The organism is Streptomyces sp. NPDC091287 (assembly GCF_044768525.1).
Taxonomy (GTDB): Bacteria; Actinomycetota; Actinomycetes; order Streptomycetales; family Streptomycetaceae; genus Streptomyces.
Genome location: NZ_JBIVUV010000011.1, coordinates 114536 through 170281, shown reverse-complemented (window position 1 = coordinate 170281; position 55746 = coordinate 114536). Strand labels below are relative to the sequence as shown.

The following is a 55746-nucleotide window of genomic DNA, read 5'->3' as shown; positions in this document are numbered from 1 at the left end:
GACGCCCTCGGGCTCCGGCTCCCGCGTGTGCTGCGGCTCGGGCTCTCCGGGCCGGTCCGGCAGCCGGCTCCCGGGCGCGGGCGCCCGGCTCGGCACGGAGGCGTCGGACTGTCCCGGGTCCGGCCGTGGACGGAGGTGCGGCCCGGGCTGAGTCCAGTGGCCGAGGAGGCGGGCTTCCGGCGGGGTGGCGAAGGGCAGCGGGTCGCCGTGGGCGTCCACGATGTCGGCCTCGCGGCGCACCGGGGTGTGGGAGATCAGCTCCAGGTAAATGCCGCGAAATGCCGCGAGGTTCTGTTCGACGGTGAAGAGTTCGAGCGCGCGGGCCCTTGCGGCGGCCCCCAGGCGTGCTCGACGCTCGGGGTCGCGCAGCAGTGCGACGCAGGCGTCGGCGAGCGCCTTGGGGTTGCGCGGGGGCACCACCAGGCCGGTGCCGCCGATGACTTCGACGACCGCTCCCACGTCGGTGGAGACGGTGGCCCGGCCGCAGAACATGGCTTCGACGAGGCTGACCGGGAAGCCCTCGACGACGCTGGACAGCACGATCACGCCGCCCGCGCCGTAGGCCTCGGCGAGGTCGGGGACCTCGGGGCCGCCGATCTCCTCGAAGGTGACCGGGCTGACGCCCTCGGTGTGCGCGCCGGTGGCCTCGTCGGGGAAGAGCTGGGCGGCCAGGGCCGTGCAGTGGGCGAGGTAGGTGGCGGCCTCGTCGCCGTCCGCCGGGGCGCCGAAGACGCGCAGCCGGGCGCCGGGCTCGGCGCGGTGGACCTCGGCGAAGGCGTGGAGGAGGGCGATCAGGTCCTTGGCGGGCTCGATCCGGCCGACCCAGACCAGCGTGTCGGGGCCGCCCGCACCCTCGCCCTCACCGGCCGCGGCGAGGCGTTCGGCGTCCTCGCCGACCTGGCCGAACCGCTCGGCCGCCATGCCCGGGTAGACCGTGCGCTGCTTGGCGGGGTCCGCTCCGCAGCGCTGCTGCCAGCGGCGGACATGGGTGTTGCCGGGGGTGACGATCGCGGCCTGCCGGTAGACCTCGGTGGTGAGGCGGCCGTGGAATCCGGCGAGGAGGGCGCGCACGGGGGTTCCGTAGGGGGTGTCGCAGGCGGCCAGGTAGTGCGCGCGCAGCGGGACGCCGTGCTCGGTGACCAGCAGCGGCACCCCGAAGAAGCGTTTGGCCAGGAGCCCCGGGAGCGCGGCCGCTCCACCGGAGGCCGCATGGCAGAGGTCGACCGCCCCGAGGCTCTCCTGGTCGTACCAGTCCAGCGAGAGCGGTCGCAGCGCGCGTTCCAGCTCGGCGGCGAAGGCGAGGTGGTCGGGGACGGTGGCGCTCTGCACGGTGCGGCCGGCGCCCCGGGCGCGGGAGGCGGCCTCCAGGATCCGGACGGTGTCCTCGGAGCGCAGGGCGAGATGGAGTCCGCCGCGCTCGCGGGCCTGCTCGGCGAGGCCGTAGAGCCCTTCGGCGAACAGCTCCGCGCCGGGGCCCTCACCCGCTTCCGTACCGGCCTCGTCGGGGGTGCAGATCGCGGTGGCGAGGGCGGTGAGGCGGTCGGTGAAACGCCTGCGGTCGCGCCGCCCGTAGGACTGTTCGCCCCCGGTCACCAGCCGGGCCAGCAGGCCGCGTTCGCCGCTGCCGCGCAGGGTGCCGTCCTCGGGGGTCCACAGCGGCGCGGTGCGCACCCGGCTGACCTGGGGCGGCAGCCGGACCCAGCCCTGGTCCTCCTGGTGGGCGGAACGGCTCAGTGCGAACAGGTCGAACTCGTGCTGCGGCAACCCGCGCACCAGTCGGTCGCACCAGAGTCTGGACTCACCGGTCGCATACGGATAACCACCGTCGGTGAGCAGTCCGATCCGCACGAATGCACCCCCGATCTCCCTTGTGGGCGGCCGCCGTTGAAATGGCGACTCACAGCGGGACGACCGTAAGCGGATACGCCGGTGGCGCGACGGACGGTTGTCCGTCGCGCCACCGAAAGGGGTGAACCGTCGTAACTTTCCCGCCCCGGTCGCGTTCAGTCGCGATACAGCGGTCGGTTGTTACGGAGAGTCAGGCTGGGGCCAGCTCCTCGCGGCCGTCCCGCGGGCCGCCGCGGGCCCGACGCGGGGACGTGCGGGGGTCAACCCTCGGGGTGCACCCAGGGGTTGGGCTTGCACGTGACGCCTTCCAGCTTCAGTGTCTTGGTCTGCTGCTGCATGACCGGGGCCAGGGCTCCGGGCGTGCGGCAGCTCACGTGGTTGTGGCCCAGCCGGTGGCCGACCTCGTGGTTGATGAGCATCTGACGGTAGGACAGCAGCTTCTCCGGGCCGAAGGTGGCGGCGCCCTGCGCCCAGCGATAGGCGTTGATCATGACGCGGTCGGTCGCGGCGGAATCGCAGGAGACGTTGTCGACCGTGGTGTCAAGACCGGACTTGGCACACCAGTCGCCGGTGGTCCCGGGGCTGGCGAGCGTGATCACGAAGTCCGGGGTCCCCGACGAGATGCGCTCGAAGGTCATCGCGCCGTTGTGCGCCCAGCTCCGGTCGTCGTTGAGCGTCTTCTGCACGGCTTCGGCGAACAGGCCGGCGTCGAGGCCGAGGCCCTTCTCCACATCGATCCGGTAGCGGTGCTTCTGCCCCTTTCCTGGGGCTTTCGCGAGCCCGGGCACCGCCTCGAACGTGCCGCTCGCCTTCAGGTCCGCGGCGAGCGGAAACGGCTGCGCCATCTTGTCCGCGTACGAGAGGGGCTTGACCTCGGGCTTCGCCGAGGGCTGCTTCGGGGTCGGGCGGGCGTCGGAGCGCGAGGCGTCGTCGCCCGGGCCCTGCCGCTCCACATCGGCGGCGCGCGCGGCGGCCGCACGGTCGCCGGAGTCCTCGGCGACCTGTCCGGCCACCACGACCGCGAGCACGGTGGTCACCGCGGCGGCGGCGATGCCGGTGAACGTGCGCCCCTTGCCGCCCCGGGTCGCGGCGCGTTCGTCCGGCTCCCCGGCCTCGGTGCCGGTGTCGTCCACGTCGTCCGGGGTCCCGGCCGACGGCGCGGCGGGTGCGCCCGGCGGGGCGTCGACGTCGGCGTCGGCGTCGAAGGCGTCGACGAACTCCCGGCGCGGGCCCGGCACCGCGGCCCCGGCGGGCGTCGGCTGTTGCGCCGCCCGGCCGTCCGCGGCGCGCTGGGCCGCGCGCTGGGCGGACACCTGGCGGGCCACGGCCTGCTGGCGGGCGGCGGCGTCCTGGGGGCCGGTGGGCCCGCCGGGATACGGCCGGGCGTCGGCGGGACGGTTGTCCGGACCGGCGTACCGGCCCGGGTTCTGGTGGGGCGGATGGGGATGAGGGGCGCTGCGGGGCGCGGGGGCGCCGGGCCCTTGGTCGTAGCGGGGTACCGGTCCGGTGCCCCAGCCGCCGCCCGGCTCACGCTGTTCGGGGTGGCCGCCGCGCACCTGCGGGGCGTCGGCGGAGAACGGGCCCCGCCCGTCACTGGTCGGCGCGGGAGCGGTCCGCCTGCGTCGGCCGCCGCCGGGCGCGGGCCTCGCCGCGGCGCGCTCGCCGCCCGGTTCCGTTGCCGCCGCGTCCGGGCGGATCGCCCCGGAGCCCTTTCGACTGTGTCGTCCCACGCCCCGGATCAGCTCCCGCCGCAATCGTCCAGCAGTTCCCGGAACGCCTGGGCGACCGCCTCCGGGTACTCCATCATCGCCACGTGCCCCGCGTCGGGCAGCGTCAGCAGCCGGGCGTCGCGGAAGGCCGCGGACGCCCTGCGTGCCATCCGGTACGAGACGAGCTGGTCCCGTCCGCCGTACACGAGCTGGGTCGGTGCGAGCACCCGCTCGGCCTGGCGCCACAGTCCGTGCTGGCCGCCCAGGGTGTACGCGTCGACGATGCCCCGGGCCGAACGCGTCATCGCGTCCCAGAAGTACGGCAGCTCCAGCCGTCGCTCCATCTCGGCCACCGCGTTGCGGAAGGCTTCGTCGGAGACCTGTGCCGGATCGCCGTAACAGAGTGCCATGACTCCGCGCGTCCGCTGCTCCGCCGTCCAGCCCTTCGTCAGCCGGGCGAACAGGGATGCGACCCCCGGCACCGCGAGGAGACCCGTCGGGACGGCGGGTCGCTGCACCCGCCACTCCGGCAGGGCGGGCGAGATCAGGGTGAGGGTGCGCACCAGGTCGGGGCGGACGGCGGCGACCCGGGTGGCGACGGCGCCGCCCAGCGAATTGCCGAACAGGTGGACGGGCCCCCGCTCCTCCGCGTCCAGCAGCCGGATCACCGCACGGGCGTGTCCGGTCACCGAGTAATTGCCGTCGTCCGGCGGCGGCGAGTCCCCGAATCCGGGCAGGTCGACCGCCTCGCCGTCGACCAGGTCGGAGAGCAGCGGCATCAGCGCGGACCAGTTCTGCGACGAGCCGCCGAGCCCGTGCACGTACAGCGCGGGGGGCAGTCCGGCCCGGTCGCCCGGCCGGCAGCGGACGTTCAGGCCGATCCCCGGCAGCGACACGGAGCGCAGCCGTTCGCCGTCGGCGACCCGGACGGCACTGACCGTGGGGGCCACCGCGGCGGCGGCGGCCTGGACACCCGGCAGCTCGGTCGAAGACATGCGGCAATGTTACGAGACGATCACGCCCTCATTCATGTGTTCGCCATCACAGGCCGCATCGCGGGGCAGACGGGTAGCTCCTAGGCTTCAAGGGAAGGAAGGGAGCTGCACATGACGGTCGACCCGAGCGACCCGGACACCTTCGAGCACGCCGAACCGGAAGAGGCGGGGCCCGAGGCTCCGGAGGCGGACGCCGCCGAGCAGCGTACGGATGTCCGGCCCGAGGACGACGAACGGGCGGAGAGCGTCGATCCGGACACCGCCAATGAGGCCGATGTGGCGGAACAGCGCAGGGTGATTCCCTTGGATGAGGACGATTACCGGTAGTACGCCCCGGTTTGCTCACGACCAGGAAGAACTGTGGCTTCCACAGCCGTCCGGTCCATGAAATTCTGCGTCCGCGCCGCGCACACCCGGGTTACCCAAAAGTACGATGGCTGTACGGCGCAGCGTGCACGGACCGGCTGTGCTGGAACACATATTTGGGAGGCGGCGTGACAGCCATCGAGCAGACAGAGGCCGCGCGCCCGCGGGGTACACGCCTTCCCCGCCGCGCCCGGCGCAATCAGCTGCTGGGCGCCGCACAGGAGGTCTTCGTCGCGCAGGGCTACCACTCCGCCGCGATGGACGACATCGCCGAGCGGGCCGGAGTCAGCAAGCCGGTGCTCTACCAGCACTTCCCCGGAAAGCTGGAGCTCTACCTGGCCCTGCTCGACCAGCACTGCGAGTCCCTGCTCCAGGCCGTGCGCACGGCGCTGGCCTCCACGACGGACAACAAGCTGCGCGTCGAGGCGACCATGGACGCCTACTTCGCGTACGTGGAGGACGAGGGCGGCGCGTTCCGGCTGGTCTTCGAGTCCGACCTGACCAACGAGCCCGCCGTGCGCGAGCGCGTCGACCGGGTGTCCCTCCAGTGCGCAGAGGCCATCTCCGACGTGATCGCCGGGGACACCGGTCTGTCCAAGGACGAGTCGATGCTGCTGGCCGTGGGCCTCGGCGGCGTCTCCCAGGTGGTGGCGCGCTACTGGCTCTCCAGCCGGTCCACCATCCCCCGCGACACGGCCGTCCAGCTCCTCACCTCGCTGGCCTGGCGGGGCATCGCGGGCTTCCCGCTGCACGGCGCCGAGCAGACGTGAGCCCTCCGGCGGGGAACGACTGACGCCGTGTTCGCTGCGGGCGTTGCCGGTCGGGCCCTGAGCCCTGCTCCCGCCGGGCTAATGTGGCTGCGTACGGCGCGGTTCGCCGCGCAAGGACTGACCGTCGGAGGGACATAGCCGTGGAGGTCAAGATCGGGGTGCAGCACACGCCCCGCGAGATCGTTCTGGAGAGCGGGCTTTCCGCCGAGGACGTCGAGAGCGCGGTCGCCGCGGCACTGGGCGGCAAGGCGGAGCTGCTCAGCCTCACGGACGACAAGGGCCGCAAGGTCCTGGTGCCGGCCGACCGGATCGCGTATGTGGAGATCGGTGAGCCGACCACCCGGCGGGTGGGATTCGGGGCGCTGTAGTCCACCGGACGCGTTGATCACAGGAGCGGCCCGGCGGGGATGTCCCCGCCGGGCCGCTCCCGCGTTGTGCGCGGATCCCTGCCCGCCCCGGATCCCGTACGGGTCGGAACGGGCCGCTGGAGGGTTGCTCCCCACAGGCTGGGGGTAGTACCGCCTACGACCGATTTGCCCGCCCCGCACACCCCCGCGAGGTGATCCTCTGTGATCTGGGAATCCTTCGGCGCCGCCGTCCTCGGACTCGCCCTGTCCTGGGCGGCGCTCCGATCACTGGCCGACCGACTGCCGTCCGGCCGTGCGGTTTATCTCACCGGCGCGCTGGGCGCCCTGTTCGGCGCGTATCTGACACATGCCGCGCTGGGCACCGGCCATGTCCTGACGACGCTGATCGGAGCCGTGTCCGTCGGGGCGGTGACGCTGTCGCTCCTGATCCGACCACGCGGCCGCCGCCTCGCCCGGTCGGCGGCGGCCCAGTAGCGGGGTGTTACGCGGCCAGTCCCAGCGCGGCCATCCGCTTGGTGTGGGCCTCGGTGATCCGGGAGAACATCCGGCCCACCTCGGCCAGGTCGAAGCCGTCCGCGACGCCGCCCACCAGCATCGTCGAGAGGGCGTCGCGGTCGGCGACCACCCGCTGGGCCTGCGACAGCGCCTCGCCCATCAGCCGGCGCGCCCACAGCGCGAGCCGTCCGCCGAGCCGCGGGTCGGCCTCGATCGCGGCGCGCACCTTCTCCACGGCGAAGTTCCCGTGGCCCGTGTCGTCGAGCACGGACAGCACCAGGGACCGGGTGTCGGTGTCGAGCCGGGCCGCGACCTCACGGTAGAAGTCGCTCGCGATCGAGTCGCCGACGTACGCCTTGACCAGGCCCTCCAGCCAGTCGGACGGCGCCGTCTGGCGGTGGAAGTCGTCGAGCGCCTTGGCGAACGGCTCCATCGCGGCGGTGGGGTCCTCGTCCACGGCGGTGAGCCGCTGGTTGAGCTGCTCGAAGTGATGGAACTCGGCGGCGGCCATCTTCGCCAGCTCCGCCTTGTCGCCGAGTGTCGGCGCGAGCTTCGCGTCCTCCGCCAGCCGCTCGAAGGCCGCCAGCTCTCCGTAGGCGAGGGCGCCGAGCAGGTCCACGACCGCGGCGCGGTACTGCGGGTCGGCGGCCGCGGTGGCCCAGTCCTGGGCGGCGATCCCGGTGGGTGCGGAAGCTTCGGCGGGGGTCTCAGTGGCGTGGTCAGGCGTCTCCATGAACGGAACGATAGCCCGCTCCGCGCAGGGCGGAAGGGCCTGGTCAGCCGGGGGCCTCATACCGTTCCGATGAATTCGTCCAACACACATGCGCGAATCCGGGGTACAGTGGTATTGCGCTTACTGAGCACTGTGCTGTGCCAGAGGCGCGCCCTTGAATGAGGATGCCCGGTCGGTGGCCCGATCGGCTCCGACCCGACAGCCCTCCACGCGGTGCGTACGACACGTACGACCGCAGCTGAGGGGCCCCCTCAGCGGCACGAGCGCTCGAGCGACGGCAGTGGTCCCGCGCCACCCGGCCCATCCACGGCCGGATGACCAACCCCGGCACGGTACGACCCCCAGCGTTCGCCTCGGACCGCGTCTCACAGAAGAGGCAGCACCCTGACTACGTTCCGCGACCTCGGTATTCTTTCCGAGACGGCCGAAGCCCTTGAGGCTGTCGGCATCATGTCCCCCTTCCCCATCCAGGAGATGACGCTCCCCGTAGCGCTCTCCGGCTCCGACGTCATCGGCCAGGCCAAGACCGGCACCGGCAAGACGCTCGGCTTCGGTCTCCCGCTCCTGGAGCGCGTGACCGTCCCCGCCGACGTCGAGGCGGGGCGTGCCACGCCCGAGCAGCTGACCGACGCGCCGCAGGCGCTCGTCGTCGTCCCCACCCGCGAGCTGTGCCAGCAGGTCACCAACGACCTGCTCACGGCCGGCAAGGTCCGTAACGTCCGCGTTCTCGCGATCTACGGCGGCCGGGCGTACGAGCCCCAGGTCGAGGCCCTCAAGAAGGGCGTCGACGTGATCGTCGGCACCCCGGGCCGTCTCCTGGACCTGGCGGGCCAGCGCAAGCTCGACCTCTCCCACATCCGCGGGCTCGTCCTCGACGAGGCCGACGAGATGCTGGACCTGGGCTTCCTGCCCGACGTCGAGCGCATCATCACGATGCTGCCGCCCAAGCGTCAGACGATGCTGTTCTCGGCCACCATGCCCGGTGCCGTCATCAGCCTCGCGCGCCGCTACATGTCGCAGCCGACGCACATCAACGCCACGTCGCCCGACGACGAGGGCACGACCGTGAAGAACACGGTCCAGCACGTCTACCGCGCCCACAACATGGACAAGCCGGAGATGCTCTCCCGCATCCTCCAGGCCGACGGCCGCGGGCTCGCGATGATCTTCTGCCGTACGAAGCGCACGGCCGCCGACATCGCCGAACAGCTGGAGAAGCGCGGCTTCGCCTCCGGCGCGGTCCACGGCGACCTCGGCCAGGGCGCCCGCGAGCAGGCGCTGCGCGCCTTCCGCAACGGCAAGGTCGACGTGCTCGTCTGCACCGACGTCGCCGCGCGCGGTATCGATGTCGAGGGTGTGACCCACGTCATCAACTACCAGTCGCCGGAGGACGAGAAGACCTACCTCCACCGCATCGGCCGCACCGGCCGCGCGGGCGCCAAGGGCATCGCGATCACGCTGGTCGACTGGGACGACATCCCGCGCTGGCAGCTGATCAACAAGGCCCTGGACCTGAAGTTCCCGGACCCGCCCGAGACGTACTCCACCTCGCCGCACCTCTTCGAGGAGCTCGGCATCCCGGCGGGCACCAAGGGTGTCCTGCCGCGCGCCGAGCGGACCCGTGCCGGTCTGCGCGCGGAGGAGGTCGAGGACCTCGGCGAGACCGGCGGCCGCGGCCGCAAGGCCGCCGCACCGGCCCCCGCCCGTGAGGAGCGCGAGCCCCGCACCCGTACGCCGCGTCAGCGTCGCCGCACCCGTGGCGGCTCCGCGGCGGAGGAGGGCGCCGCGACGGTGCCCGCACCCGCCAAGGAAGCCGCACCGGTCGCACCGGCCGGTGACGGGGCGTCCGACGAGGCGCCGCGTACGCCGCGCCGTCGCCGCCGTACCCGCGTCAGCGTCCCCGAGGCCGTCACCGAGGCGGCCGTGGCGGTCGCCGAGGCTCCGGTGGTTCCCGCTCCGGTGGCCGAGGCCACGCCCGTGATCGAGGTCGCACCGGTGGCCGCACCCGTGGCCGAGCCGGTCGCGGAGGCCGTGCCGGAGACCAAGCCGCGCCGCCGTCGCAGCCGCGCCGCAGTGAAGCCGGTGGCCGAGGAGACAGCTTCGCCCGTCGCCGCGGCTCCGACCGCACCGGCCCCGGCCGAGTTCCAGACCGTGGCTGTCGCCGCGGGCGTCGCGGAGCCGGTCGCCGAGCCGAAGGCCGTCAAGCCGCGCCGCCGCACCCGGATCGTGAAGCCGGCCGACGAGGTCGACTTCCAGATCGCCCCGGCCGCCGAGCCGGAGCCCGATGCGAAGACGCGTCGTCGTCCGGCCCGCGCCACGACGAAGGCCAAGTCGGAGCCGAAGGCCGCGGCCACGTCGGCCGAGCCGAAGGCCCGGGCGACCAGGACGACGAAGTCCCGGGCGAAGGCGGAGACGGCGGAGACCACCGAGACCACGGAGAAGGTCACCGCGAAGGTCGCCACTAGGGCCACGGCGAAGAAGGCCACCGCTAAGGCGGTCGCCGTCGAGCAGCCCGCCGTGGAGGCCCCGGCCGCCGAGGCGGACGCCAAGCCGCGCCGCCGCCGCGCCACCCGCAGCGTCACCTCGACCGCGACCCAGGAGGCCGCCGTGGTCTCCGAGGCCGAGGCCGTGGTGAGCGAGGCCGCCGCCGAGACGAAGCCGCGCCGCCGTCGCGCCACCCGCCCGGCGGGCAAGGCATCGGCGACGACCGAGAGCTGACGCTCCCGGCGACACAGCACCACCTACGGCCCCGGCCCCCCGCGCACGCGGGGGGCCGGGGCCGTAGCGCTGACCGGTGCCGCCGTGAGGGCCCCCGGCGCTCCCGCAGGATGAGCTGCCCGGTGAGGCGAGGACGGGTGCGGCGGGGATAGCCTCGCCGTATGAGCCGCCCGCCCACCTTCGCCCCGCCGCCCTGTGCCCGCGCCCGTGTCCTTGAGACCGAGCGCGGCGACTTCGCCGTCCTGGACGCCGTACCGCGTACCCCGGAACGGGCCACCGCCCTGCTGCTGCCCGGATACACCGGCAGCAAGGAGGACTTCATCGCGCTGCTGGAGCCGCTGTGCGCGGCGGGCTACCGGGTGGTCGCGGTGGACGGCCGGGGGCAGTACGAATCGAAGGGGACGGACCGTCAGGAGAGTTACGCGCAGGCCGAGTTGGCCCGCGATGTGCTGGCCCAGGCGGCGGCCCTGGGCGGCGGGGACGGCGGGCTGCATCTGCTCGGGCACTCGCTCGGCGGTCAGATCGCCCGCGCCGCCGTACTGCTGGACGCCACCCCGTTCCGCTCGCTGACGTTGATGTCCTCGGGCCCCGCGGAGGTCGTCGCGGCCCAGCGGGACAAGGTGAAGATGCTGAGCGACGCGTTGTCCGTGCTGTCCATGGACGAGGTGTGGGAGGCGATGCGGGCGCTCGATCCGCCGCAGGACGCGGACACCGGCGACGGTGCGGACATGCGCCACCGCTGGCTCGCCCACCACCCGGCCCAGTTGATCGCCACCGGGGCCCAGCTGGCCGCCGAACCGGACCGGGTGGACGAGCTGGCCGCCGTCGGGCTGCCCGTCCACGTCCTGTCCGGGGAGCGCGACGACGTGTGGCCGGTGGAGCTGTTCGACTCCATGGCGCGGCGTCTCGGCGCCCGCCGCACCACGATCGCCGGCGCCGAGCACTCCCCCAACACCGCCCGCCCGCTGGAGACCGCGAAGGCGCTGGCCGCGTTCTGGGACGGTCTGCCGACCGTCTGACGCGCCGACGGCGCCCCCCGCCGCGTCCCGCGGCCCGTGGGAGGCGCCGCCACCGGCCCCACTTCCGTCAGTACTGCGACTGCAGGTGCTGCCAGAAGCCGTCGCGGAGCGCCCGTCGCAGGTGCGCGTGGCCGCGCAGCGAGTGCTGGAGCAGGCGTTCCGCCTCCACCAGCAGGTCCTGGTCGACGGAGCCCGGCAGATAGGGGTGGCCGGGCAGCAGGTCGGCCAGGGACTCCCGGCCGCGCGCGGCGAGCCAGGCGGCCGCGATCTGTGCGCCGACGAAGCGGACGTCCTCCCGGGAGGGGGCCGGGCTGTCGTCCTCGTACGTGGTGACGGGCCGGCGTGTGACGTAGGGGCGGCAGAAGTCGAGGTCGAAGGTGCGCTGGCTGTCGACCTCCCACAGCAGCGGTTCGGCCTGGTTGCGTCCTTCGCCGGCCTCGATGCCCCAGAGGTGCACGCGCGCCCCGTAGCCCTGGGCGGCCTCGACCGCCGAGACCAGGTCCTCGTCACCGCCGACGAGCGCCGCGTCGCTGATGGCGCGGTGCCGGGCGAGGGATTCGAGGTCGGTGCGGATGAGCGAGTCGACGCCCTTCTGCTGGTTGTTGGCGTTGAGGTTGCCGAGCCGCACCTTGACGTCGGGGAGTTCGGCGATGGCCTGCTGCTCGGTGGTGTGGATGCGGCGGCGGGCCCCGTCGTACCAGTAGACGCGCAGCAGCCTGCTGTCCGCGAAGATCGTGCGGGCCTTGTCGATGAAGGCCTCGATCAGCCCCTCGGCGTCGAGGTCGAAGGAGCGCCGGTCCTCGGTGCCGGTGACGAGCAGCCCGGCCGCGGCGTACACATAGCCGGCGTCCACGAAGATGGCGTGCGTCGACGGGGTCTTGGAGACCTCGATGAGCATCCGCTGGAGCAGCTCGTTGGTGCGGTCCAGGCGGGCGCCGAGACCGGCTCCGCCGATGGACCGCGGGTCCGCCTCGTTCATGCGAACCTCATGGTCTGTGGTGGCGTGACTACCGACGGGTACTTAGACATCCAAAAAATTTCCTTAGCGTAGGGAATGTTTGCAGAGGACAAGCCGTTGTAACCCACGTGGAACGCGAGGGAAGCCTCGCGTTCCTAGTCTTGCCGGTGGGACGCCCCACCGGCGCCAGCAGTTCTCCAGCAGGAGGATCAGACGAAGGGAAGCCCTATGCGCTTCGAGATCATGCGACTCGACGACGTCGACGGTACCGCCGTGGACAGCACCGTCGTGGACGCGGCCTCCGTCAACCGGATCGTGCAGCAGGCCGCAGCTACGGGCCAGCGCATCTACATCCGGCCGGCCGACAGCTCGGCTTCGTAACGCATCTGGGCTCATGACGCCTGACGAGGGCCTCGCGCCTCACCGCATTGCGCCGCTAAAGACGAAGCGCCCCCGCACGGAACGTCCGTGCGGGGGCGCTGTGGTGCGTGGGGGAGGTTCAGGAGTTCTCGATGACCTGGGTGACGCCGTTGATGATCTGCTGGACGGCGATGGCGGAGAGCATCATTCCGGCGAGCCTGGTCACCAGCACCACGCCGCCGTCCTTGATCACGCGGATGATGACCAGCGAGTAGCGCATGGTCAGCCAGAGCACCACGTGCATGGCGACGATCGCGGACCACACCGAGAGCTGGCCGCCCACGCCGTCGGCGTGCTGCACCGCGAGGATGACCGAGACGATCGCGCCGGGCCCGGCCAGCAGCGGCATGCCCAGCGGTACGAGCGCCACATTGACGTCCTTGGTCTGCGTCGGCTCGTCCGTCTTGCCGGTCAGCAGGTCGAGCGCGATGAGCAGCAGCAGGAGTCCGCCCGCGATCATCAGGGCGGGCACGGAGACATGCAGGTAGTCGAGGATCTGCTGACCGAGCAGACCGAAGACGGCGATCACGCCGAACGCGACCGTGACCGCCTGGAGCGCCATCTTGCGCTGCACCTTGGCGGGGCGGCCCGCGGTGAGCGCGAGGAAGATCGGCGTGATCCCGGGCGGGTCCATGATCACAAATAGGGTGAGAAAAAGGGATCCGAAGACAGCGACGTCGAACACAGTGAGCCTTGCGAGAGAAGAGCGGGCGGTACGGAGGTGGCGCGGGGTCCGGGCGGCGGCCGTCGCCGTGTCGGGCACGCGGCGGTACGCACAGGGGCGCGCGGGGAGTGCGGAAGGTGGTGCGGTGAGAGTGGGCGGGGCCCAGGAGCTGTCCGGCCGTGATCCGCCGGAAAACCCTAGCGGGGGCCGGCTCCGCCGGCGCCCGGCACCGGGAAGGCTCCCGTGGCGCGCCGGGTGATCTCGCCGTAGATCTCGGGGTCGGTGGTGCACGCGCCGAGCTCGACGGGTTTCCGGGTGCCGTGGTAGTCGCTGGAGCCGGTCGTGAGCAGCCCCAGTTCGCGGGCGAGACCGCGCAGTCGGGCCCGGGTGGGCTCGTCGTGGTCCATGTGGTCGACCTCGACGCCGTCGAGACCGGCTTCGGCGAGCGCGACGATCGTGGACTCGGGGACCACGGCGCCGCGTTTCACGGCGGCCGGGTGGGCGAAGACGGTGACCCCGCCCGCCGCCTTCACCAGGCGGATCGCCTCGAAGGGGTCGAACTCGTGCTTCTCCGCGTACGCCCGGCCGCCGGTACCCAGCCAGTCGGGCGTGAAGGCATCGGAGACCGTGGGTACGACGCCGAGTTCGACGAGGGCGGCGGCGACGTGCGGCCGACCGACCGAGCCGTCCCCGGCGATGCGGGCGACCTGTTCCCAGGTGATGGGAACGTCGAGGGCGCGCAGCTTGCGGACCATCTCCTGGGCGCGCGGCACCCGGTCGTCGCGGACGAGCTCCCGGGCGCGCTCCAGCTCGGCGTCGGCGGGGTCGAAGAGGTAGGCCAGCATGTGCATGCCCACGCCGTCGACGCGGCAGGAGAGTTCGGCGCCGGTGACGAGGGTGAGCCCCTCGGGCAGCGCGTCTATGGCCTGCTTGTGGCCGCCCACGGTGTCGTGGTCGGTGAGCGCGACGACGTCCAGCCCCGCGGCGGCGGCGTTCGCGACCAGCTCGGCGGGGGTGTCCGTGCCGTCCGACGCGGTGGAGTGGGTGTGCAGGTCGATGCGCACGACGCTTGACTCCGGGGCTCGCGGGCGGACGGGGGACCGCTCAAGGATAACCGCCGCGCGCCGGGACTCCGGCCGCCCGCGGCCCAGCTCCCGGCCCGCGCCGGAGCCGCGCTCGCCGCCGGCCGCGCCCGCTGCCGCTACCGCTCGCCCGTCGCCTGTCGGGGCGGCGTCTCGGGGGCGGTGAGCAGGCGGGGGGTGAGCGCGCCGCAGGGGACGAGGTCCACCTCTCCCCCGGCGTCCCGCAGGTCGGTGAGCACCAGTTCGTCGTACATCAGCAGCCCCGACTGCTCGGGCCACAGGATCGCCCACAGCCACAGACCCCGTGCCTCGCCCGCGAAGACTGCGCGGTCCGACGGAGCGTTCCGGACGTGCCAGAGGGGGGTGGGGCGGCCGGCGGCGTGGACCTTGGCGTCGGGGGCGGAGTCGACGTCCAGGTGGAGGCCGGGGTCCGGGCCGTCGATCCCGGCGTACCGCGCACCGAGCCCGACGCCGAGCTCCTCGGCGACCAGCAGCAGCTCGCCCATCCCGCCCAGCGGTCCGGGCCCGGAGCAGGCCACGGCGCTCGCGCGGCCGCCGCTGCGGTCGTCGCCCGCGCTGGCGACCCCGGTGAACAGCCAGCCCACGGGGAGCGGCCAGGGCATCCAGACGGGAACCTGAGCGCGGTGCACCACGACGCCGAGACCTTCGACGCTCGGCGGGATGACCGGCTGCATCGGGTGGACCTGGCCGTGCACGGAGCACTGCCAGGCGTCGGCGAAGAGACCGGGCGCCCTGACCCGGCCACCGCACTTCGGGCAACTGGGTTCGCCCCTCATAGGGACCAACCGTCCTCCCCGCCGGTCCTCGCGTCAAGGACGATCACCCGTCCGCAGCGTGGCCCCGACCGCGCGAGCGTAAAGAGACAGCGTGACCTTTACGCGAATCGCAGCGTTGTAGCAGCTGTCAGAGACATACGTTCCCGGTCAGATCTGACGTTCACACACCCAAGGAAAGGGGTCGAGGTGGAGTTGCGGTACACGTTCCGCCTCGAGCCCGGCCCAGGCGCGCGAGCATCACTCGCCCGCGCATTCGGCTGCGCGCGAGTGGTGTGGAACGACGCGCTCACCGTCCGTAGGGCGGCTTTCGCGGCCGGCCTGCCTTTTCCCCGGACATCCGAGTTGTCGAAGTCACTGATCACGCAGGCGAAGCGCACCACGCAGCGGGCCTGGTTGGCCGACGTTTCCTCGGTGCCGCTGCAACAGGCACTACGGGACCAGGACCGGGCCTGGCGAGCGTTCTTCGACTCGCTCAAGGGCTCCCGGAAGGGAGCGAAGGTCGGCGTGCCGGCAGTCAAGTCGCGCAAAGACTCCAGACAATCCGTGCGGTTCACCTCGAACGCCGGATGGAAGATCACCCCGGCGGGCAAATTGAGCCTTCCGAAGATCGGGCACATCCCGGTCCGGTGGTCCCGGCAACTGCCCTGCGCTCCGTCCAGCGTCACGGTGATCCGGGACGGAGCGGGGCGCTACTTCGCCTCCTTCGTCGTAAGAAGCGACGCCCAGGCCGATGCGGCCCGGTTCCCCACCGCTGCAGGTGATCAGGGCATCGATCTGGGCCTGGCACACTTCGCGGTACTGGCAGACGGGTCACGGTCTCGCTCACCTAAATTTCTACGGCGAGCCGAAAAAAAGATCAAGAAGCGGCACCGCACGCTTTCACGTAAACAGAAGGGCAGCAAGAACCGGGAGAAGGCACGGGTTCGTCTGGCTCGCGCGCACGCGGGCGTAGCTGACGCTCGTAAGGACTTCCATCATCAGCTCTCCACCAAGCTGGTCCGAGAAAACCAATCGGTCACCGTGGAAACACTGAATGTGCAAGGCCTGTCACGCGGCGCGCTGTCCAAGGCCGTGCACGACGCGGGCTGGGGACAGTTCCTGAGGATGCTGGACTACAAGGCGAAGCGCTATGGCCGTGAGTTCACACGGGTCGCGCCAGACTTCCCGTCCAGCCAGCTCTGCTCGGCGTGCGGCCACCGTGATGGCCCGAAACCGCTGAACGTGCGCACGTGGACTTGCCCGCGGTGCGGGGCCCTGCTCGACCGAGACTGGAACGCAGGTCAGAACCTGCGTGAAGAAGGCCGTCGTATCCGAGCGAAGGCCCTACAGACCGCACCACCCACCCCCGGGCCGGGGGCCCTCACACCAGCGTGAGGTAAACGCCTGTGGAGCGTACGTAAGACCCTGGTCGGCAATCAGGGCAGAGCGCGACGAAGCAGGAACCAGTCCCCGACCGGCAGCCAGTCAGCGGCCGATCAGGGAAATCACCCACAAAGACGGGTGAGGGGGTCAAAACTACGCATTCTTCACGCTAGTCCAGGACTACGGACGTGCGCAGCGGGTCGCGCAGGTCCGTACCGTGCGTCAGCCACCGCTCCTGGAGCTCCTGCGCGCCGCGCACCCGCTTCCAGGCGGCCTCGTTGTGCGTCATCGGCAGCAGCGGCAGGAAGCGCACCGGATCCATCGGCTCGTCCAGCTCCAGGTCCTCCACCAGACCACCGGACTCCGCGACCAGCACCGAGGTGAACGGCGCCCCGGTCCACAGCGGCTCCCCCAGGTCCAGCGAGGCGCCGGCGGCCACGATCAACCCCTCGACCTGCGGGGAAGCGGCCAGCACGGCGAGCGGGCGCAGCACCTGGTCGGTGTCGGCGAGGCCGCCCCGTACGGAGAGGATCAGCTCGGCGCGGGGGCCCTCCACGGGGTCGGCGAGCGGGGAGGTGGGGTCGGCCATCGGCTGACCGGACATGCCGAGCGTCGCGTAGCGCACCACGTCGCCGTCGAGGAAGCGCAGCACCTCGATGCGGTCGGTGCCCAGGAACGTCACGTCGGCGCGGGCGTCCGGTTCCCCGAGGGCGGAACGGAGCCGGGCCTCGACCAGAGCGAGAATTTCTGCCATGCCGCGAGCATAGATCGCGTAGGGAATGGGCAAAGTACGGGATTGGGCCTTGGGCGGCTGATAGCCTGGCCGCCGGTCGGGACAGCACGCAGAAGCGTTGCTCTTCTTCGTCCCGACGACACGTCGTCCCCCACGGGGGACCGGCCGGAGGAGGTGGGGACTGCTATGGATCCAAGTCGACCGTGCAGTACCAATCGCTCTTCCGCGCCTCGTATTTCCCGTTGATCCGACGCCTCGTCGGTCGCCCGGTGCCGACATCGCCGTCGTATCCGGATGACTCCTCGACAGCAGTTCGCGCGACGGAAGAGCCCTTCGTTTTTGCCTGTCTGTAGCGAACGCCGTCATCGCGCCCGCGCGGTGCCGCCCGCTTTGCGGACGTGAGCACACGTCCTCGTTCCGGGCTGTTCCACGCCCTCGCCGACGGCCCTCCGTGAAGGAGCCAGCCATGTCGATGATCCGTGACCTGCGCGCCGCCGTGCGCCCGTCCCTGCGCCCGTCCCTCCGTAAGAACAGCGCCCCCTACAGCGCGTACGACTCCACCCGCGACCCGTCCGCCTCCAGCGCGGTCGTCGACTGCGCCGTCTACCGTGACGGCCGCCGGCTGGTGACGCCCGCGGCCCCGACGCCGCACGAGGCGATGCTCCAGGTGCGGGAGGAGGGCGGCTTCGCGTGGATCGGTCTGCACGAGCCGACCGAGGCCGAATTCGCGGGCATCGCCCGGGAGTTCGGGCTGCACCCGCTGGCCGTCGAGGACGCCGTCCACGCCCACCAGCGGCCCAAGCTGGAGCGTTACGACGACACGCTGTTCACCGTCTTCAAGACGATCCACTACGTGGAGCACGCCGAACTGACCGCGACCAGCGAGATCGTGGAGACCGGCGAGGTGATGTGCTTCACCGGGCGGGACTTCGTCATCACCGTCCGGCACGGCGGCCAGGGCTCCCTGCGCGCCCTGCGCCACCGCCTCCAGGACGATCCGGAGCTGCTCGCCAAAGGCCCCTCCGCCGTGCTGCACGCCATCGCCGACCATGTGGTCGACGGGTACATCGCGGTGGCCGAGGCGGTGCAGGACGACATCGACGAGGTGGAGATCGATGTCTTCTCCACCCCGGCCAAGGGCAGCCCGCGCGGTTCGGACGCGGGCCGGATCTACCAGCTCAAGCGCGAGGTGCTGGAGTTCAAGCGGGCCGTCTCGCCGCTGCTGCGGCCGATGCAGCTGCTGAGCGAGCGACCGATGCGGCTGATCGACCCCGACATCCAGAAGTACTTCCGCGACGTCGCCGACCACCTCGCCCGGGTCCAGGAGGAGGTCCTGGGCTTCGACGAGCTGCTGAACTCGATCCTCCAGGCGAATCTGGCGCAGGCGACCGTCACGCAGAACGAGGACATGCGCAAGATCACCTCCTGGGCGGCGATCATCGCGGTGCCGACGATGATCTGCGGTGTCTACGGCATGAACTTCGACCACATGCCCGAGCTGCAGTGGAAGTACGGCTATCCGCTGGTCTTGGGCGTCATCGGGGCGGTCTGTTTCTCCATCCACCGCATCCTCAAGCGCAACGGCTGGCTCTGAGCGCGCCCGCCCCCCGATTGCCGGTGGGTCTAAGCTCGCGCTCATGACTGACGCCGCCGCACCCGATGCCGCCGCCGACCTGCTGGAGAGGGCCCTCGTCGAGGAGGCCACGAAGAAGTCCGGTCTCGTCTGGGTGCGGGGCGACGGGCCGGCCCGTGCCGTCTGGCACATCTGGCACGACGGCGCGGCGCACCTGGTCGGCGGCGGCCCCGGCGAGCAGCCGCTGCCCGAGGGCCTGGCCGACGGCGGCCGCGCCGAGGTGACCGTACGGAGCAAGGACAAGGGCGGCCGGATCGTCGCCTGGAGTGCGGCGTGCCGTTTCCTCCCGCCGCACTCCGAGGAGTGGGAGGCGGCGGTCGCCGAGCTGAAGGGCAAGCGGCTGAACGCGCCGGACGCCGAGTCGATGACGGAGCGGTGGGCGCGCGAGTGCACCGTGGTGCGGCTGACGCCGGACACCGTCAGCACCGCGCTGCCGGACACCTCGCTGGCGGCCGTCCCGCTGCCGACCGGGGCCACCACCCGGCAGCCGGCCCCGGCGGCGCTCCCCCGGCTGCTGCTGAAGCGTCGCGGGAAGCGCTGAGCCAGGGCCCGGCGTCGCGCGGCAGGCGGCGGTTCGAACAGGCCCTCGCGGTCCGGGGCGCTCAGCCGGAGGACTTGGGGAGCTGGCCGCCGTAGTCGACGGTGTCGTCCTCCTGGGGCGCCTCAAGCGGGAAGGCCTGCCCCCAGTCGGCCAGCGTGACCGTGCCCCCGCCGCCGCCCCGGGCCACCCGGACCGGGTACGGCTGGTCCTCCAGCGAGACGTCGAACGCCCCGCCCTCGCCCTTGCCGCCCAGGATCTGGATGGTGCGCTGCCCGGCGACCGTGTCCCGGCCGCCCTTGCTGACCTTTCCGTTCAGCGCGAGAAGCCCGTCGAGCAGGACCTTCTTGTCCGTGAAGCCGCGTAGCTGGCGGTAGCTGGGGTCGCCCTCGGGGACCTTCACGTACTTGCCGCCCAGCTTGTCGGCGGCCGCCACGTCGGAGGACCCGCCCTCGCCGCCGCTCTCCTCGTAGGTCCAGAACGCGGCGGGCGCCTTCAGATAGAGCTCGTCGTCGACCCGCAGCAGGGCGAAGCTCTGCTTCTTGGAGGTCACCGAGCCCATGCCGCCCTCCGCGTTGAGCTTCATCTCCAGCCGGTAGGTGCCGCCCTTGCTGACGAGCGTGCCCGACAGGCGTACGGCGCTCGCCGCCTCGGCCGCCGCTCTGGCCTTCTCGTCGATCTCGGTGGCGGAGAGTTTGGCGACGCCGTTGGTCCCCTTGTCCGGGTCCTCCTCCGTGCCGCAGGCGGCCAGGGCCGCGGTGAGCCCTCCGCACAGCACGAGAGCGAGGGCGGTCCGGCGATGGTTCCGCACGGCCGGGGCGAAAGAGGTCACGGGCGCACTGCCTCTCAACTGCGATCGGGGGTGGCAGACGGCAGCGTACCCGGGAGGCGTGTGCCTCCCGGCAGCCAGCCGTACGGACCGGTCCGCCGGGGCGCGGTGCGGCGGTACGGGCTAGCCTGATCCCGGCGTACCGGCGGATTCGGCCGGCCGGCGGCGCCGGTCCGGGACGACCGGGCGCGGACGGTCACGGGATACGTGACGACACAGTGGACACGGACGGACGAAGGAGGCCGAGGATGGCGGCGGTCACCCCCAGGGTCTTCGTCTCGCACCTGTCCGGCGTACCCGTTTTTGACCCGAACGGGGACCAGGTCGGCCGGGTCCGTGATCTGGTGGCGATGCTGCGGGTCGGCGGGCGTCCGCCGCGCATCCTGGGCCTGGTGGTCGAGGTGATCAGCCGCCGGCGGATCTTCCTGCCGATGACCCGGGTGACGGGCGTCGAGTCCGGCCAGGTCATCACCACCGGCGTCGTCAACATGCGGCGCTTCGAACAGCGGCCCACCGAACGTCTCGTCCTCGGCGAGTTCCTGGACCGGCGGGTGCGGCTGGTGGATGGCCATGACAAGGACGGTGAGGAGGTCACCGTCCTGGACGTGGCCATCCAGCAGCTGCCGGCCCGCCGCGACTGGGAGATCGACAAGTACTTCGTCCGCAAGGGGCGCGGCGGGGCGCTGCGCCGCAAGGGCGAGACCCTGACGGTGGAGTGGTCGGCGGTCAGCGGCTTCTCGCTGGATGAGCACGGCCAGGGCGCGGAGAGCCTGGTCGCCACGTTCGAGCGGCTGCGGCCCACCGATGTGGCGAACGCCCTGCACCACCTCTCGCCCAAGCGCCGGGCGGAGGTCGCCGCCGCCCTGGACGACGACCGGCTCGCCGACGTCTTGGAGGAGCTGCCCGAGGACGACCAGGTGGAGATCATCGGCAAGCTCGCGGAGGAGCGGGCCGCCGACGTCCTGGAGGCGATGGACCCCGACGACGCGGCCGACCTGCTCTCCGAGCTGCCGGAGGAGGACAAGGAACGGCTGCTGGCGCTGATGCGGCCGGACGACGCCGCCGATGTCCGCCGACTGATGTCGTACGAGGAGCGGACGGCGGGCGGTCTGATGACGACCGAGCCGATCGTGCTGCTGCCCGACGCCACGGTGGCCGACGCGCTGGCCCGGGTGCGGCAGGCGGACCTGTCCCCGGCGCTCGCCGCCCAGGTGTACGTGTGCCGCTCCCCCGACGACACCCCGACCGGGAAGTACCTGGGCACGGTGCACTTCCAGCGGCTGCTGCGCGACCCGCCGTTCACCCTGGTCAGCTCGATCGTCGACAGCGACCTGGTGCCGTTGTCGCCGGACACCCCGCTGCCGACGGTCACCAGCTATCTCGCCGCGTACAACATGGTCTCGGTGCCCGTCGTGGACGAGACCGGTTCGCTGCTGGGCGCGGTGACCGTGGACGACGTCCTGGACCACCTGCTGCCGGACGACTGGCGCGAGACGGATCTGCACGGGGAGGAGGGGATCGGTCATGGCGGGTGATGAGCGGGCGAAGGCGGCGTCGACCGGCGCCTCGGGCCTGGTGCGGCCCCCGCGCACCCGGCTGGACCAGCCGAAGGACCCGCGCCGGCGGCTGCTGCCCGAGTACGACCCGGAGGCGTTCGGCCGGTTCTCGGAGCGGATCGCGCGGTTCCTGGGGACCGGGCGGTTCATCGTCTGGATGACGCTGATCATCATCATCTGGGTCCTGTGGAACATCTTCGCGCCCAGGGACCTGCGCTTCGACCAGTACCCGTTCATCTTCCTGACGCTGATGCTGTCGCTCCAGGCCTCCTACGCCGCGCCGCTGATCCTCCTCGCGCAGAACCGGCAGGACGACCGCGACCGGGTCACGCACGAGCAGGACCGGAAGCAGAACGAGCGCTCCATCGCCGACACCGAGTACCTGACGCGGGAGATCGCGGCCCTGCGCATGGGCCTGGGCGAGGTCGCCACCCGGGACTGGATCCGCTCGGAACTCCAGGACATGGTGAGGGACATGGAGGACCGGCAGGTGCTCTTCCCGGGCGAGAGTGACGAAGGCGACCGCTGAAGAGCTACCCGCCCGTAGCGCTCCGCGCCGTAACATCGTCTGTATGGCTACGGAAGACGCGGTGCTTGAGGCACTGTCGACAGTGAACGACCCGGAGATCCACCGCCCGATCACCGAGCTGGGCATGGTGAAATCGGTCGAGATCGATCCTGACGGTGTAGTCGCTGTCACGGTGTATCTCACGGTCTCCGGCTGTCCGATGCGCGAGACGATCACCCGGAACGTGACCGAGGCGGTCGCCCGGGTCGAGGGCGTCTCGCGGGTCGAGGTGACCCTCGACGTCATGAGCGACGAACAGCGCAAGGACCTGGCGAGCTCGCTGCGCGGCGGCACCGCCGAGCGGGAGGTGCCCTTCGCCCAGCCCGGCTCGCTGACCCGGGTGTACGCGGTCGCCTCCGGCAAGGGCGGCGTCGGCAAGTCCTCGGTGACGGTGAACCTCGCCGCGGCGATGGCTGCCGACGGACTGAAGGTCGGCGTCGTGGACGCGGACATCTACGGGCACAGCGTGCCCCGGATGCTCGGTGCGGACGGCAAACCCACCCAGGTCGAGAACATGATCATGCCGCCGTCCGCACACGGCGTGAAGGTCATCTCCATCGGCATGTTCACCCCGGGCAACACGCCCGTGGTCTGGCGCGGTCCGATGCTGCACCGGGCGCTCCAGCAGTTCCTCGCCGATGTGTACTGGGGCGACCTGGACGTCCTGCTGCTCGACCTGCCGCCGGGCACCGGTGACATCGCGATCTCGGTCGCGCAGCTCGTACCGGGCGCGGAGATCCTGGTCGTCACGACCCCGCAGCAGGCGGCGGCGGAGGTTGCCGAGCGGGCCGGCTCGATCGCCGTGCAGACCCACCAGAAGATCGTCGGTGTGGTGGAGAACATGTCGGGCATGCCGTGCCCGCACTGCGACGAGATGGTCGACGTGTTCGGCTCGGGCGGCGGCGCACGGGTCGCCGAGGGGCTGACCCGCACGATCGGCGCCGAGGTGCCGGTGCTCGGCTCGATCCCGATCGACCTGCGGCTGCGCGAGGGCGGCGACGAGGGCAAGCCGGTCGTCCTGTCCGACCCCGACTCCCCGGCCGGCAGCGCGCTGCGCTCGATCGCACAGAAGCTGGGCGGCCGTCAGCGCGGCCTGTCGGGCATGTCGCTGGGGATCACCCCGCGCAACAAGTTCTGACGCCTGTACGGAACAGGGGCGGGCCGGCAGTCGACCGGCCCGCCCCCCGTGCGTCGTTACGCGTACGTCCCGATGTCCTTGATGGCCGCGAAGCCGAGACCGTACGCGCTCATCCCCCGCCCGTACGCGCCGATGTGCACGCCCTCGTGGGCGGACCCGGCGAGGACCCAGCCGAACTCGGACTCGCGGTAGTGGAACTCCACCGGTACCCCGTCCACCGGGAGGGAGAGCGTCGACCAGGGCGCGCTGCCGAGGTCGTCGGCGAGGGTGAACGCCGTCTCCGTCTGCTGGTCCAGCCAGTCGTCGCGCAGGGTGTGGTCCATCTGCGGCGGCCAGGTGTACGCCAGCAGGCCGGAGCCCGCGAGCCAGGCCGCCGAGGACACCGTGGTGGCGTCCAGCACGCCCGTACCGTCACCGCTGCGTCTCACCGGGCTCGCGGCCACGGTGATCACCGCCGCGAACCGCTCCTTGTCCGCGGAGCCGTCCGACTTCACCGACGGCTCGTCGCCGTGCCCCGTCGCACCGTGCTGCACCGTGCCGTCCGCCGCGGTGCCGACCTGCATCAGCCAGCGCGGGCCGGTGAAGGCCTCGTCCAGGCCGTACCAGGGGAAGGTCGCTTCCCGGTAGCCGTCGACGGTACGCCGCGTCGCCGGCACCTCCTCCGCCGTGGCCGTGCCCGGGACACCGTCCGTATCAATCCGACTCGTCGTCTCCATCTGCGCGGCCGCCTCCTCGATCAGTCAGGATCCGGAGCGGCCCGCCCCCCGCGGGCTTGGGCATCCTCGCAACCGGACAGATGGAGAATAGCCATACCGTCCGGACGAGTCGGGATTGACCGGGGTCAGGTGGCGTCGGCGTCGAACGGCGGGCGCTCGGGCCGGTCCTGCTGCGGGGTCTTCTTCAGCAGGTCAGGAGCGGTGTCGCCGGTCTTGGTGAGGCTGGTCGTCGAGCCGTCGGCCGCCGCGCCCGCCGAGCCGTTCGCCGCACTGTTGGCGGTATCGGACGCGGTCGGGGTGCGCCCGTTGACCGCGTCGGTGACGTCGGAGATCTCCTTGCGCAGGTCGAAGCTCTCGCGGATCTCCTTCAGCCCCAGGTCGTCGTTGCCGTCCATCAGCTGCTTGCGGACGAACGTCTTGGGGTTGAGGTCCTCGAACTCGAAGTCCTTGAACTGGGGGCCGAGCTCCGAGCGGATGTCTTCCTTGGCGCTGTCCGAGAACTCGCGGATCTTACGGATGGTGCGCGTGACGTCCTGGATCAGCTTGGGCAGCTTGTCCGGGCCGAAGACCAGCACGGCCAGCACCCCGAGCGTCAACAGCTCCAGTGCGCCAATGTCATTGAACACCTTGTTGCTCCTCGTGTTCTCCGCGTGTTCTCCGTGCGATCGCGGCCCGGGTCTCCCAGCTGCCCGGACCGCTCAAAGGTACCTGTCGAAGGTGTCCGGGCGGTACCTCGCGGTGGACGTCACGTGCCGCTCGCCGAGCCGAGCGTCAGGGTCACCGTCCGCTCCTCGCCGCCGCGGGTCAGCTTGAGGTCGAGCTCGTCGCCGGGGCGGTGGGCCCGGATCTTCACGATCAGCTCCTCGCCGCTGTGCACCCGCTGGCCCTCGACCTGGGTGATGACATCGCCGGACCGGATGCCCGCCTCGGCCGCGGGGCCGCCCTTCGCGACGGCGGGCGCGCCGTCGGCGCCCTCCGTGCCGACCTTGGCCCCGTCGCCGGTGTACTTCATGTCCAGCGTGACGCCGATGACCGGATGGGTGGCCTTGCCGGTGCTGATCAGCTCCTCGGCGACGCGCTTGCCCTGGTTGATGGGTATCGCGAAGCCGAGGCCGATGGAGCCGGACTGGCCGCCCGCCTCGGGGCCCCGGGCGCTGTCGGCCGCGCGGATGGCGCTGTTGATGCCGATGACGTGGGCCTGGGTGTCGACCAGCGGCCCGCCGGAGTTGCCCGGGTTGATCGGGGCGTCGGTCTGGAGGGCGTCGACGTAGCTGATGTCGCTGCCGTCGCCCTTCTCGCCGCCTGCGGTGATCGGCCGCTGCTTGGCGCTGATGATGCCCGAGGTCACCGTGTTGGACAGGTCGAAGGGGGCGCCGATGGCCACCACCGGGTCGCCGACCTGGACGTTGTCGGAGTTGCCCAGGGGCAGGGGCTTGAGCCCGGAGACCCCGCGGACCCGGACGACCGCGAGGTCGTAGCCGCTGTCCTTGCCGACGAGCTCGGCGGAGGCCGTCTCGCCACTGCTGAACGTCACGGTGATGTCCCCGCTGGAGCCGGCCGGGGCGACGACGTGGTTGTTGGTGAGGATGTGGCCCTGGGCGTCGAGGACGAAGCCGGTGCCCGTGCCGGACTCGGCGGTGCCGCTGACGTGCAGGGTGACCACGCTGGGCAGGGCGCTGGCGGCGATGCCCGCGACGCTCTCGGGGGCCCGGTCACCGTTGTCGCGGCCCGCCTGCGGCAGCTCGACGGTGGTCAGGCCGCCGTTGCGCTCGATGTACGCGCCGACGCCGCCACCGATGCCACTGGCGACCAGCGTCAGCAGGAGCACCCCCATGAAGGCCCCGCCCCGGCGCTTCTTCCTGCGGCCGGGTTCGGTGCCCTCGGGGGGTCCCGGCCGGGTCAGCGGCTGTCCGGGAGCGCCCCACGGGTCGTACTGGAGCCACTGCGTGTGCTGCTGCGCGTGCGGTTGCGGTGCGGGGTTCGGTGCGGGGTGCTGCCCCTGGTGCTCGGGGGCTCCCTGGGGCTGCCCGGGGGTTCCTTGCGGCGGGTGCGGTGCGTGGGCGGCGTGCGCCTGGGGCTGTGCGTGGGGCCCCGGGGGCGTGAAGCCGTCGGCGGGCTGGGCGTGCGGGGGCGTGAAGCCGTCGGCGGGCGCGGGTTGCGGTGCCGGGGCGGGCGCCGACGCGGGGGCCGGGATTCCGGCGCCGTTCGTCGCGGCGTACTGCGGGGCCGGTGCTCCGGCCCCCGGCGGTACGACGGTGCCGTGGGCCGGGGTGGGCCGCTGCACCGGCGGGGCGGGCGCCCAGGGGCCGGGGCCGCCGTAGGGCGGGGTGCTGTACTCGTCGGGCTCGTGCAGCGGGGCCCCGGAGGGGCGGGGGCGCGGAACCTCCTGGCCGCCGTGGACCGCCGGTCGGCCGGCGGCGTCGGAAGGCGGAGCCGGCGTCGTGCTGTCCGGGGCCGGGGTCGTGTTGTCCCTCGTGCTGTCCGGGGCCGGGGTCGAGGCGGCGTCCGGGCCCGGGAGCGTGGCCGGGCCCGGGGGCGTCGGCTCTCGGTCCTCGGCCGGCGGAGCGTCCGACGGGGCCGGCCCGCTGTCCGGCTCCGTGCGGTCGGCGCGCCCCGCCGTGGGGCGGCTCCACCACTTCGCCTGCGGTCCGGTGGGCTTCCCGTCGTCCATGCTCTCCCCGCAACTGGCCTCTGTACGCCCCACCGAGGCGTCCCTCACCGGAATTCAACCAGGTTTGCGAATCCCCGCGCAGGGTCCGGTCAGGGCCGGGGGGAAAGCGGGCTCGCCAGATCGTTGGCGGGCGGTCCCGAGGAATGGCCCGTCTTCGGCGCCGCCCCGCTGCCGAGCGCCGCCGCCAGCAGCGGGGTACCGGACACCGCCGGGCGTATCAGCGGCGACACGGACACGTTCAGCACGGGGAAGGTGAAGGGGTGCCCGCCCGAGGCCTGGACGCCGAACAGCGACGGGGCGGTCGGCGGCCCCTGCCGGTTCACCGGAGGGGTGACGGCCGGAACCACCGGTGTCGCACCGGTGAGTGTCGAGGGCACCCGGTTCGTCCCGGCGGGGGCCGTGCCGGACGCGGGCCGCTCGGCGGCCCGGCCGTCACCGGTCACCGCGAGGGCGCCGCCGCCCCGGCGGCTGACCGCTTTCGCGCCGTTCTCGGCGCGGGTCGCGGCGTCGAGCGGGGTGGCGTTGTTCCCGGTGCCCTCGGCGCGCAGGGACGATTCGGGGCCGGAGTCCAGCGGCAGGGTGCCGCCCAGCGCGATGGCCGCGAGGGAGACGGCGCTGGCCGCGGCGAACGCGAAGCGCCGACCGCGCCAGGGCGAGCGGTCCGCGTCTCGGGCCACCTCGTGTATGCGGAAGACCGAACCGGAAGCGGGGCCGCCGGGCAGCACGGTGGTGGAGCCGTGGGTGGCGGGGAGGTATCCGAAGCCGTCCAGGGGGGAGGGCGCGGTGTCGGCGCGGGTGCTGCCGCCGGAGGGCCGCAGCCCGGGGAAGAACTCGTCGGCGAAGGGCCTCCGGCCGCCGAACGGTCCGCCGGAGCCGGTGTCGTCACCGCCAGGACCCCCGGGAAGGCCCTGTAGCCGGGCGAGGAACCCCTCGGAGGGCGAGGGCGAGGCGGACGTGGCGAAGGCGCTCTTGAGGCGGCGCTGGGCATCGGCCTCGGCCTTGCACTTGGCGCAGGTCGCCAGGTGGGCCAGGACCCGCTCACGGGCGTCGTGTTTCAGCTCGCCGTCGACCAGCGCGGCGAGTCGGTCCCCCAGATGCGCTTCCGCGGGGGTGGGTCCTGTGCCGCTCACGCCGTTCCGCCCTCCCCTGCCAGGACCGCGTCCGCCAGGGAGCGCTGCTCGGCGCGTGCCTCGGGGGAACGGTGCTTGAGCGCCTTGCGCAGGTGCGAGCGGCCGCGGTGGATACGGCTGCGGACGGTGCCGAGCTTCACCCCGAGGGTCGCGGCGATCTCCTCGTAGCTGAGGCCCTCGATGTCGCAGAGGACCACGGCCGCGCGGAATTCGGGCGCGAGGGTGTCCAGCGCCTGCTGCACGTCGGCGTCGAAGTGGGTGTCGTTGAAGACCTGCTGCGGGGACGGCTCACGGCTCGGCAGCCGCTCGGCCGCGTCGTCGCCGAGCGAGTCGAAGCGGATGCGCTGCTTGCGCCGGACCATGTCCAGGAAGAGGTTGGTCGTGATGCGGTGCAGCCAGCCCTCGAAGGTGCCGGGTGTGTACGTCGACAGCGAGCGGAACACCCGGACGAAGACCTCCTGGGTCAGGTCCTCGGCGTCGTGCTGGTTTCCCGTCAGCCGGTAGGCGAGTCGGTACACGCGGCCGCTGTGCGTGCTGACGATCTCTTCCCATGAGGGCGGGGTCCACGCCTGAGAATCCGCATCAGAGGCGAAGGTCGCGGTCGGTGCGGAGTCTTCGGAAGAACGGTCAGCAATGTTGGTCACGGATTTCGGCTCACCGGCCGACCTGAGGAGACGCCGCAGCATCCCTCCCCGGTCCACAGGCGCAGCCGCACCTCCCCTATCGGCTCTGGTGGTGTCCAGTGGAGCCCCTACCATAGCCACCTCGCCCGTTAGCTCCGGATAAGCCTTTTTCCCTGCTGGGGCCGGGCGTCGCCCGGGACTTTCCCGCAGCTCGCCGGTCCGATCCGCGGACCCGGTCACTGCGCTTTCCCCACTGCTTGCACAACGCCCGGTCCCATCTGCGGGTTCCCGGGTCCAGCGGATACAGTCACCGTTGCGCCAACTACGGGGACAGGAGAGGGTCATTACCGCCAACCGGCAGACGAGCTGGGCGTTCGCCGACGCCTTTGTCGCCGAGGACGAAGCACTGCACGGGGCCCGGGAACGGGCTCGCGAGCTGGGGCTTCGCTCGGTGTCACCGGGCACCGGCGCTGCGCTGCGCCTGCTGGCAGCCGCAGCGGACGCCAAAGCGGTGGCGGAGATCGGCACGGGCACCGGCGTGTCCGGCATCTATCTCCTGCACGGAATGCGGCCGGACGGGGTCCTGACCACGGTGGACCCGGAGCCCGAGCGTCAGCAGTTCGCCCGGGCGGCGTTCCGCGAGGCGGGCTTCGCCACCAACCGGGCCCGGTTCATCCCCGGCCGCGCCCTGGACGTCCTGCCCCGGCTCGCGGACGGCGGTTACGACCTCGTCTTCTGCGACGGCGACCGGCTGGAGAGTCTCGATGTGCTCGCTGAATCGTTGCGCCTGCTGCGGCCCGGTGGGCTGGTCTGCTTCGAGGGCGTCTTCGCCGACGGCCGCACGGTCGACTCCGCGGCCCAGCCGGCCGAGGTGCTGCGGCTGCGGGACCTGCTGCGGGCGGTGCGCGAGAGCCAGGAGCTGATGTCGACCCTGTTGCCGGTCGGCGACGGCCTGCTCTGCGCGGTCCGGCGCGGCTGAGCACGGAGAACCCCGTGGTGAGCACGGAGATCCTCACAAGGACGCACCACTGCCCGGTACGGAATCCGTACCGGGCAGTGGTGAAGGTGATGGGCGTTCCGCGTCAGCCGACGACCTTCTTCAGCGCGTCGCCGAGGGCATCGGCCTCGTCCGGAGTCAGCTCGACAACAAGCCGACCGCCGCCTTCGAGCGGAACGCGCATGACGATGCCCCGCCCCTCCTTTGTCACCTCGAGCGGGCCGTCGCCCGTCCGCGGCTTCATGGCCGCCATGCTCGTTCCCCTTCCTGAAACCAGCTCATCGCAACCGGCGGCCCCATGACAGGCGCTGCCTCACCGGCATCGAACACATTGCTTCTTCGCCATTATCCCGCATCAATGACCCCGATGACCAACATCGGTGTGCATCGCTTGCGCAACGCGCTCTCTCAAAACCACCCAATTCGGCGATCCGGCTGCGATACTGCGCCGCCCCGGACCCCCAGGTGAGAGCCAATTGTTAGACGCAGGTCACATCTCTGCCCAGCTCCGGATCGGCCATGCTTGCCTGCAGTGGCAACGATGCCCGAGCAGCGAGGGGATACCGGAATGGCCGACGAGCCGGCGAACACCGTCCTGTACGACGTGAGCGAAGGTCTCGCGACGATCACGATCAACCGACCCGGCGCGATGAACGCCATGAACACCGCGTCGAAGGTCGCGCTGAGGGACGCGCTGCTGGCGGCGTCGGCGGACGCGGGGGTCCGGGCGGTGCTGCTCACGGCCACGGGGCGCGCCTTCTGCGTCGGCCAGGACCTCAAGGAGCACGTCGCCACGCTCTCGGCCACCCGCGAGGCGGGCGGCGGGAACGCGCTGAGCACGGTGCGGGAGCACTACAACCCGATCGTGCGGGCGATCACGGAGATGGCCAAGCCGGTCGTCGCCGGGGTGAACGGCGTCGCGGCCGGGGCCGGGTTCGGATTCGCGCTCGCGGCCGACTACCGGGTGGTCGCCGACACCGCCTCCTTCAACACCTCGTTCGCGGGCGTCGCACTCACGGCGGACTCGGGCGTGTCCTGGACGCTGCCCCGGCTGATCGGGCAGAGCCGCGCAGCCGATCTGCTGTTCTTCCCGCGGTCGATCTCCGCGCAGGACGCGTACGAGCTGGGGATCGTCAACCGGGTCGTCCCCGCGGTCGAGCTCGCCGAGCAGGCGGCGGCGGTGGCCCGGGCCCTGGCGGACGGCCCCACGGTGGCGTACGCGGCGCTGAAGGAGTCGATGGCGTACGGCGCCGGGCACACGCTCGCCGAGGCGCTGGAGAAGGAGGACGAACTCCAGACCCGGGCGGGCGCGTCGCAGGACCACACCATCGCGGTGGAGGCGTTCCTGGCCAAGGAGAAGCCGGTCTACCTCGGGAAGTAGCCGCGGCTCAGAGGCTGTCCGACCCGAGGACACCCGACAGCCTCTCAGCGCGGCGCCGCCCCGCCGCCGCGCGCCACGCAGTCCGCGAGGTGGTCGTCGACCAGTCCGCAGGCCTGCATCAGCGCGTAGGCGGTGGTGGGGCCGACGAAGCGGATCGAGCGCTTCTTCAACGCCTTGGCGAGCGCGGTGGACTCCGGCGTGATCGCCGGGACGTCCGAGAGGCTGCGCGGGGCGGGGCGGCCGGCCGGGTCGGGGGCGTAGGACCAGATCAGCTCGTCCAGCTCCCCCTCCGACCAGTCGGCGAGCACCTTGGCGTTGGCGAGGGTCGCGTCGACCTTGGCCTTGTTGCGGATGATCCCCGGGTCGGCCAGGAGCCGCTCCCGGTCGGCGTCGGTGAACTTCGCGACCGCCTCGATCCGGAATCCCTCGAACGCGGTACGGAAGGTCTCGCGGCGGCGCAGGATCGTGATCCAGGAGAGCCCGGACTGGAAGGCCTCCAGGCAGAGCCGTTCGAACAGGGCGTCGTCCCCGTGGACCGCCCGGCCCCACTCGGTGTCGTGGTAGGCGAGGTAGTCCTCGGTGGACAGGCCCCACGGGCAGCGGAGCCCACCGTCGGGGGCGGCCACGGCCGCGCCGCTCATCGCCCGTCCTCCTCGGCGCGGTCCTGGACGCCTTCCTGGCCGGCCCGCTCGGCGGGGCGGTCGCCCTGCCGGTCGCCCGGCTGCTTGAACAGGTCGGTGCCCGTCGTCACCGCGGCCGCCTGCACCCCGGCCAGGGCGGATTCCAGCTCGGCGATCCGGGCGTCGCGCTCGGCCAGTTCGGCGCCGAGCCGGGACAGCGCCTCGTCGACGTCCGCCATCCGGTAGCCACGGGGGGCCATCGGCAGGCGCAGCGCCTCGATGTCCGCCCGGCCGACCGGGCGGGTCGCGGGCAGCGGATCGGTGAACCGGTCGGGCGGGACGTCCTGGAGCACGGCGCTCCCACCGCCTCCGACCACCGCGAGGGTGACCGCGGTGACGACCACGACCATCGTGAGCAGCAAGAACCAGAACACGCGCATCTCCCCGGGGGCGGAAACCTCGTCCGGCTCCGATCGTGCCATGCGGCACGGACAAGTCGGGGCCGGCCCGATGAGGCCTTAGGGTCGCAGGCGGGCTATCTGAGGAGGAAACACGGGATGCGAAGCGGTGCACTCAGGCTGGGGCGGCGGGAATTCGGACCGCACGAGCCGGTGATCATGGCGATCGTGAACCGGACCCCGGACTCCTTCTACGACCAGGGCGCCACCTTCGGGGACGAGCCGGCGCTGGCCCGGGTCGAGCAGGCGGTGGCCGAGGGCGCCGCGATCATCGACATCGGCGGGGTGAAGGCAGGTCCCGGCGAGGAGGTGAGCGCCGAGGAGGAGGCGCGCCGCACGGTCGGGTTCGTCGCCGAGGTCCGCCGCCGCCACCCCGACGTGGTGATCAGCGTGGACACCTGGCGGCACGACGTGGGCGAGGCGGTCTGCGAGGCCGGGGCCGACCTGCTGAACGACGCGTGGGGCGGGGTGGACCCGAAGCTGGCGGAGGTCGCCGCGCGGTACGGGGCGGGCCTCGTGTGCACGCACGCGGGCGGCGCGGAGCCGCGGACCCGGCCGCACCGGATCGCGTACGAGGACGTCATGGCGGACATCCTGCGGGTGACGGTGGGACTGGCCGAGCGGGCGGTGGAGCTCGGGGTGCGGCCGGACGGGATCATGATCGATCCGGGGCACGACTTCGGGAAGAACACCCGGCACTCGCTGGAGGCGACGCGGCGGCTCGGGGAGATGGCGGAGACCGGGTGGCCGGTGCTGGTGTCCCTGTCCAACAAGGACTTCGTGGGCGAGACGCTGGACCGGCCGGTGAAGGAGCGCGTCATCGGCACGCTGGCGACGACTGCGGTCTCGGCGTGGCTGGGGGCGCGGGTGTACCGGGTGCATGAGGTGGCGGAGACGCGGCAGGTCCTGGACATGGTGGCGTCCGTTGCCGGGCATCGGGCGCCGGCCGTGGCGCGGAGGGGGCTGGCGTAGGGGGCCGCCTGCCCGCGGCGGGCGGGGTCCGGGGCGCTGCCCCTGGACCCCGCTCCTCAAGCGCCGGAGGGGCTGGAAAGGATGTCCTCAATCGCCGGACGGGCTTGAAGTGGCCGGGCGGGCCTGGAGTGGACGGGCGGGCTTGGAGTGGCTAGCGCCCGACCTCCTTCGTGACCAGTGTCACCGCTTCCTCCACGTCGTCCGTCACGTGGAAGAGCATCAGGTCCTTCTCCGAGGCCTTGCCCTGGGCCACCACCGTGTCGCGGAGCCAGTCGATCAGGCCGCCCCAGTAGGCCGTGCCGAACAGGACGATCGGGAAGCGGGTGACCTTGCCGGTCTGGACGAGGGTCAGTGCCTCGAAGAGTTCGTCCAGGGTGCCGAGGCCGCCGGGCAGGACCACGAAGCCCTGGGCGTACTTCACGAACATCGTCTTGCGGACGAAGAAGTAGCGGAAGTTGACGCCGATGTCGACGTGCGGGTTGAGGCCCGACTCGAAGGGCAGCTCGATACCGAGGCCGACCGAGACGCCCTTCGCCTCCCGGGCCCCCTTGTTGGCGGCCTCCATCGCGCCCGGGCCGCCGCCGGTGATCACCGCGAAGCCCGCGTCGACCAGCGCCTTGCCGATCTGGACGCCGGCCTCGTACTCCGGTGATCCGTCCGGGGTGCGGGCCGAGCCGAAGACGCTGATCGCGCTCGGCAGTTCGGCGAGCGCGCCGAAGCCCTCGACGAACTCCGACTGGATGCGCATCACCCGCCAGGGGTCGGTGTGCACCCACTCGGAGTCGCCCTCGGAGTCCAGCAGCCGCTGGTCGGTCGTGCCGGGCTGGACCTGCTCCCTGCGGCGCAGGACCGGGCCCAGCCACTGTTCCTCGGGGCTGACCGCGCCCTCGGGAACCTCCGCACCCTCGGGGATCCGTGCGTCTTCGGCGTTGCCCATGTTCCGCTCCCTCCACCGACCCGCGTCGCGCAGGGTCGTGTCGTACTGCGTACGGCCAGCGTAGATCGGCGGAGGTTACGTACGGGGGAATGCCGTACGTCGGGCGGTCAGCCGGTCAGCCAGGAGCGGAGGCGGTCCTCGCAGTGGGTGATCTTCGCAACCGCCACATGCTCGTCGCGCTTGTGGGCGTACATCGGGTCGCCGGGTCCGTAGTTCACCGCGGGGACGCCGAGCGCGCCGAAGCGGGAGACGTCGGTCCAGCCGAACTTGGGCCGGGCGGTGCCGCCGACGGCGGTCATGAACGCCTGGGCCGCGGGGTGGGAGAGGCCGGGCATGGCCGCGCCGGAGTGGTCGTCGATGACGATCTCGGCCACGCCGCAGTCGGCGAAGACCTCTCGGACGTGGGCGATGGCCTCCTCCTCGGTGCGGTCCGGGGCGTAGCGGTAGTTGACGACGACGGTGCAGGCGTCCGGGATGACGTTGGTGGCGACGCCGCCCTCGATGCCGACGGCGTTGAGGCCCTCGTGGTATTCGAGGCCGTCGATGACCGGGCGGCGGGGCTCGTACGCGGCGAGCTTCGCCAGGATCGGGGCGGCGGCGTGGACGGCGTTGGAGCCCATCCAGCTGCGCGCGGAGTGGGCCCGCTCCCCCGCCGTCCGCAGGTGGACCCGGAGCGTGCCCTGGCAGCCGCCCTCGACCTCGCCGTCGGACGGCTCCAGCAGGACGGCGAAGTCCCCGGCTAGCCACTCGGGGTGGGCGTCGGCGATGTGGCCGAGGCCGTTGAGGTGCGCGGCGACCTCTTCGTTGTCGTAGAAGATGAACGTCAGGTCGCGGTTGGGCTCGGGGACCGTCGCGGCGATGCGGAGCTGGACGGCGACGCCGGACTTCATGTCGGAGGTCCCGCAGCCCCAGAGGATCCCGTTCCCGTCGAGGCGGGAGGGGACGTTGTCGGCGATCGGCACGGTGTCGATGTGCCCGGCGAGGACGACGCGCTCGGGGCGGCCCAGGTCCGTGCGGGCGACGACGTTGTTGCCGTGGCGGTCGACGGTGAGGTGGGGCAGGGCGCGCAGGGCCGATTCGATCGCGTCGGCGAGGGCCTTCTCCTCCCCGCTGACCGAAGGGAAGTCGACGAGCCGGGCGGTGAGCGCCGGTCCGTCCAGGGTGAGGTCAAGGGTGCTGTCGGCCATGGACCCGACCCTAAGGGACTTGGGTATCGGCCCGGGCCGGGCCCTCCAGTACGGTGGGCTCGTGCCCCGGACAGCCAGCCCCGCCCGTCGCAGCCGCCTCATCCGATTCGCGGCGGCCTTCGCCGTGCTCGGTGCCCTGGGCGGCTATCTGGCCGTGCAGTACGACTCGTCCGGCTCGAAGAACCCGCCCCGCTGTCTCGTGGAGGCCTCCGACGGGGACGGCGGGACGTCACACACGTACGAGATGAGCCTGGCGCAGGCGGTGAACGCGGCGACGATCTCCGCGGTGGGCACCACCCGGGGCATGCCGGAGCGGGCGGTGACGATCGCGCTGGCCACCGCGCTCCAGGAGTCGACGCTCCGCAACATCGACTACGGGGACCGGGACTCGCTGGGGCTGTTCCAGCAGCGCCCGTCGCAGGGCTGGGGCACGCCCGCGCAGCTCATGGACCCGGTCTACTCCTCCGGTGAGTTCTACGACCACCTCGCCGAGGTCCCTGGTTACTCGCGGCTGCCGCTGACCGTGGCCGCGCAGCGGGTGCAGCGCAGTGGATTCCCGCAGGCGTACGCGAAGCACGAGCCGGACGCCGCGCTGCTGGCCGCCGCGCTGACCGGCCGCAGGCCGGCCTCGTTGAACTGCACCCCGTCGACGGCCACGGCGGACGGCCCGGGGGACGCCGCGCGGGTGCGGACCGAGCTGGTGCGCGCCTTCGGCAAGGACGTGCTGCCCGGCGCGGTGGCCGCGGGCGCCTCCGCGGCGTCGACCGTCTCGGTGCCGGTCCCGGCCGCCGCGGCGCGGTCCGAGGACAAGGGCGCTCCGCAGCGCGGCTGGGAGCTGGCGCACTGGGCCGTGGCGCAGTCCGAGGCCCTGCGGATCGAGCGCGTGAGCTACGCGGACCGGGTCTGGGACGCCGGTTCGGGCTGGCGGACGGAACGCGCGAAGGGTAAGGAAACGGGCACGACGGCGGTCAGGATCCAGGTCGTTCAGTAGTACGCCCCGTCACCCGTACGGGCCCTGGGGGCCATGGCCCCGGACGCTTTCCGCGCGACTCCTCACAACCTTGGGGACCTGCCCCGATTCCCTTGCCGCCCAAGGGAAGTGACGGTTCATCGGACTGCGGCGGTATGGATTGTTTGCCCGGGTTCTTCCGCTGCGGATAATCGGACCCGTTACTCAGTCTTTACCTTCGCCCACCGCAACCTCCCCCTCCCCCGAAGCGGTTGTCAGTGCGTCCGATCACCGGACAGACAGAATCGTGCACAACCCGCTGAAGGAGCATCATGTCCCTCCCCCTGACCCGTCGGATCGCTCGTGCCGCGCTGCTGATCGCCGCAGGCGCGGCCCCCGTGGTCGGTGCGGCCGGCGCCGCGAGCGCCGCAGAGCTCCCGGCGACCCCGGACCTGGGCGGACTGACCGCGCTGGACGGCGCCGCTCTCGGCGACACCGTGGACAGCACCGTCCAGCAGGGCACCCAGGCGGTCGGCGACACCGGCGGCCGCCTCGTCGGCACGGCGCTCCCGGCCGCGGGCAAGACCGTCGGCACGTCCGCCGGGGTGGCCATCCCGGCCGCCCAGGAGACCGCCGGCCAGGCCGCGGGCAACGCGGGCCAGGCCGTGGGCGGCGTGGCCGAGGCCGTCGGCGGCGGCCTGCCGACCGAGGCGCTGGGCGGCGGTCTGCCCACCGACGCGCTCACCCAGGGCGGTCTGCCCACGGACGCGCTCGGCGGTGGCCTGCCCACCGACTCCCTGACCAAGGGCGGCCTCCCGCTGGGCGGTCTGCCGATCGGCGGCTGATCCACCGCAGCACCAGGAACGCGCCGAGGGCCTCGGGAGTGCGCACTCCCGAGGCCCTCGGCGCGTTGCGTCGCCTCACGGCGCCCTGGAGTCAGGACAGGCGCTTGACCGCCGCCGCCACCCGCTCGTCGGTCGCGGTGAACGCCACCCGGACGAAACTCGCGCCCGCCGGGCCGTAGAAGTCGCCGGGCGCCACCAGGATGCCGAGCTCCGCGAGGTACGCCACGGTCTCCCAGCACGGCTCGTCGCGGGTCGCCCACAGATAGAGGCTCGCCTCGCTGTGCTCGATCCGGAAGCCGTGCGTCTCCAGCGCGGCGCGCAGGGCGAGGCGCCGGTCCGCGTAGCGGGCGCGCTGCTCGGACACGTGCACGTCGTCGCCGAGCGCGGCGGCGACCGCGGCCTGGACGGGGGCGGGTGCCATCATCCCGCCGTGCTTGCGGATGAGCAGCAGCTCGCCCAGGACGGCCGCGTCGCCCGCGATGAACGCGGCCCGGTATCCGGCCAGGTTGGAGCGCTTGGAGAGCGAGTGGACGGCGACGATGCCGTCGTAGTGGCCGCCGCAGACGTCCGGGTGGAGCACCGATACCGGCTCGGCGTCCCAGCCCAGCTCCAGGTAGCACTCGTCACTGAAGACCAGCACGCCGTGCTCGCGCGCCCAGGCGACGATCCGGGTCAGCGCGTCCTTGGACAGCACCTCGCCGGTCGGGTTGGAGGGCGAGTTGAGCCAGAGCAGCTTCAGCCCCGCCGGGTCCAGCTCGGTCGGGTCGTCGTAGACGACGGGCTCCGCTCCGCAGAGCCGGGCGCCGACCTCGTACGTCGGGTAGGCGAGCCGGGGGAAGGCCACCTTGTCGCCCGCTCCGAGCCCGAGCTGGGTCGGCAGCCAGGCCACCAACTCCTTGGATCCGACGACCGGCAGCACGTTGGCATGGGTCACGCCGACCGCGCCGAGGCGGCGCTCCACCCAGCCGGTGAGCGCGTCCCGCAGGGCCTCGGTGCCCCACACCGTCGGATAGCCGGGGCTGTCCGCGGCGGCGACGAGCGCCCGCTGGACGAGCTCGGGGACCGGGTCGACCGGGGTGCCGACGGACAGGTCCACGATGCCGTCCGGGTGGGCCTGGGCCGTCGACTTGTGGGGCGCGAGCTTGTCCCAGGGGAAGACCGGGAGGCGGGAGGAGACTGCGGACACGGCGCTCTGCTTTCTCGGGTGTTCTCTACGGGGCGGCGGGACGGACGCGCGGTGACGGGCCCCCGGTACGGGGACCCGTCGGCGGCCCCGGCGCTACCGGGGCCCGATGGCGGCCCCGGAGGTCCGGGAAACGCCTCGGCCCCGCACGGTGACAAGCCGTACGGGACCGGGCCGCGCGCGTGGTGCCGCCGCTTACTGGTTCTGCGGCGGCAGTCCGGCGATGAACGCGTGGTCGCGCTCGATGAGACCGAGCTTCGAAGCACCGCCCGGAGAGCCGAGGTCGTCGAAGAACTCGACGTTCGCCTTGTAGTAGTCCTTCCACTCCTCCGGAGTGTCGTCCTCGTAGAAGATCGCCTCGACCGGGCAGACCGGCTCACAGGCTCCGCAGTCGACGCATTCGTCCGGGTGGATGTACAAGGACCGCTGGCCCTCGTAGATGCAGTCGACGGGGCACTCTTCGATGCAGGCCTTGTCCTTCACGTCGACACAAGGCTGCGCGATGACGTAGGTCACGCTGTCGTTCCTCCTCGGTAGGGCGTTGGCTCTCGCGCGGGAGCGCGGCGTCGTCGATGCCCGCCTCTAGTATCTCCGTTCTCGGGCACGATCCGAACAGGAGGGGCGGACAGAGCTGTGGAATTCACCATCGGCGGACGGCTGGAAGTCAGCATCACACCCGCTGACGTGGGCAAACGCGTGTCCGTTCGACGCCGGACGGACGGCGGGGGCACGGGCGCGCAGTTCACCGACGTGGTCGGGGTGCTCACATCATGGAACAACAACGTGCTGTCGATCACACGAAAGAGCGGGGAATCCGTCCACATCGTGGAATCCTCCTTGGTCGCGGGCAAGGTCGTTCCCGCCGCACCGGCCCGCCGTCGTGGTCCCGCCGCCTCCTTCGGGGAACTCGCGTCCGTCACCGCGCGCGCCTGGCAGCCCGTGGAGAGCGAAGCGCTGGGCGACTGGCGGCTGCGCGCCGCCGGGGGCTTCACCCGGCGCGCCAACTCCGCGCTGCCGCTCGGCGATCCGGGGCTGCCGGTCGGCGAGGCGCTCGGACGGGTCCGGGACTGGTACGAGGAGCGGGGCCTGCCCGCGTACGTGCAGACGGCGACCGGGGCCGAGGGCACGCAGGAGCTGCTGTGCGCGGAGTTGGAGCGGCACGGCTGGCGGCGCGAGGTCTCGGCGGAGGTGCGGATCGCCGCGCTGGCGCCGGTCGGTGACCTGGAGGCGGATGTACGGGCGGTCCGTCTGACCCGCGAACCGGACGCGGCCTGGCTCGCCCGCTACCAGCGTTTCTCCACCCCCGGCCCCCATGTGCTGCGGGTGCTGGGCAGCGGCCCTTCGGTCTGGTTCGCCACGGTGCCGGGGTACACCGGGGACACAGCGGCCCCGGACACGGATCCGGCCGCCCCGCCTGCCGCGATCGGGCGGTGTGTCGTGGACGGGCGGTGGGCGGGGTTCATGGCCGTCGAGGTGGCCCCGGAGCAGCGGCGGCGCGGCCTCGCCACCACCGTGATGGCCGCGTTGGCGCGCCGGGCACTGGACGAGGGCGCTTCGGCGGCCTGGCTCCAGGTCGAGGAGGACAATGAGGGGGCGCGGGCGCTGTACGACGGCATGGGCTTCGCGGCCCACCACCGCTACCACCACTACCGCTCGGCGTGACGGGCGCCGGGGGCCCCGCGCCGGGCCCTCCGGCGGATCGACGCACAGGAGCAGGGACAGGAACATGGGTCGCATATGAGCGCGCTGGATTCCGGGACGGCCGAGCGGCGGCGGCAGTTCGCCGAGGAGGCCCGGTCCGAGCGGCCGGACCTCGCCCTCCTCTGTCTGCTGCTGGGCGCGGAGGCCGGACCGGTGGGCCCGGCCGAGGTCCGCCCGGTGACTCCGGGGGAGGCCGTCCCCGACCCGTACGGCATCGATGCCGCGCAGATCGAGCTGGACCGGCTGGCGGGACTGCTGCCGTACGGCTCCCGCTCCCCCGCCGACTGGGCCTCGGCGCTGGCCGGACTGCTGGGCGGACGCTGCGGCTTCGGCGGCTCCTCCGTCGACTACCAGCGGCTGGACTCCTCGCTGCTCCAGCAGGTGCTGCGCCGCCGCAGGGGCCTGCCGATCCTGTTGTCGGTCGTCTGGATCGAGGTCGCCAGGAGGGCGGGCGCACCGGTGTACGGGGTGGCGCTGCCCGGTCACTTCGTGGTCGGCTTCGGCGATCGGGACCACCCGGTGCTGGCCGATCCGTTCGCCGGGGGTGCGCCGCTGACCGGTCAGGACGCGGAGCTGCTGGTCACGGGGGTCACCGGGGCGGCCCTGGAGCCGTCGATGATGACGCCCGCACGGCCGCTGGAGATCGTGCTGCGGATCCTGAACAACGTCCGGGCGTGGGCGGCGGCCCGGCCCGAGCGCACGGATGTGGCCCTGTGGGCGGTGGAGCTGTCGCTGCTCCTGCCCTCGCATCCGGCCAGGCTCCGCTACGAGCGCGCCCAGCTCCTGGTCCAGCGCGGTGAATTCCTGCGCGGGGCGGCGGAGATGGAGGAATATGCGGAGATCCTCGACGGAATCGAGCCGACGACGGCCGAGAACGTCCGGCGCAAGGCCCACGCCGCGCGCGCCCTGCTGAACTGAACCCGGCCGTCCGGCCGGAATGCGGCGGGAATCTGCCCACCGCCGGCCCTTCCGGTGTCCCCGCGGTGGCGAGACGGATGGGTCCGTGAGCGATGTGCGCTCCCGTTTTGCATCCGAACGCCCCCCTCCGCGCCCAACGGGAGCGGTATTCAGCCCGTTTGTCGTCGTACGCGAATGCCCATGCGCTCAACTGGATATCCGTCACCGGATGCGTACGGCCCGTCGCGTTCCGCGTCGGGCGGGGCCGGAAGAGAGAAGCTGAGGGCAGACTGATGACTACCGTGCTGCTGGTCCACACCGTGCCGTTGTGGCGCGCGTCGCTGGCGTCGCTCCTCGGCACGGGGCGGGGGATAGAGGTCCGCACCGCCGAACACGGTGCGATACGTGCCGCGCTGAGCGGGCCGGGTCCCGATGTGCTCCTCACCGACCTCGACTGTCCGGGCGCACTTGACGTCCTCGACGAGGTGAAGACGATGACCACACCGCACGGCGAGCCGTTTCCGCTCGCCGTGCTCACCCGCAGCGACCGGCCGAGCGGCCTGCGGCGGGCGTACGAGGCGGGAGCGCTCGGCTACATCGACAAGTACCGCCCGGTGGACGACCTGTCCGAGGTGATGCACAAACTGGCGGACGGGGGACGGCATATCGACGAGTCGCTGGCCTTCAGTCTCTTGCAGGTGGCCGACATGCCGTTATCGCCGCGGGAATTGAGTGTGCTCTCGATGGCCGAGGGTGGTGACACCGTGGCCGGGATCGCCGGTCGGCTGCACCTGACGCCGGGGACGGTCCGCAACTATCTGGCCGCCGCCATACGGAAGTCCGGGGCGCGCAACCGGCTGGACGCGATCAGACGGGCGAAGGAGGCGGGGTGGATCTGATGCCGCGCCCCTTCCCTCTCCCGTCCGCCGGCTCCCAGAGACCGGCCAGGTCCCGGTAGAGGGCGCAGGAGTCCAGGAGTTCACCGTGGGTGCCGCACTGAGTGCGCGGGCCGTCCATCACCAGGGTCCGTTCGGCGCGGCGGGCCGAGCTGAGCCGGTGGGCGACGACGACGAGCGCGCCCGGCAGCGCCCCGAACGCCAGCTCGGCGCGGGTCTCGGCGGCCGGGTCGAGCCGGCTGGTCGCCTCGTCGAGGATCAGCAGCGGCGGGGCGGCGAGGTAGGCCCGGCCCAGGGCGATCAGCTGCCGTTCGCCCTGGGAGAGCCGGTCCGGTTCGACGGCCGCTTCGAGGGAGCCGAGCCGGGAGAGCAGCGCGTCCAGGCCGAGCGCGTCCGCCATGGCGGCGATCTCCCGGTCCCGGGCGTCGGGGCGGAGGTAGCGGAGGTTGTCCCGCAGCGTGCCGCTGAACACATAGGCGTGCTGGGGCAGCAGGACGCGTACGGAGGTGGCGTCGGCCGGGCGCACCGGCCGCCCCCGCCACCGCACCGCTCCCCCGGTGGGCCGCTCGGTCCCGGCGAGGACGGCGGCCAGGGTCGACTTGCCGCTGCCGCTCGGGCCGACGACCGCGAGGTGCTCCCCCGCCCCGATCGTCAGGGAGAGCCGGTCCAGGACAGGTTGGGCGCCGGGCCCGTACGCGAAGGTGACCTCGTGGAGCTCGGCGACCGGGGTCCCGCGCGGCGGCGGGGCGGCCTCCCGGGCGGGCCGCGGCGGGTCGTCGGCGGGCGGCGGTGGCGCGTCGGTGAACCGGTCCAGGACCACGACGAGCCGGCCCCCGGCGGTGCCCAGCATGGTCATCAGCGCCTGGACGGCGGGGGCGAGCGCCTGGGTGAGATAGGTCAGCGCGCCGACCAGGGCGCCCGGCGTGAGCCCGTTCCGCAGCAGCCAGGGCGCGCCCAGGAGCAGCAGGAGCGGCGGAAACCGGCCACAGACGGCGAGGGCCAGCACCCGTACGCCCGACCAGCGGGCCAGCGAACGGGAGGCGGCGAGCTGCGCCTCGGCGAGGGTCCGGGACTCGGCCACCGTCCGCTCGGCGGCCCCGGCGGCGGCGATGTCGCGTACGAAGGCGGCGAGCAGGCCCGCGTGGGCGGCGTACGCCTCGTCGGCGGCGAGGTAGTCGCGCTGGCGGGCGGCCATCGGCGGCAGGGTGCCGAGGAACAGGGCGGCCCCGAGGACCAGCGGGGGCAGCACGATCAGGAGGAGGGCGGGCGAGAGGGCCAGCAGGCCGGTGACGGCCCCGGCCGCCGTGAAGACGAACGAGCGCAGCGTCAGGACGAGTCCGGCCCAGCCGTCGCGGGCGATCTCACTCTGATGGGTGACCTGCGACAGGGACCGGGTGCTGACGTCGCCGGCCCGGTCGAGCGCGCCGGACAGCGCCCGGGACACCGCGCGCCGGACCAGTCCGTCGCGCAGCGGCTCCACCAGGTCCGCGAGTCGGCCGAAGACTCCGCGGGCGGCGGGCACGGACGGCAGCACGGCGACCGCGGCGACGGCCAGCCAGAGGAGGCCGGTCGGTGGGCGTCCGGCGAGGAAGCCGTCGTCGAGCGCGCGGGCGACCCCGAATCCGCCGAGGAAGGTCTGGGCGAACTCCAGCAGGGACCAGCCGGCCAGCCGCAGGATCACACCGGTCCGCGCCCGCAGGAAGGGCCGGGCCTCACGGCCGACCCGCCGCAGCGACGTGTCGCGCCGGGGGCGTGCGCCGTGCCGGTGACCGTCGCGCCGGGGGTGCACTTCGTGCTCCTGCTCGTCGCGCCCGGGGTGTGCCTTGTCGGCCATCACCGGGCCTCCGCTCCGGCGGTCGGCGTCACGGGCGTACGGCTCGCGGGCGCGGAGCCCGCGGCGGGGGCGTCCGTGCGGAAGACCGCCCGGTAGTCCGGGTCCGCCCAGAGTTCGTCGTGGCGGCCCGTCGCGCGGATCCGCCCGTCCTCCAGCCAGGCGACCCGGTCCGCCCGTGCGGCCGAGGACAGCCGGTGCGCGACGATGACCCGGGTGCAGTGTCCGGCCCGCGCGTCGAGCGCGCGCCGGACGTGGTGTTCGGTCACGGTGTCGAGGCTGGACAGCGCGTCGTCGAGGATCATCAGGCGGCCGGGGTGGGCGAACGCCCGTGCCAGGCCGAGGCGTTGACGTTCGCCGCCGGAGAGCGGGGCGTCGGCGACCGGGGTGGCGTAGCCGTACGGGAGCAACGCGAGGAACCCGTCGGCGCGGGCCGCGCGGGCGGCGTCGCGTACGGCTTCGGGCGAGGCGGTCCAGGGCCCGTAGGCGATCGTGTCCTCGACGGTGGCGCCGAGGAGGGCCGGGCGGGCGAAGGCGTACGCCACCTCGCGGCGCAACCGGGCCGGTTCCATGCCGTCCATCGGGACGCCGTCCAGCAGCACGCTGCCGGTGTCCGGGTCGAGCAGCCGCCCGGCGACCGCGGCGAGCAACGACTTGCCGGAGCCGGAGCGCCCGACGACCGCCAGGGAGGTGCCGCCGGGGACGGTGAGGTGGACGCCGGTCAGCAGCGGGTCGCCGTCCTGTTCGACGCCGACGTCCCGGAGTTCGAGGTGCCCGGGGGCGTCGGGCGCCGGGCCCAAGCCGCGGTGCGGCAGCGGTGCGAGGGTGAGCAGGGGCTCCAGGCTCCGGGCGGCGGCGCGGCTGCGGGCGAGGGCGCCGAGCGCTCCGGTCAGGGCGCCGATGCCGACGGCGAGGCTCGCGTAGCGGGAGGCGGCGACCAGGTCGCCGACGCCGATCGCGCCCGCGCCGAGCCGGAGGCCGGCGACCGCGAGGACCAGCAGCATGAGCAGGGGCAGCAGGAGGCCGCTGGTGCCGACGGCCCGCCCGTACACGGACCAGGTGCGCCTGCCGTGTTCGGCGAGGGCGGTCAGGGGTTCCAGGACGCGGCGGTGCTCGCGTGCGCCGGTGCGGGCGGCGCGGATGGTGTCGGCGCCGTCGAGGGCCTCGGTGAGCCGGTGGGCGATGAGCGACTGGGCGCGCTGGTAGTCGGCCCCGGCGTCGGCGGTCCGGCGGGTGAAGGCGCGCAGCAGTGCGACGAGGAGGGGTGCGCCGAGGAGGAGGGCCGCGGCCGTCCAGACGTCGATGAGGAGGAGGCCGGCGATCGCGCCGAGCGGCAGCAGGACGCCGGAGACGGCCCCGGCGACGGTGACGGGCGCGGAGGCGGCGTCGGCGGTGCGGGCGGTGAGCCGGGCGGTGAGGTCGCCGGTGGGCAGGGCGAGGGCGCGGCGGGGTTCGGCGGCCAGGACGCGTGCGGTGGTGCGGGTGCGCAGGGACGCGGTGAGCCGGGCGGTGGTGCTCGTGCCGGTCACGGCGGCCGTCGCGTCGAACCCGGTCTCAGCCAGGGTCAGGGCCACACAGAGCAGCAGTCCCGACCAGGGCACGGGGCCGCCGGCGACGAGCCAGTCGACGGTGTGGCCGAGGGCGGCGGGCAGGGCGAGGGCGGCGAGCGCCCCGCCGGTGGAGCAGAGGAGGAGCCCGAGAAGGGCCGCCGGGTGTTGCCGGGCGAGCCGCCGGGTGCCGGACTCCGTGGCCGGGCGTGGGTGCAGCCGCACGGGGTGGCCTTTCTGGCAGGACGCCCCCTGGGGAGGGGTGCACGTGGGCCGGCCGGCCCACCGGTGAGGAACACCGATGGGCCGGCCGGTGCGGGTCACGGGGTGCAGAGGACCACGCTGAGGGAGCTGTACTCACAGACCAGCAGCGAGACCTGGCTGCCCGTGGCGAGCTCGCCGAAGGAGTCCTCGGCCGGGGTGTCCATCGCCTGAAGGTCGAGAAGCGCCATGATGTGTCCTTTCGGGGACGTTGGTGGTGCTGAACGGTGTGTTGCTACGACCCCTGGCGGGGCCGGTCCATGGGGCCGCTCGCGCGGCCGGGGCCCACCGCCGGAGCGGCGGGCAGGAAGGGAAGTCCGGTGGAGCCGCCGAGCGCGGCGCCCAGGGCGAGGAGAGCGCCGGCGGTCCCGGTGGCCAGGTCCATCGACAGGCGCATCAACTGCTCGCCGGGGAAGGCGAGTCCGTCTCCGTACGCGAGGGCGTGGCTGCCCAGCAGGTCGGTGTGGCGGGCGATCGCGCGCTGCCGGTCGGCCTCGTCGCACAGCGGGGTGGCCGCGAGGTGCAGCAGGAGGCCGGCGGAGCCCCGGAGCAGTCCGGGCTGGACGTAGAAGGCGGAGAGCGCGGCGGGCAGGAGGGCGCGGCCGGCCGCTTCGAGCGTGGGGTCCGGGCGGTGGGCCAGGTAGGCGTCGATGACGGCCGCGATGCCGGCGCTGCCCGAACCGAGGTACGGCATCAGCCGCTTGCCCTCGACGACGAGGAGTTCGCCGTCGTCGCCGGTCCGGCAGCGTTCCAGGTCGCGGCGCAGGGCGGTGGCCGCCAGGTCGAGCAGGGCGGGGTCCCCGGTGGTCGCGTACCGGCGCACGAGGAGCAGGGCGATGCCGCTCGCGCCGTGCAGGAGGCCGGTGCGGGGTGACGGCGGACCGTCGGTGAGCGCGCGGACGGCGAGGGCGGTGCAGCGGCCGGCCGCGGCGGACAGCGCCGGGGCGTCGGTGGCGGAGGCGGTGCGGGCCAGGTCGTCGAGGGCGAGGCCGATGCCCGCGTACCCGTTGTGGAGGCCGGGCGCGAGGCCTTCCAGGGGCTGGGCGAGGATGATCCGGAGGAGGTCCGCGGCCTCGGCGGTGCGGCCGATCCGGTGCAGGGTCCAGGCGATGCCGGTGAGCCCGTCGTAGAAGCCGAGGGGGCTGCCTGACGCCGGGTCCTTGGCGTGCCGCAGGAGCCGGTCCTCGGCCTCCTCGCACGGCGGGGCGCCCGTCTCGTGGAGGGCGTAGAGCACTCCGGCCGTCCCGTACGCGAAGGACTGGCCCCCGGTGGCCGTGGCGAACTGGGCGATGTCCCCGGGGAAGCAGCGGTCCTCGCGCTCCGGTGTGCAGGAGGCGGTGATGGCCCGGACCATCGCGTCACGGCTGCGCGGCCAGTCGCCGGGGTCGGGAACGGATACGGGAGCGGGCACGGCGGTGACGCCCGCCCCGGGCTGCCCTGTGTCGCGCAGGATCTCCGCGACCGCGGGCCGCAGCGCCTCCTCGGTGACCGGGAAGACGCGGGCGATGTCCCGGGCGAGACCGGCGGCCTTGGTGCGGTCGATGCCGAACAGCGTGGTGAGCGGCAGGTACAGGGCGAGCCGCAGACAGGCCAGCGCGTAGCGGTCGATGTCGGCGCCGCGCCGGTCGGGCGGGGCGACGAAGGCCGGGTTGGCGACGATCTGGCGGCGGCGTTCGGCGGCCGGGGAGGCTGCCTCGAAGTCGAGCAGGACGATGCGCGCGTTCTCCTCGTCGACCATGACGTTGCTCATGTGCAGGTCGCTGATGACGATGCCCCGGTCGTGCACCGCCGCGACGGCGCGTTCGACCTGCCCGTACAACTCAGCAGCCCAGGCCGCGTGTTCCGCGAGCAGTTCGGGTGACGGGTGCTGTCGTGCGAGCGGGAAGCGGCGGGCGAAGACGGTGTTGAGGGTGGCGCCGGGGATGTGCTGGAGGACCAGGAAGTGGTGGTCGCCGACCTCGAACACGTCCCGGACGGCGGGCACGCAGTCCAGCCCGGCCAGTTGCTCCAGGGCGGTCCGTTCGCGCTCCAGCCGGGCCACGGCGTCCGCCCCGTCGGCGGCCAGACCGGCGTACGGCCGCGCTTCCTTGAGGACGACCTGCTCGCCTGTGCGGGTGTCGCGGCCGAGGTAGACCCCGCCGCCGTTGGAGAAGTGCAGCGCCTTCTCCACGGTGTACGGGAGGTCCGCGAGGCCCACGGCGGCGCGGGCTTCGAGGTGCGGCATCAGGAAGCCGGGCGGGGTCACCCAGGAGGGGACGCGGAAGGACGGGCCCCGGTCGTCCGGGACGAGCCGGCCCTGTGGATCGGCGACGGCGGGCACGGGCCGTCCGTCCGGACCGGAGCAGAAGCGGGCGGCGAACGCCCCGTACCGGGTGTGCACGGGCCCGTTCCCGCACCGCAGGTCGCTCAGGATGTACGGGCCGTGCTCGCCCTCCAGCAGCCGCATGAGGGCGGTGCACACCTCGGGGAACGCCTCGTCGGACGGCGGGTAGACGGTGATGAACTTCCCGCTGCCGGCCCGGTCCGCGTACTTGGCGTTCCGCAGGGCCAACAGCCCGGCGTTGGGTACGCACTTGAAGGCCAGCCGGTGTTCGAGACAGTGGGCGACGACCCGCTCCAGCACGGAGGCGGCGTTGTCGAGGGCGGCCGAGACGTGGATCTTCCAGCCCTGGGGCGGCAGTCGCAGCCCGTCGGGGCTGTACGCGAGCCAGTCGCCGCGCCGGGTGCGCGTCCACCCGTCGGGTACGGCGCCACGGAGCGGCGCGTAGAACGAGCGCTCCTCGTCGGCGGCTCCGCCCGGTCCGGGGGTGCGGTGGGGTGCGTCGTAGAAGCGGCGGTCCGCCTGGCAGTACGCGGCGTACTCCGGATTCACGCACGGCCCCCTCGCTCGGTTCTTTCGTGGCGAGAGAGAAATTGTCACAACGATGAGCAATGCCCATAGTCACCGTTGTCACGACTCGTACATGCGCGCCAACCATGCGGAGTGCACCGTGTACTGATGGGTACTCGCTTGCCGCCCAGCCCGGGGCGGGTGTGGGCCGGGGGCGTGCGGGGGCGCGCACGGAGCGCACTCGCCTTCCTCTCAGCCCGCGCCGCACACCAGGACGTCGCCCGCCTCAGTCCGCGCCGCGCGCCAGGACGTCCCCCGCCTCAGTCGGTGCCGCGCGCCAGGACGTCCCCCGCCTCCGTGCGGAAATAGAGCACGGAGCGGCCCGCGCGACGGCGGCGGACCAGGCCGGCGTCCAGCAGGACCCGCAGATGGCGGCCCACCGAGCCCAGCCCCTGCCCGGTCAGCGCGACGAGCTGCGTCGTGCTGAGCGGGGAGACGAGCAGCAGCAGGACGGCCGCCCGCGCCGGACCGATCAGCGCACCCAGGGCGGCGGGCACGGGAACACTGCCGGCCTCGGCGAGCGCGCCGGAGCACGGGTACACCAGCCCGTACCGGCGGGGAATGTCCCAGCAGACCCAGGACTGGTACGGGGTCACGGGAACGAACAGCAGTTGGGCGCCGCCCAGTTCGCGGGGCGGGTTGTCGTGGGTGTTGATCTGGAGCCGGCTGCCGCCCAGCCAACGGACGCCGGGACGCATGCCGTTCAGTGCGTCGGCCCAGCCACCGCGCCCCAACTGGGCGGAACGGGCGATGACATCGGCCTCCAGGATCCGCCGCCGCCTCGGCCAGTCGGGCAGCACGGTGTGGTTCCAGACCCACTCCACGGCGTCGGCGGCGCGCTCGGCCAGGTCGTCCCGGTCCAGCGCGGCGGGCAACGGCCCGCCCCCCGCCTCGGCCAGTTCGACGCGGGCCCGGCCGGGCGGGGTGGCCCGGACCGGCGCCAGCTCGTCGGCGAAGGAGGGCGGCGCCTGGCCGGGCGGGGCGAGGGCCGGCGCGGGGACGAGGAAGTCGGCGTTCCACCGGGGCGCGAGGGCGGAGCCGATCACCAGCGCGGAGACCGGGTGGCCGGCCTTCCACCGCCGGTACGCGGGCAGATGGGTCTCCAACCAGGCGCGCTCACCCGGATGCGCGGCGGTGGCCCGCTCCAGGACCAGCAGGCTCGCGACGGCCTCCGCCAGGGGCGAGACGACGAACCGGCTGTTCGCGAGCGTGTCCGCACCGACCTGCCACCAGCCCACGCGCCCCACCGCCCCGCTCTCCGTCGGCCCTCCGACTCCACCGCCGCGCCGCTCTCCGTCGGCCCTCCGACTGCACCGCCGCGCCGCTCTCCGTCGGCCCTCCGACTCCACCGCCGCGCCGCTCTCCGTCGGCCCTCCGACTGCACCGCCGCGCCGCCCCGCCCGTCCGGGCTTTCGCGTCCGCGCGAAACAGTAACGGTCCCGGCGACGGCGTCCGGAGACTCCACCCCATGCGCACCTACCGCGAACTGTTCCGGACCCCGGAGTTCTCCCCCTTCTTCGCCGCCGTCTCCGTGCAGACGGCCGCCCAGACCGCGACCGGTCTGGCGCTGGGCACCCTCGTGTACACGCGGACGGGCTCGCCCCTGCTGTCGGCCCTGGCGATGTTCGGCCCGTCGTTGGCCCAGATGGCCGGGGCGCTCACCCTGCTGTCGGCGGCGGACCGGCTGCCGCCGCGCGCCGCCCTGACCGCCCTGGCGCTGCTCTCCGCAGGGGCCGCCTGCGTCCAGGCCGCTCCCGGACTGCCGCTGTGGGCCGCGTTCGCCGTCCTGCTGGTGGTGGGCGTGGCCTCGTCACCGGGCGGGGGCGTACGGTACGGGCTGCTCAACGAGATCGTTCCGCGCGAGGGATTCCTGCTCGGCCGCTCCGTGCTGAACATGACGGGCGGCGCGATGCAGATCTGCGGGTTCGCGGTGGGCGGGCTGCTGGTCACGGTGTTCTCGGCGCCCGGCACGCTGCTGATCGGGGCGGGCCTGTACGTCGTCGCGGCGGCCGTGACCCGCTTCGGACTGACCGCCCGGCCGCCCCGGGCCACCGGCCGCCCGTCGGTCCGGGAGACGCGGCGGACGAACGCGCTGCTCTGGTCGTCCACGCCACGCCGGTACGTGTTCCTGGCGCTGTGGGTGCCCAACGGGCTCGTCGTCGGGGCCGAGTCCCTGTACGTCGCGTACGCGCCCGCGCACGCCGGGCTCCTCTTCGCCGGCGGAGCCCTGGGCATGCTGGTCGGGGACACCCTGGTCGGGCGGTTCGTCACCGCACGGTGGCGGGCGCGGCTCGGGGCCCCGCTCCGGCTGCTCCTCGCCGCGCCCTATCTGCTCTTCGCGCTGCGCCCGGAGCTGCCCCTCGCGCTGGCGGCGGTCGTCCTGGCGAGCGTGGGCTTCGCCGCGAGTCTGCTGCTCCAGGAACGGCTGATGGCCCTCACCCCGCAGGAGCTGAGCGGCCAGGCGCTCGGGCTCAGCTCCTCGGGGATGCTCGCGATGCAGGGCGTGGGGGCGGCCGTGGCGGGCGGCATCGCCCAGCTGACCTCCCCCGCGACGGGCATGGCGGCGGTCGCGGGGCTCTCCGTGGCGGTGACGCTGGTGCTGGCCCCTGGGTTGCGTGGCCGGCCCGGCGACGTGGGGGGCAGACTGCCGGTAGCGGACGGATCACCGCGAGCGTCCCGTACACCCCGCACGGAAGAGACCACATGAGCGACGAGACCAGGCCCAGCCAGAAGGAAGCCATGCTCTCCGGCGAGCTCTACCTCGCCGACGACCCGGAACTGGCGGCGGAGGCGCGGCACGCGGCCGTGCTCAGCGAGCGCTTCAACGCCACCTCGGCCGCCGACCCCGAGGCCCGGCGGGCCGCCCTCGCCGAGCTCCTCGGCGAGCTGGGCGAAGGAGTGGAGGTCCGGCCGCCGCTGCGGGTCGACTACGGCTACCAGACCACCATCGGCCCCCGGACGTTCGTCAACTTCGGCGCGGTCCTCCTGGACGTCGCCCGCATCACCATCGGCGCGGACGTCCAGATGGGCCCGAACGTCCAGCTGCTCACCCCGACCCACCCGATCGACCCCGAGCAGCGCCGCGCCAAGTGGGAGGCCGCGCAGCCGATCACCATCGGCGACAACGTCTGGCTGGGCGGCGGGGTGATCGTCTGCCCCGGGGTGACCATCGGCGAGAACACCGTGGTCGGGGCGGGGGCCGTCGTCACGAAGGACCTGCCCGCAAACGTGGTGGCGGTCGGCAACCCGGCCCGGGTGATCCGGAAGATCGGCGAGGCGGAGGCGTAACCCTCCGGCGTTACGCGACCCGCCGGGCGCGGCACTCCGGATTGCCGCGGCCCGCCACGCGCGGCACCCCCGGTGCTACGCCGCCCGCCAGGCGTCGGTGACGCACGAGACCTCGAAGTGCCACCAGCCCTCGTCCCGGCCACGGGCGAGCAGTTCCTTGACCCCGCGCAGGTCCGCGCCGCCCGGCACGGTCAGGGCGACCAGCGGGAACTCGGCGCTGAAGACCTCGCCGGTGAGCCCGTAGCCGGCGAGCCGCTCGTGCACGGCCCTGGCGTCGCGCCCGAGCGGCCCGTCCGGCAACGGCAGCACCCGTACGGTGCAGTTGCCCGAGTCGGCCACGCGGCCGACGGCCCAGTGGACCCCGTCGTCGTCCGTGCGGAACCGTACGGTCTCGCCCTCGGCGACCCCGTCCTGGAGGAAGGGCACGTTGTCCACCCGCGCGGTGTCCGGGCCGAGGCGCGTCGCCCACAACCCCTCGGTGTCGTAGGGCGGCCGGCCCTCGCGCGGGGCCAGGCGGAACCAGACCTTGATCTGATCGGCTTCACGGGGCGGGCGTTCCGGACCGGCGGGGGAACTCATGGCCCCATGGTCCCCCGCGTGCGGCACGCCCGCCTGTCCACCCCGGCGACCAGGCACGACGTCAGGTTCTGAAGCCAGGAACCACCCCCACCCCGCCACGGTCGCCAATTTCCCAACACAGGAGGCCAGTTGTTGGATTCAGGGGCATCTCCTGAGGCTCCTGATGCACACCTCTTGACGCGTACAGGCCCACGGGGGAAACATCACCGTAACGAGAGAGAGCGCTCTCCCAGGGCCTCCCCCCAAAACTCTCTCGTCCGTTCGTCGTGCACACGTACCACGACCCAGGAGACGTACCCCATGCATGCTCCCCCCACAGCACCACGCACCCGCCGCCGCACCCGGGCCCTCGGATTCGCCGCGCTCGCCGTGGCGATGCTGATGTCCGTACCCACCGCACAGACCGCCTTCGGCGAGGAGGTCCAGGCGGTGCCGGGCGGCGGCGACCTCGGTCCCAACGTCCATGTCTTCGATCCGTCGACGCCCGACATCCAGGGCAAGGTCGACGAGATCTTCAAGAAGCAGGAGTCCGATCAGTTCGGCACCGACCGCTACGCGCTGATGTTCAAGCCGGGCACGTACGACAACATCAACGCGCAGATCGGCTTCTACACACAGATCGCGGGTCTCGGGCTGAACCCGAACGACACCACGTTCAACGGCGATGTGACCGTGGACGCGGGCTGGTTCGACGGCAACGCCACCCAGAACTTCTGGCGTTCGGCGGAGAACCTGACCCTGAACCCGGTCAGCGGCACCAACCGCTGGGCGGTCTCCCAGGCGGCCCCGTTCCGCCGGATGCACGTCAAGGGCGGCCTCAACCTGGCGCCCGACGGCTACGGCTGGGCCAGCGGCGGCTACATCGCCGACAGCAAGATCGACGGCCAGGTCGGACCCTACTCCCAGCAGCAGTGGTACACCCGCGACAGCTCGGTGGGCGGCTGGGGCAACGGCGTCTGGAACATGACGTTCTCGGGCGTCGAGGGCGCACCGGCCAACAGCTTCCCGGAGCCGCCGTACACCACGCTGGACACCACGCCCATCTCCCGCGAGAAGCCGTTCCTCTATCTCGACGGCGACGACTACAAGGTCTTCGTCCCGGAGAAGCGCGAGAACGCGCGTGGCGTTTCGTGGGCCAACGGGACGCCGGCGGGCGAGTCGATCCCGCTGGACCAGTTCTACGTCGTGAAGGAGGGGGCGGACGCCGCCACCATCAACGCGGCCGTGGAGCAGGGCCTGCACCTGCTGTTCACGCCCGGCGTCTACCACATCGACGAGACGATCAACATCGACCGCGCCGACACCGTGGCGCTCGGCCTCGGCCTGGCCACGATCATCCCGGACAACGGGGTGACCGCGATCAAGGTCGGTGACGTGTCCGGTGTGAAGCTCGCGGGCCTCCTGGTCGACGCGGGTCCGGTGAACTCGGAGACGCTGATCGAGGTCGGACCCGAGAACGCCTCGGCGGACCACTCGGCGAACCCGACCTCGCTGCAGGACGTGTTCGTGCGGATCGGCGGCGCGGGCCCCGGCAAGGCGACCACGAGCATCGTCGTCAACAGCGACGACACGATCATCGACCACACCTGGGTCTGGCGTGCCGACCACGGTGAGGGCTGGGGCTGGGAGACCAACCGGGCCGACTACGGCGTCCGCGTCAACGGCGACGACGTCCTGGCCACCGGCCTGTTCGTCGAGCACTTCAACAAGTACGACGTGGAGTGGTACGGCGAGCGCGGCCGCACGATCTTCTTCCAGAACGAGAAGGCGTACGACGCCCCGAACCAGGAGGCGATCCAGAACGGCGACACGAAGGGCTACGCCGCCTACCGCGTCGACGACTCGGTCGAACAGCACGAGGGCTGGGGCATGGGCAGCTACTGCTACTACAACGTCGACCCGACGATCATCCAGGAACACGGCTTCAAGGCGCCGGTGAAACCCGGCGTGAAGTTCCACAGCCTGATCGTCGTCTCACTCGGCGGCAACGGCCAGTACGAGCACGTGATCAACGACGTCGGATCCCCCACATCCGGCCCGGACACGATCCCCTCCCAGGTCGTGAACTTCCCGTAGTCACCGACGCGGGAGTCCTACGGGAGCGGGGCCCGGCTGCTGTTGAGCGCCGGGCCCCGCTCCGCTGTCCGCGGGACAGGCCCTACCTGTGCAGAGCCACCGCTCCGTGGGCCGGGACCGTGATCGTCGCCGTGCCGTCGTCCGCGACCGTGGTCCGTTTGCCGTCGCAGGAGTCAGGGGAGGCGGCGACGACATTGCAGTACGTGCCCGCCGGCAGCGTCGTCGTGAAGGTGCGGTTCAGCTCCGCGTCGCCGTTGTTGATGGCGACGAAGCCCTCGCCCGCGCGGGCGAAGGCGAGGGCGGAGGAGCCGTCGTCCCACCAGTCGGTCAGCTCCGCGCCCGCGACGGCGTTGCGGAAGCCGACCATGCCGGTGACCGCCCGCTGGGCGTGTGTGCAGGTCCACGCTCCGGAGCCGCAGTCGGCCGCGCCGCCGTTCGGCGGGCCCGCGTCCTTGTCGGTCCAGGTGTAACCGGAGAAGACGTTCGGGGAGCCGTAGGGCGAGGCCAGCATGAAGACGTTGGCCAGGGCGTAGGCCGCGCCGTCCTTGTGGGTGAGGGTGGAGCCGTTGCGCTCGGTGTCCCAGTTGTCGACGAACGTACGGGCGGAGGCGCCCGCCAGCTTGCCGTCGGCGACCGACTTCAGGCCGGGCAGGCCGCCGCCCTGGAAGGCGGACTTGAGGTGGCCGCCGTAGCGGAACTCGTCGACGTCGCCGATCGAGGTGTACTCCTCCGGCTGGACCGCCTCTCCCCCGCCGTGGATGACCTCGGTGACCCAGAATCCCGGGTCGCCCATCTTGCCCTTGATCGCGGCGACGTCGTCGGCGGACATGTGCTTGGCGGCGTCGACGCGGAAGCCGTCGACGCCGAGCGAGCGGAGGTCGGAGAGGTAGTCGGCGATGGTCGTGCGGACGGCGTCGCTGCCGGTGTCCAGGTCGGCGAGGCCGACCAGTTCGCAGTTCTGGACGTCGCCGCGGTCGCCGTAGTTCGCGATGTCCTTGCGACAGGTGTGGAAGTCCTGGTCCTGGAACGTGCCGGGGTAGTCGTACTTGGTGTACGACGTGCCGCCCGTCCCGGTGCCGGAGCCGGCGGCCATGTGGTTGATCACCGCGTCGGCGACGACCTTGACCCCGGCGGCGTGGCAGCTGTCCACCATCGCGGCGAAGGATTCCCGGTCACCGAGACGGCCGGCGATCCGGTAGCTGACCGGCTGGTACGAGGTCCACCACTGGTCGCCCTGGATGTGCTCGGTGGCGGGTGAGACCTCGACGTAGCCGTAGCCGGCCGGGCCGAGGGTGTCGGTGCAGGCGGTGGCCACCGCGTCGTACTTCCACTCGAAGAGGGTGGCGGTGACGGTCTTCTCGCCCGGTGGGGTCGCCTGGGAGGGCCAGGGGGCGAGGGCGGTGAGGCCTCCGGCGGCGAGCAGGCCCGCCAGGGTTGCGCGTGCGGCGCGGGAACTCAATTGCGGCTCCTTCGGTCGCGGGTACGGGCGTTCGCCCGAGCCCGACGTGGGCAGCCACGCGCCTGGCTGCCGTGGGGGGAGTTCGGAGCCTGCCCGTTCGGAAATGGACACGTCAAGGCGCTTGCAACAGTTTCCGGATTGTTTCTGAAAGTTCTTACGAAGTGAGGGAGTTGGGGAGACGGGGAGACGCCGCGGGCTCCCGGCACCCGTGTGCCGCCGACGACTCCGCCCCCGGCCGGAGGCGTTCCCGGGCGGGGGCGGAGGGTGGAGCGCTGTCCGGTCCGGGGGTCAGCCCTGGCCGGTCAGGTCGATGGTGACCGTGCGCTCGGCGGGGGTCTTCCCGGCCAGGGCGG

General features: G+C 72.7%; 54 protein-coding genes (2 of these 54 only partly in view). 24 read left to right on the top strand and 30 right to left on the bottom strand.

Going from position 1 to position 55746, the window contains the following annotated elements; all coding sequences use genetic code 11:
• The 3 genes from ACIQRW_RS20290 to ACIQRW_RS20280 all read right to left on the bottom strand — a co-directional run.
• On the bottom strand, window positions 1-1848 hold the 5' portion of the coding sequence (locus ACIQRW_RS20290; RefSeq protein ID WP_403762056.1) for a DUF3492 domain-containing protein. Its footprint begins 42 nt before the window's first position; the window shows 1848 of its 1890 coding nt (coding positions 1-1848); its start codon is at window positions 1846-1848; its stop codon lies off the left edge, out of view.
• A gap of 260 nt (window positions 1849-2108) precedes the next feature.
• Window positions 2109-3578, bottom strand: coding sequence for a DUF3152 domain-containing protein (locus tag ACIQRW_RS20285; RefSeq protein ID WP_403762053.1), 1470 nt, complete (start codon window positions 3576-3578; stop codon window positions 2109-2111).
• 8 nt (window positions 3579-3586) lie between these two features.
• Entirely contained in the window at window positions 3587-4552 is a 966-nt protein-coding gene (locus ACIQRW_RS20280) for an alpha/beta fold hydrolase (RefSeq protein ID WP_403762050.1), read from the bottom strand.
• A gap of 111 nt (window positions 4553-4663) precedes the next feature.
• Here ACIQRW_RS20280 and ACIQRW_RS20275 point away from each other — a divergent pair, with 111 nt between their 5' ends.
• The 4 genes from ACIQRW_RS20275 (at window position 4664) to ACIQRW_RS20260 (ending at window position 6530) form a co-directional block, all read left to right on the top strand.
• A complete protein-coding gene (locus ACIQRW_RS20275) occupies window positions 4664-4879 on the top strand; it encodes a hypothetical protein (RefSeq protein ID WP_403762047.1) in 216 nt (71 codons plus the stop codon).
• 167 nt (window positions 4880-5046) lie between these two features.
• On the top strand, window positions 5047-5688 hold the full coding sequence (locus ACIQRW_RS20270) for a TetR/AcrR family transcriptional regulator (protein ID WP_018956316.1): 642 nt from the start codon (window positions 5047-5049) through the stop codon (window positions 5686-5688).
• Window positions 5689-5828: 140 nt separating this feature from the next.
• Window positions 5829-6056, top strand: a complete 228-nt coding sequence (locus tag ACIQRW_RS20265) for a DUF3107 domain-containing protein (RefSeq protein WP_010061602.1) — start codon at window positions 5829-5831, stop codon at window positions 6054-6056.
• 201 nt (window positions 6057-6257) lie between these two features.
• Entirely contained in the window at window positions 6258-6530 is a 273-nt protein-coding gene (locus tag ACIQRW_RS20260) for a hypothetical protein (protein ID WP_265599475.1), read from the top strand.
• A gap of 7 nt (window positions 6531-6537) precedes the next feature.
• Here ACIQRW_RS20260 and ACIQRW_RS20255 read toward each other — a convergent pair whose 3' ends face one another.
• On the bottom strand, window positions 6538-7284 hold the full coding sequence (locus ACIQRW_RS20255) for a ferritin-like fold-containing protein (protein WP_069757705.1): 747 nt from the start codon (window positions 7282-7284) through the stop codon (window positions 6538-6540).
• A gap of 450 nt (window positions 7285-7734) precedes the next feature.
• Between ACIQRW_RS20255 and ACIQRW_RS20250 the strand changes: the two genes are divergently transcribed.
• Together ACIQRW_RS20250 and ACIQRW_RS20245 are read left to right on the top strand one after the other, a co-directional pair.
• Window positions 7735-10002 carry a DEAD/DEAH box helicase gene (locus ACIQRW_RS20250; protein WP_403762042.1) on the top strand — a complete coding sequence of 756 codons (2268 nt, stop codon included), beginning with the start codon at window positions 7735-7737 and terminating at the stop codon, window positions 10000-10002.
• A gap of 161 nt (window positions 10003-10163) precedes the next feature.
• Entirely contained in the window at window positions 10164-11021 is an 858-nt protein-coding gene (locus ACIQRW_RS20245) for an alpha/beta fold hydrolase (protein WP_403762039.1), read from the top strand.
• 67 nt (window positions 11022-11088) lie between these two features.
• Here ACIQRW_RS20245 and ACIQRW_RS20240 read toward each other — a convergent pair whose 3' ends face one another.
• Window positions 11089-12000: an NYN domain-containing protein gene (locus tag ACIQRW_RS20240; protein ID WP_403762036.1), complete on the bottom strand. Its 912-nt coding sequence runs from the start codon at window positions 11998-12000 to the stop codon at window positions 11089-11091.
• Between the two features lie 207 nt (window positions 12001-12207).
• Here ACIQRW_RS20240 and ACIQRW_RS20235 point away from each other — a divergent pair, with 207 nt between their 5' ends.
• Window positions 12208-12360 carry a hypothetical protein gene (locus ACIQRW_RS20235; protein WP_006127395.1) on the top strand — a complete coding sequence of 51 codons (153 nt, stop codon included), beginning with the start codon at window positions 12208-12210 and terminating at the stop codon, window positions 12358-12360.
• Window positions 12361-12478: 118 nt separating this feature from the next.
• On the opposite strand, the gene ACIQRW_RS20230 is transcribed toward ACIQRW_RS20235, so the two are convergent.
• The 3 genes from ACIQRW_RS20230 to ACIQRW_RS20220 form a co-directional block, all read right to left on the bottom strand.
• Window positions 12479-13084 carry a MarC family protein gene (locus ACIQRW_RS20230; protein ID WP_403762033.1) on the bottom strand — a complete coding sequence of 202 codons (606 nt, stop codon included), beginning with the start codon at window positions 13082-13084 and terminating at the stop codon, window positions 12479-12481.
• A 176-nt stretch (window positions 13085-13260) separates the two neighbouring features.
• Entirely contained in the window at window positions 13261-14127 is an 867-nt protein-coding gene (locus ACIQRW_RS20225) for a PHP domain-containing protein (protein WP_403762030.1), read from the bottom strand.
• A gap of 137 nt (window positions 14128-14264) precedes the next feature.
• Window positions 14265-14942: a DUF6758 family protein gene (locus ACIQRW_RS20220; RefSeq protein WP_274343756.1), complete on the bottom strand. Its 678-nt coding sequence runs from the start codon at window positions 14940-14942 to the stop codon at window positions 14265-14267.
• Window positions 14943-15128: 186 nt separating this feature from the next.
• Here ACIQRW_RS20220 and ACIQRW_RS20215 point away from each other — a divergent pair, with 186 nt between their 5' ends.
• Complete coding sequence (locus tag ACIQRW_RS20215; protein WP_403762027.1) at window positions 15129-16316, top strand: RNA-guided endonuclease InsQ/TnpB family protein; 1188 nt, start codon at window positions 15129-15131, stop codon at window positions 16314-16316.
• A gap of 157 nt (window positions 16317-16473) precedes the next feature.
• Here ACIQRW_RS20215 and ACIQRW_RS20210 read toward each other — a convergent pair whose 3' ends face one another.
• Entirely contained in the window at window positions 16474-17058 is a 585-nt protein-coding gene (locus tag ACIQRW_RS20210) for a suppressor of fused domain protein (protein WP_403762024.1), read from the bottom strand.
• 445 nt (window positions 17059-17503) lie between these two features.
• Here ACIQRW_RS20210 and ACIQRW_RS20205 point away from each other — a divergent pair, with 445 nt between their 5' ends.
• Both ACIQRW_RS20205 and ACIQRW_RS20200 read left to right on the top strand, forming a co-directional pair.
• A complete protein-coding gene (locus tag ACIQRW_RS20205; protein WP_403762021.1) occupies window positions 17504-18631 on the top strand; it encodes a magnesium and cobalt transport protein CorA in 1128 nt (375 codons plus the stop codon).
• Window positions 18632-18674: 43 nt separating this feature from the next.
• Window positions 18675-19211, top strand: a complete 537-nt coding sequence (locus ACIQRW_RS20200; RefSeq protein ID WP_403762018.1) for a hypothetical protein — start codon at window positions 18675-18677, stop codon at window positions 19209-19211.
• Between the two features lie 61 nt (window positions 19212-19272).
• On the opposite strand, the gene ACIQRW_RS20195 is transcribed toward ACIQRW_RS20200, so the two are convergent.
• Window positions 19273-20040 (bottom strand): hypothetical protein, encoded by a 768-nt coding sequence (locus ACIQRW_RS20195; protein ID WP_403762015.1) that lies wholly within the window; start codon window positions 20038-20040, stop codon window positions 19273-19275.
• 245 nt (window positions 20041-20285) lie between these two features.
• Here ACIQRW_RS20195 and ACIQRW_RS20190 point away from each other — a divergent pair, with 245 nt between their 5' ends.
• The 3 genes from ACIQRW_RS20190 to ACIQRW_RS20180 are packed head-to-tail and all read left to right on the top strand — an operon-like array spanning window position 20286 to window position 23299.
• Window positions 20286-21572: a magnesium transporter MgtE N-terminal domain-containing protein gene (locus tag ACIQRW_RS20190; RefSeq protein ID WP_403762012.1), complete on the top strand. Its 1287-nt coding sequence runs from the start codon at window positions 20286-20288 to the stop codon at window positions 21570-21572.
• Window positions 21562-22122: a DUF1003 domain-containing protein gene (locus ACIQRW_RS20185; protein ID WP_403762009.1), complete on the top strand. Its 561-nt coding sequence runs from the start codon at window positions 21562-21564 to the stop codon at window positions 22120-22122. The genes ACIQRW_RS20190 and ACIQRW_RS20185 overlap by 11 nt, the downstream gene beginning before the upstream one ends.
• Window positions 22123-22165: 43 nt before the next feature.
• A complete protein-coding gene (locus tag ACIQRW_RS20180) occupies window positions 22166-23299 on the top strand; it encodes an Mrp/NBP35 family ATP-binding protein (protein WP_403762006.1) in 1134 nt (377 codons plus the stop codon).
• A 56-nt stretch (window positions 23300-23355) separates the two neighbouring features.
• Here ACIQRW_RS20180 and ACIQRW_RS20175 read toward each other — a convergent pair whose 3' ends face one another.
• From ACIQRW_RS20175 to sigE, 5 genes are all read right to left on the bottom strand, one after another.
• The gene (locus ACIQRW_RS20175) at window positions 23356-24015 is read right to left on the bottom strand and encodes a hypothetical protein (protein WP_383795045.1); all 660 of its coding nucleotides are present in this window, start codon (window positions 24013-24015) and stop codon (window positions 23356-23358) included.
• A gap of 125 nt (window positions 24016-24140) precedes the next feature.
• A complete protein-coding gene (locus ACIQRW_RS20170) occupies window positions 24141-24641 on the bottom strand; it encodes a sec-independent translocase (protein WP_403762003.1) in 501 nt (166 codons plus the stop codon).
• A 119-nt stretch (window positions 24642-24760) separates the two neighbouring features.
• Window positions 24761-26686: a trypsin-like peptidase domain-containing protein gene (locus ACIQRW_RS20165; protein WP_403762000.1), complete on the bottom strand. Its 1926-nt coding sequence runs from the start codon at window positions 26684-26686 to the stop codon at window positions 24761-24763.
• 89 nt (window positions 26687-26775) lie between these two features.
• Window positions 26776-27816, bottom strand: coding sequence for an anti-sigma factor family protein (locus ACIQRW_RS20160; protein WP_403761997.1), 1041 nt, complete (start codon window positions 27814-27816; stop codon window positions 26776-26778).
• Window positions 27813-28502, bottom strand: a complete 690-nt coding sequence (sigE, locus tag ACIQRW_RS20155) for an RNA polymerase sigma factor SigE (protein WP_003966488.1) — start codon at window positions 28500-28502, stop codon at window positions 27813-27815. The genes ACIQRW_RS20160 and sigE overlap by 4 nt, the downstream gene beginning before the upstream one ends.
• A 250-nt stretch (window positions 28503-28752) precedes the next feature.
• Here sigE and ACIQRW_RS20150 point away from each other — a divergent pair, with 250 nt between their 5' ends.
• Window positions 28753-29418, top strand: a complete 666-nt coding sequence (locus ACIQRW_RS20150; protein ID WP_003966489.1) for an O-methyltransferase — start codon at window positions 28753-28755, stop codon at window positions 29416-29418.
• A 103-nt stretch (window positions 29419-29521) separates the two neighbouring features.
• Here ACIQRW_RS20150 and ACIQRW_RS20145 read toward each other — a convergent pair whose 3' ends face one another.
• On the bottom strand, window positions 29522-29689 hold the full coding sequence (locus ACIQRW_RS20145) for a DUF3117 domain-containing protein (RefSeq protein WP_003966491.1): 168 nt from the start codon (window positions 29687-29689) through the stop codon (window positions 29522-29524).
• A 315-nt stretch (window positions 29690-30004) separates the two neighbouring features.
• Here ACIQRW_RS20145 and ACIQRW_RS20140 point away from each other — a divergent pair, with 315 nt between their 5' ends.
• Entirely contained in the window at window positions 30005-30817 is an 813-nt protein-coding gene (locus ACIQRW_RS20140; RefSeq protein ID WP_403761993.1) for an enoyl-CoA hydratase/isomerase family protein, read from the top strand.
• Between the two features lie 44 nt (window positions 30818-30861).
• Here the strand turns inward: ACIQRW_RS20140 and ACIQRW_RS20135 are convergent, their stop codons facing one another.
• A complete protein-coding gene (locus ACIQRW_RS20135; protein WP_403761990.1) occupies window positions 30862-31458 on the bottom strand; it encodes a DNA-3-methyladenine glycosylase I in 597 nt (198 codons plus the stop codon).
• Window positions 31455-31919, bottom strand: a complete 465-nt coding sequence (locus ACIQRW_RS20130; RefSeq protein WP_403761988.1) for a DivIVA domain-containing protein — start codon at window positions 31917-31919, stop codon at window positions 31455-31457. The genes ACIQRW_RS20135 and ACIQRW_RS20130 overlap by 4 nt, the downstream gene beginning before the upstream one ends.
• A gap of 75 nt (window positions 31920-31994) precedes the next feature.
• On the opposite strand from ACIQRW_RS20130, the gene folP reads away from it, so the two are divergent.
• Entirely contained in the window at window positions 31995-32867 is an 873-nt protein-coding gene (gene folP / locus ACIQRW_RS20125) for a dihydropteroate synthase (RefSeq protein WP_403761985.1), read from the top strand.
• A gap of 151 nt (window positions 32868-33018) precedes the next feature.
• Here the strand turns inward: folP and ACIQRW_RS20120 are convergent, their stop codons facing one another.
• Entirely contained in the window at window positions 33019-33804 is a 786-nt protein-coding gene (locus ACIQRW_RS20120; protein WP_403761982.1) for a TIGR00730 family Rossman fold protein, read from the bottom strand.
• A 107-nt stretch (window positions 33805-33911) separates the two neighbouring features.
• Window positions 33912-34991, bottom strand: coding sequence for a succinyl-diaminopimelate desuccinylase (gene dapE, locus ACIQRW_RS20115; protein ID WP_403761979.1), 1080 nt, complete (start codon window positions 34989-34991; stop codon window positions 33912-33914).
• 61 nt (window positions 34992-35052) lie between these two features.
• Here dapE and ACIQRW_RS20110 point away from each other — a divergent pair, with 61 nt between their 5' ends.
• A complete protein-coding gene (locus ACIQRW_RS20110) occupies window positions 35053-35982 on the top strand; it encodes a hypothetical protein (protein ID WP_403761976.1) in 930 nt (309 codons plus the stop codon).
• 290 nt (window positions 35983-36272) lie between these two features.
• On the top strand, window positions 36273-36785 hold the full coding sequence (locus tag ACIQRW_RS20105; RefSeq protein WP_403761973.1) for an ATP-binding protein: 513 nt from the start codon (window positions 36273-36275) through the stop codon (window positions 36783-36785).
• Between the two features lie 91 nt (window positions 36786-36876).
• Here ACIQRW_RS20105 and dapC read toward each other — a convergent pair whose 3' ends face one another.
• Both dapC and fdxA read right to left on the bottom strand, forming a co-directional pair.
• Complete coding sequence (gene dapC / locus ACIQRW_RS20100) at window positions 36877-37971, bottom strand: succinyldiaminopimelate transaminase (RefSeq protein WP_403761970.1); 1095 nt, start codon at window positions 37969-37971, stop codon at window positions 36877-36879.
• 192 nt (window positions 37972-38163) lie between these two features.
• Window positions 38164-38484 carry a ferredoxin gene (fdxA, locus tag ACIQRW_RS20095; protein ID WP_007446848.1) on the bottom strand — a complete coding sequence of 107 codons (321 nt, stop codon included), beginning with the start codon at window positions 38482-38484 and terminating at the stop codon, window positions 38164-38166.
• A gap of 117 nt (window positions 38485-38601) precedes the next feature.
• Here fdxA and ACIQRW_RS20090 point away from each other — a divergent pair, with 117 nt between their 5' ends.
• The 3 genes from ACIQRW_RS20090 to ACIQRW_RS20080 all read left to right on the top strand — a co-directional run bounded on the left by ACIQRW_RS20090 (window position 38602) and on the right by ACIQRW_RS20080 (window position 41465).
• On the top strand, window positions 38602-39630 hold the full coding sequence (locus tag ACIQRW_RS20090) for a GNAT family N-acetyltransferase (RefSeq protein WP_403761968.1): 1029 nt from the start codon (window positions 38602-38604) through the stop codon (window positions 39628-39630).
• A gap of 75 nt (window positions 39631-39705) precedes the next feature.
• Window positions 39706-40587, top strand: coding sequence for a tetratricopeptide repeat protein (locus ACIQRW_RS20085; protein ID WP_403761965.1), 882 nt, complete (start codon window positions 39706-39708; stop codon window positions 40585-40587).
• A 272-nt stretch (window positions 40588-40859) separates the two neighbouring features.
• Window positions 40860-41465, top strand: coding sequence for a LuxR C-terminal-related transcriptional regulator (locus tag ACIQRW_RS20080; RefSeq protein ID WP_403761963.1), 606 nt, complete (start codon window positions 40860-40862; stop codon window positions 41463-41465).
• Here ACIQRW_RS20080 and ACIQRW_RS20075 read toward each other — a convergent pair.
• The 5 genes from ACIQRW_RS20075 to ACIQRW_RS20055 all read right to left on the bottom strand — a co-directional run bounded on the left by ACIQRW_RS20075 (window position 41434) and on the right by ACIQRW_RS20055 (window position 49229).
• Window positions 41434-43296, bottom strand: coding sequence for an ATP-binding cassette domain-containing protein (locus ACIQRW_RS20075; RefSeq protein ID WP_403761960.1), 1863 nt, complete (start codon window positions 43294-43296; stop codon window positions 41434-41436). The genes ACIQRW_RS20080 and ACIQRW_RS20075 overlap by 32 nt on opposite strands.
• Window positions 43296-45065, bottom strand: a complete 1770-nt coding sequence (locus ACIQRW_RS20070; RefSeq protein WP_403761957.1) for an ABC transporter ATP-binding protein — start codon at window positions 45063-45065, stop codon at window positions 43296-43298. The genes ACIQRW_RS20075 and ACIQRW_RS20070 overlap by 1 nt, the downstream gene beginning before the upstream one ends.
• Before the next feature lie 95 nt (window positions 45066-45160).
• Complete coding sequence (locus tag ACIQRW_RS20065) at window positions 45161-45292, bottom strand: SapB/AmfS family lanthipeptide (RefSeq protein WP_003966507.1); 132 nt, start codon at window positions 45290-45292, stop codon at window positions 45161-45163.
• Between the two features lie 44 nt (window positions 45293-45336).
• On the bottom strand, window positions 45337-47973 hold the full coding sequence (gene lanKC, locus ACIQRW_RS20060; protein ID WP_403761954.1) for a class III lanthionine synthetase LanKC: 2637 nt from the start codon (window positions 47971-47973) through the stop codon (window positions 45337-45339).
• Between the two features lie 278 nt (window positions 47974-48251).
• On the bottom strand, window positions 48252-49229 hold the full coding sequence (locus tag ACIQRW_RS20055; protein ID WP_403761951.1) for a winged helix-turn-helix domain-containing protein: 978 nt from the start codon (window positions 49227-49229) through the stop codon (window positions 48252-48254).
• A 230-nt stretch (window positions 49230-49459) separates the two neighbouring features.
• On the opposite strand from ACIQRW_RS20055, the gene ACIQRW_RS20050 reads away from it, so the two are divergent.
• Both ACIQRW_RS20050 and ACIQRW_RS20045 read left to right on the top strand, forming a co-directional pair.
• A complete protein-coding gene (locus ACIQRW_RS20050; protein ID WP_403761948.1) occupies window positions 49460-50698 on the top strand; it encodes an MFS transporter in 1239 nt (412 codons plus the stop codon).
• A complete protein-coding gene (locus tag ACIQRW_RS20045; protein WP_403761945.1) occupies window positions 50695-51279 on the top strand; it encodes a sugar O-acetyltransferase in 585 nt (194 codons plus the stop codon). Before ACIQRW_RS20050 ends, ACIQRW_RS20045 begins: the two co-directional genes overlap by 4 nt.
• A 75-nt stretch (window positions 51280-51354) precedes the next feature.
• On the opposite strand, the gene ACIQRW_RS20040 is transcribed toward ACIQRW_RS20045, so the two are convergent.
• A complete protein-coding gene (locus ACIQRW_RS20040; RefSeq protein ID WP_403761942.1) occupies window positions 51355-51858 on the bottom strand; it encodes a DUF4265 domain-containing protein in 504 nt (167 codons plus the stop codon).
• Between the two features lie 300 nt (window positions 51859-52158).
• Between ACIQRW_RS20040 and ACIQRW_RS20035 the strand changes: the two genes are divergently transcribed.
• A complete protein-coding gene (locus tag ACIQRW_RS20035; protein WP_403761939.1) occupies window positions 52159-53934 on the top strand; it encodes a coagulation factor 5/8 type domain-containing protein in 1776 nt (591 codons plus the stop codon).
• An 82-nt stretch (window positions 53935-54016) separates the two neighbouring features.
• On the opposite strand, the gene ACIQRW_RS20030 is transcribed toward ACIQRW_RS20035, so the two are convergent.
• Both ACIQRW_RS20030 and ACIQRW_RS20025 read right to left on the bottom strand, forming a co-directional pair.
• Window positions 54017-55393 carry an alpha-amylase family protein gene (locus ACIQRW_RS20030; protein WP_403761936.1) on the bottom strand — a complete coding sequence of 459 codons (1377 nt, stop codon included), beginning with the start codon at window positions 55391-55393 and terminating at the stop codon, window positions 54017-54019.
• Between the two features lie 288 nt (window positions 55394-55681).
• On the bottom strand, window positions 55682-55746 hold the end of the coding sequence (locus ACIQRW_RS20025) for a hypothetical protein (protein WP_403761933.1). The gene runs 2086 nt beyond the window's last position; only the last 65 of its 2151 coding nucleotides appear in the window; the start codon falls outside the window, past its right edge; the stop codon is at window positions 55682-55684.

Bases quoted from the DNA above. Each gene is read 5' to 3' on its own strand.
- ACIQRW_RS20190 (WP_403762012.1), top strand. From the start codon at position 20,286: ATGGCGGCGGTCACCCCCAGGGTCTTCGTCTCGCACCTGTCCGGCGTA.
- folP (WP_403761985.1), top strand. From the start codon at position 31,995: ATGCGAAGCGGTGCACTCAGGCTGGGGCGGCGGGAATTCGGACCGCAC.
- ACIQRW_RS20180 (WP_403762006.1), top strand. From the start codon at position 22,166: ATGGCTACGGAAGACGCGGTGCTTGAGGCACTGTCGACAGTGAACGAC.
- ACIQRW_RS20235 (WP_006127395.1), top strand. From the start codon at position 12,208: ATGCGCTTCGAGATCATGCGACTCGACGACGTCGACGGTACCGCCGTG.
- ACIQRW_RS20210 (WP_403762024.1), bottom strand. From the start codon at position 17,058: ATGGCAGAAATTCTCGCTCTGGTCGAGGCCCGGCTCCGTTCCGCCCTC.
- ACIQRW_RS20120 (WP_403761982.1), bottom strand. From the start codon at position 33,804: ATGGGCAACGCCGAAGACGCACGGATCCCCGAGGGTGCGGAGGTTCCC.
- ACIQRW_RS20145 (WP_003966491.1), bottom strand. From the start codon at position 29,689: ATGGCGGCCATGAAGCCGCGGACGGGCGACGGCCCGCTCGAGGTGACA.
- dapE (WP_403761979.1), bottom strand. From the start codon at position 34,991: ATGGCCGACAGCACCCTTGACCTCACCCTGGACGGACCGGCGCTCACC.
- sigE (WP_003966488.1), bottom strand. From the start codon at position 28,502: ATGCTGCGGCGTCTCCTCAGGTCGGCCGGTGAGCCGAAATCCGTGACC.
- ACIQRW_RS20035 (WP_403761939.1), top strand. From the start codon at position 52,159: ATGCATGCTCCCCCCACAGCACCACGCACCCGCCGCCGCACCCGGGCC.
- ACIQRW_RS20280 (WP_403762050.1), bottom strand. From the start codon at position 4,552: ATGTCTTCGACCGAGCTGCCGGGTGTCCAGGCCGCCGCCGCCGCGGTG.
- ACIQRW_RS20075 (WP_403761960.1), bottom strand. From the start codon at position 43,296: ATGGCCGACAAGGCACACCCCGGGCGCGACGAGCAGGAGCACGAAGTG.
- ACIQRW_RS20240 (WP_403762036.1), bottom strand. From the start codon at position 12,000: ATGAACGAGGCGGACCCGCGGTCCATCGGCGGAGCCGGTCTCGGCGCC.
- ACIQRW_RS20220 (WP_274343756.1), bottom strand. From the start codon at position 14,942: ATGAGGGGCGAACCCAGTTGCCCGAAGTGCGGTGGCCGGGTCAGGGCG.
- ACIQRW_RS20175 (WP_383795045.1), bottom strand. From the start codon at position 24,015: ATGGAGACGACGAGTCGGATTGATACGGACGGTGTCCCGGGCACGGCC.
- ACIQRW_RS20250 (WP_403762042.1), top strand. From the start codon at position 7,735: ATGTCCCCCTTCCCCATCCAGGAGATGACGCTCCCCGTAGCGCTCTCC.
- ACIQRW_RS20185 (WP_403762009.1), top strand. From the start codon at position 21,562: ATGGCGGGTGATGAGCGGGCGAAGGCGGCGTCGACCGGCGCCTCGGGC.
- ACIQRW_RS20165 (WP_403762000.1), bottom strand. From the start codon at position 26,686: ATGGACGACGGGAAGCCCACCGGACCGCAGGCGAAGTGGTGGAGCCGC.
- ACIQRW_RS20135 (WP_403761990.1), bottom strand. From the start codon at position 31,458: ATGAGCGGCGCGGCCGTGGCCGCCCCCGACGGTGGGCTCCGCTGCCCG.
- ACIQRW_RS20080 (WP_403761963.1), top strand. From the start codon at position 40,860: ATGACTACCGTGCTGCTGGTCCACACCGTGCCGTTGTGGCGCGCGTCG.
- ACIQRW_RS20105 (WP_403761973.1), top strand. From the start codon at position 36,273: ATGTCCCTCCCCCTGACCCGTCGGATCGCTCGTGCCGCGCTGCTGATC.
- ACIQRW_RS20200 (WP_403762018.1), top strand. From the start codon at position 18,675: ATGACTGACGCCGCCGCACCCGATGCCGCCGCCGACCTGCTGGAGAGG.
- ACIQRW_RS20045 (WP_403761945.1), top strand. From the start codon at position 50,695: ATGAGCGACGAGACCAGGCCCAGCCAGAAGGAAGCCATGCTCTCCGGC.
- ACIQRW_RS20065 (WP_003966507.1), bottom strand. From the start codon at position 45,292: ATGGCGCTTCTCGACCTTCAGGCGATGGACACCCCGGCCGAGGACTCC.
- ACIQRW_RS20205 (WP_403762021.1), top strand. From the start codon at position 17,504: ATGTCGATGATCCGTGACCTGCGCGCCGCCGTGCGCCCGTCCCTGCGC.
- ACIQRW_RS20085 (WP_403761965.1), top strand. From the start codon at position 39,706: ATGAGCGCGCTGGATTCCGGGACGGCCGAGCGGCGGCGGCAGTTCGCC.
- ACIQRW_RS20255 (WP_069757705.1), bottom strand. From the start codon at position 7,284: ATGGAGACGCCTGACCACGCCACTGAGACCCCCGCCGAAGCTTCCGCA.
- ACIQRW_RS20245 (WP_403762039.1), top strand. From the start codon at position 10,164: ATGAGCCGCCCGCCCACCTTCGCCCCGCCGCCCTGTGCCCGCGCCCGT.
- ACIQRW_RS20130 (WP_403761988.1), bottom strand. From the start codon at position 31,919: ATGGCACGATCGGAGCCGGACGAGGTTTCCGCCCCCGGGGAGATGCGC.
- ACIQRW_RS20140 (WP_403761993.1), top strand. From the start codon at position 30,005: ATGGCCGACGAGCCGGCGAACACCGTCCTGTACGACGTGAGCGAAGGT.
- ACIQRW_RS20275 (WP_403762047.1), top strand. From the start codon at position 4,664: ATGACGGTCGACCCGAGCGACCCGGACACCTTCGAGCACGCCGAACCG.
- ACIQRW_RS20040 (WP_403761942.1), bottom strand. From the start codon at position 51,858: ATGAGTTCCCCCGCCGGTCCGGAACGCCCGCCCCGTGAAGCCGATCAG.
- ACIQRW_RS20050 (WP_403761948.1), top strand. From the start codon at position 49,460: ATGCGCACCTACCGCGAACTGTTCCGGACCCCGGAGTTCTCCCCCTTC.